The organism is Polaromonas sp. CF318 (assembly GCF_000282655.1).
GTDB lineage: Bacteria > Pseudomonadota > Gammaproteobacteria > Burkholderiales > Burkholderiaceae_C > Polaromonas.
Window position 1 is genome coordinate 1 of the sequence record NZ_AKIV01000086.1, and the last position, 50,477, is coordinate 50,477.

The following is a 50,477-nucleotide window of genomic DNA, read 5'->3' on the forward strand; positions in this document are numbered from 1 at the left end:
CCGCAGATCGCTCACCCGCCACCCGCCTGCGAAATCACCGTGCGCTCAATCACCCGGTCGTCGCCCAGCACGATCAGCGCGAACAGCAGCTCGCCCAGGTTGGCCGCCAGTGCGGTCTTGCGCGCCAGCAGCGGCGTGGCCTGCGGGTTGAGCACCACGAAGTCGGCCTCGCAGCCGGGCTGCAGGTTGCCCACCACGCCTTCCAGCCCCAGCGCACGCGCCGCGCCCGCCGTGTGCTGCCACCACAGCTGCTGCGGCGAGAGCGACAGGCCCGGCTTGGTCTGCCCTTCGCGGCCCACGTAATAGGCAGCCAGCATGGTGTGGAAGGGACTGAAGGAGGTGCCGCCGCCCACGTCGCTGGCCAGGCCGTAGGGATACCCGATGCGCTCGGCGCCCTCGTAGTCAAAAAAACCGCTGCCCAGGAACAGGTTGCTGGTCGGGCTGACGGCCGCGGCCGTGCCGGTGGCGCGCATCAGCGCGCGGTCCTCGTCGTCGATGTGAATGCAATGGGCATAGACGGCACGCGGGCGCAGCAGGCCGAACTGCTCATAGACACTCAAATAGCTGCGCGCCTCGGGATACAGGCGGCGCACCCAGGCGATCTCGTCCTTGTTCTCGGCGACGTGGGACTGTATCCAGACGTCGGGGTATTTGGCGGCCAGCTCGCCGGCCCCGCGCAGCTGGGCTTCGCTGCAGCTGGGCACAAAGCGCGGCGTGATCGCATAGCCCAGCCGGTCCACGCCGTGCCAGCGCTGGATCAGCGCCTCGGTGTCGATGAGGCTTTGCGCGGTCTCGTCGCGCACGCCCTCGGGCGAATTCTGGTCCATCAGGCATTTGCCGGTCATCAGGCGCAGGCTGCGCTTTTGCGCTTCGCTGAACAGCGCATTGACGGATGCGGGATGCGAGGTGGCAAAAGCCAGCGCGGTGGTGACGCCGTTGCGCAGCAGCTCGTCAAGGAAAAACCCGGCGGCCTCCGCACTGTGCCCCGTGCCCGAGAAGCGGCTTTCCTCGGGAAAGGTGTAATTTTCCAGCCACGGCAGCAGGCCTTCGGCCGGCGAGCCGATCACGTCGAGCTGCGGGTAGTGGATGTGCATGTCCACAAAACCCGGCGCGATGATGCGGCCCGGCAGGTGTTCGGTGGGGACTTCGGCAAAGCGCGCGGCCAGGGCCTGGTAACTGCCCACGGCCTGCACCACCTGACGCCCTTGCCCGTCCGGGCCCACCACCAGCAGGCCGTCGGCCTCGTAGGCGGCCTGGGCGGGGCCGGTGAAATACAGGAGGGCGGCGCGGTAGGCTTTCATGGGGGCTAGGTTACCGCAGCATATGCGCACCGCGATATGTAAAACGCGATAAGGTGTATCGGACGCTACCGGCCCTCACCCTGCCCCTCCTCCAGGGAGAGAGGGAACAGGAACGACTCAGCGGCTCACGCGGCAGCCATCGCCCAGCGAGGCGCGCCACACGCGCACGGACGTCAGCCCCGGCAGGCGGGCGTCCAGCTTGCGGAAAATGAACTGGCAGAGGTTTTCCAGCGTGGGCGGGCCCAGGTCTTTCACGTCGTCGAGCAGGTGGTGGTCCAGCTCCTCGCGCAGCACGGCGATTTCGCGCCGCACCAGGCCCAGGTCCATGACCATGCCGGTGGCGGCGTCGGGCTCGCCGGCCACAAACACCTCGGCGTTGTAGGTGTGGCCGTGCACGCGCTTGCTGCCTTCGGCCTCGATGGCGCGCTTGAGCGTGTGGGCCGCGTCAAAGTAAAAAGTCTGGCTGATCTCGCAGCGCATGGGTGGGTGTGGGGATGCTTGCTTCATCGTATGCCCGTGATCTTGTGGGTCTGCAGGCTGAGCCGCCAGGCCGGGCGCTCCATGCACAGCTGTATGCAGGTTTCGGTGTTCTGCTGCCTTTGCGGGTTGTCCATGGGCTGCAGGTAGCGGTGCGTGAAATCGGCGGCTTCGAGCTCGGCAAGGTCAAAGCTGGGCTGGGGCCAGACCACCTTCAATTCCTGGCCCGCGCGCTGCACCCAGGGCGCGCCGGCCTTGGGGCTCACGCAAATCCAGTCAATGCCCTCGGGCGCGGCAATGGTGCCGTTGGTTTCGACCGCGATCTGGAAGCCGCGCGCATGCAGCGCCGCAATCAGCTCCACATCGACCTGCAGCAGCGGCTCGCCGCCCGTCATCACCACAAAGCGGTGGGCATTGTCGCCGGCCGGCCACTGTGCGGCAATGCGGTCAGCCAAGGCCTCCGCATCGGCGAACTTGCCGCCCAGCGTGCCATCAGTGCCCACAAAGTCGGTGTCGCAAAACTGGCAGACGGCCGTGGCGCGGTCCTGCTCGCGGCCCGACCAGAGGTTGCAACCGGCAAAGCGGCAAAACACCGCGGGCCGCCCGGCATTGGCGCCCTCGCCCTGCAGCGTGTAGAAAATTTCCTTGACCTGGTAGCTCATGGCGCGGCCTGTGCAGGCATCTGCGAGTGCAAGATCGAAGGGGGAGCGGAAGAAATAAAACAAGCGCCCACACAAGCCGAAAGACCGGGGGTCGCGAGGTTTTTATACATGGTGGTCCTCTACATGGCCCCGGAAGAAACACAATGCGGGCGCGCCGGGACAGCACGCTGAAGGCCCTGATTTTACCGGTTCAGCAACCGGGGCGGAATTTCAGGGGATTTGCGGCCCGGCCGGGCCTCAGGGCACAGGCATCTCGCGCGCCTGCTGCTGCAGCCAGCCGCAAAAGCTGTCCAGCCGCGCATGCGGCCCGGCACGGCGCCTGGCCACGTATTGGTAGGCGCTTTCCTCAAAGCCCAACGGCGCCACCAGGCGGCCGGCACGCAGGTCGTCCATCACCAGGTGCCAGGGCGCGATGCAGACGCCCAGCCCGCCCACCGCGGCCTCCAGCGTGAAGTAATAGTGCTCAAAGGCCGGGCCGTCCTGCGCCGGAAAGCCCGCGTCGCGTGACTCGCACCAGGTACGCCACGCGTCGGGCCGCGTGCGGGTGTGCAGCAACGGCAGGCCCGCCAGGTCCTGGGGCTGGCGCACAGCCGCCCTGGCCGCCAGCGCGGGCGCCATGACCGGTCCCAGGCGCTCCACAAACAGCGGCAGCAAGCTGGCCGAGGCCTGGCTGCCGCGGTCGGCGACCGTGATGACGAGGTCGTAACGGTCGCGGTCCAGGTCCGGCGCCTGCTCGGCCGCGCTGAGGCGGACCTCGGTACCGGGGTGCAGGGCGTTGAAGCCGTACAGGCGCGGAATCAACCATTTGACGGTGAAAGTGCTGAAGCAGCACACGTCCAGCGTTCCGGCCTCGCCGCTGCGCACTTCGCGCACCGCCGCCTCCATCTGGTCCATCGCGGCGGACAGCGCCGGCCACAGCGAGGCGCCGGCGGCTGTCAGCTGCGGCTTGTTTTTGGCGCCCTCGAACAGCACCACGCCCAGCGCCTGTTCGAGTTGCCGCACCTGCCGGCTGATCGCGCCTGGCGTGACCGACAGCTCCTCGGCGGCGGCCGTCATGCGGCCCAGCCGGGCGGCGGCCTCAAAGGCGCGCAAGGCATTCAGGGGTGGAAGGCGGCGCTTCATGATGTGAGTTTATGACACATACATCATGCCAAGAAATCGTTTGGCCAATCCAGGCCTTCCCGCCAAAATTCGCGGTAACTTGGCACACGGCAATTCGCCGAGACCGGCTTTAATTGAGGAAAGATCACATGCCTTTTATCCGCACCCACGTCCACCAGAGCACCAGCCCCGAACACCGGCAAGGCATCGTCATGGGCATACACCAGGCCCTGGTCGACAGCATAGGCATGCCCGAGGACGAGCTCTTCAACATGGTGAACGACTACGGCGCGGGGCAGTTTTTCTTCGACCGGACTTTCAACGGCATGGCGCGTTCGGAGCGGCCGGTGGTCGTCGAGATCACGCTGCGGCGCGGCCGCAGCGATGCGATGAAACGCGCGCTTTACGCGGCCATCGCGCGCAATTTAAAAGCCAATGCCGGCGTGGCGCCCGACGATGTTTTCATCTTCATGCACGAGAACGACTACTCGGACTGGTCGGTGGGCGGCGGCAAGTTCGCCATGGCGCTGGTGCAGCAGCGCGGCCCGGGCTGAAAGAAAACGACCTACTTGCCCGCGACGATCTGGCCGGACGGCAGCGGTGGCAACACCGGATAGGACCTGGCCATCCACAGGTAGAGGCCGGCGCCCACGAGCAACGTGGCGGCGGCGATCTCCAGCGACAGCGTAAAGCCCGCGCCCGCATTGGGCGTGTGGCGCAGCAGCACGGCCACCAGCGGCGGGCCCAGGATCTGGCCGACGCCGTAGGTGGCGGTCAGCAGGCCCATAAAACTCGCGGCCGTGGCGGGCTTGAGGCGGCGCACTTCCTGCATCGCAAAAAAAGTGATGGCGGTAAATGGGATACCCAGCATCAGGCTGCCAATGGCAAAGCCCGCGAGGCTGGGGCTCCAGAGGCTGGCCGCGATGCCCAGGGCCTGCAAAAAGTAGCAGCCCGCCAGCAGCAGGCGGAAATCCTTGCCCGGCGGCAGGCGCGTGGCCAGCAGCGCGCCAATCATCACGCCCAGGCCGAAGATGGGCCAGAACATGTCCAGCCAGGGCGAGCCCGGCAAGGCCGCGCGCGCAATCACCGGCAAAAAGGTGGCGGTGATGATGTAGCCGAAACCGGCCAGGCCGTAGGCCAGCGTGAGCAGCGTCATCTCGGCCTGGCCGTGCTGGGGCGCCGCACCGGGCGAGGCCGCCGCACGCGGCGCCAGCGCGATCAGGCGCTCGTCGCCGCCGCGCAGGACGTGCCACACCAAGGCCGCCAGCACAAAGGACAGCGCACCAAACAGCATCCAGCCCGTAGCAGCCGTCCAGTGCCAGGCCACCATGCCGGTGGCGAACAGGCCGCTGACCACAATACCGGCGCCCGGGCCGACGTAGATGATGCCGCCCATCGCGGGCACGCCACGCCTGGCCAGTTGCGAGAGGCACCAGCCCGAAGTGAACACAAACACCACCGCGCTGGTCACACCCGCCGCAAAGCGCAGCAGCGGCCAGGCGGCGGGGAAATGCCAGCCCATCGCCAGCGTGAGCACGCCAGTGGCGAGCAGCCCGGCGCGCACCAGCGAGGAATAGGCCAGCGAAGGCAGCCATTTGAAGCGCGCCCACAGCCAGGGCTGCAGCGTGCAGAGAATCGCGCCCAGCATGTAGCCGAAGTAATTGGCGCTGGCCAGCCAGCTGGCCGTGGGCAGGTCGACCACGCCGTCGCTGAGCATCATGGGCAGGAGCGGCGTGAAGGCAAAGCGGCCTATGCCCATGGCGACTGCCAGTGCCACCAGCCCGGCCAGTGCGATGGGCCAGGCGCCGTGGGGGGTAGGAGGAGACTCTTGATGCGGCTGCGATGTGGAGGCCATGCCCGGGGTCCTTGCTTGCTTCAGGGTTCTACCCGGATCATACGTTTGGACCGTCGTCCAGGCTGGTGCCGGGCCGAATAACCCCCGGGGAACCTGGATCCGCAGAGTTGAAACCTTATCCGCAGATTACGCAGATTTCCGCAGATTGAAGACAGGAGATTTGTATTCAAGACGCCACCTCAGTTCCCTGCGATGGACACACAACCTTCCATCACATTTTTCTTCATCTGCGGAAATCTGCGTAATCTGCGGATAAATCATCTGCGGAATAAATAATCTGCGGATAAAGACCGCGGCGCTCAGCGAAAGCGCTCAAAGCTCTCATTGAGGCGGTCCACATAACGCGCCTTGGCCGAGGCATCGATAAAGCTGGCCTCAAAGCTGTTGCGCGCCAGCGTGTAGGCATGGCGCGCATCCATGCCGGTGGCCGCAAAGGTCTGCGTGAAGTTCTCGTTCATATAGCCGCCGAAGTAGGCCGGGTCGTCCGAGTTGACGGTGGCGGCCAGGCCGGCATCCAGCAGTTCGCGAATGTTGTGGCTGGCCAGGTCGGGGAACACGCAGAGCTTGAGGTTGGACAGCGGGCACACCGTGAGTGGAATGCGGTCTTGCGCCAGGCGCCGCATCAGCGCTGCATCGCGGCTGGAACGCACGCCGTGGTCCACACGCTCGACCTTGAGCACGTCGAGCGCCGTCCAGACGTATTCGGGCGGACCTTCTTCTCCGGCGTGGGCGACCAGGTGAAAGCCCAGTTCGCGGCAGCGCGCGAACACACGCGCGAATTTCTCGGGCGGGTTGCCGACCTCGCCTGAATCAAGCCCTATGCCGATGAACTTGTCGCGAAACGGCAAGGCCTGCTCCAGCGTTTCAAAGGCGTCCTCCTCGCTCAGGTGGCGCAGAAAGCACAGGATCAGCGAGGCGCTCACGCCGAATTCAGCCTGCGCATCCACGCAGGCGCGGTGCAAGCCATTGACGACGGTGGCCATGCTGACGCCTCGCGCGGTGTGCGTCTGCGGGTCGAAGAACATCTCGGTGTGCACGACGTTGTCGGCCGCGGCCTTGCGCAGGTAGGCCTGGGCCATGTCGTAGAAATCCTGCTCGGTGATCAGCACGCTGGCACCGGCGTAATAGATGTCGAGAAAGCTCTGCAGGTTGGTGAAGGCGTAGGCGCTGCGCAGCTCTTCGACGCTGGCATAAGGGATTTGCACGCCATTGCGGCTTGCCAGCGCGAAGATCAGCTCGGGCTCCAGCGAGCCCTCGATGTGCATGTGCAACTCGGCCTTGGGCATGCGCTTGAGCAGCTCGGTCAGGCGGTCCGCGGCCACGGGTTTGATATCGAATGGGAGGGGCGTCATTTCAGTTCCAGAAGCATCATGGGGAAACGAAAAAGGAAACGAAAAAAGCTGCCCGAAGGCAGCTTTTGAACCTGCGTTGCGAGCGCTCCGGCCCCGCTGAATCGCTCCAGGGGGCGCGGCGCTGCGTCCATTATCTTCAGTTGCCGGGTACCTTGCCCTCGACGCCCTTGACGTAAGTCTTCAGGCCGCCCAGGAATTTGTCGTCGGCCACCACGTCTTTGGCCAGCAGTTCTTTGCCGGTGTTGTCGGTGATCGGGCCTTTCCAGATCGAGAAGCTGCCGTCCTTGAGGCCGGCCTTGACTTCGTCGATGCGCTTTTTGGTGTCGTCAGGCACGTCGGCGGCAATCGAGACGATGTCGATCGCGCCTTCCTTGACGCCCCACCAGGCGGCGGTGTTGCCCTTCCATTTGCCCTCGAGCGCCTCACCCACGGCCTTCACGTAGTAAGGGCCCCAGTTGATGATGGCCGAGGCCAGGTGGGCCTTGGGGCCGTAGGCGGTCATGTCGGAATCCCAGCCGAAGGCGCGCTTGCCCATTTTTTCGGCGGTCTGCAGCACGGCGGAGGAATCGGTGTTCTGGAACAGCACGTCGGCGCCGCCGTTGATCAGGGCGGTGGCGGCTTCGGTTTCCTTGGGCGGGTTGAACCACTCGTTGACCCAGACCACCTTGGTCTTGACCTTGGGGTTGACCGACTGCGCGCCCAGCGTGAAGCTGTTGATGTTGCGCACCACTTCGGGAATCGGCACCGAACCGACCACGCCCAGCGTGCCGGACTTGCTCATCTTGCCGGCGATCACGCCGGCCATGTAGGCGCCTTCGTAGGTGCGGCTGTCATAGGTGCGCATGTTGTCGGCCTGCTTGTAGCCGGTGGCGTGCTCGAACTTCACGTCCTTGGTGTCGCCGGCGACCTTGAGCATGGGCTCCATGTAGCCGAAGGTGGTGCCGAAGATCAGCTTGTTGCCCTGGGCCGCCATGTCGCGGATCACACGTTCGGCGTCGGCCGACTCGGGCACTTTTTCGACAAAGCTGGTGACGACCTTGTCGCCGTAGGCCTGCTGCACCGCCTTGCGGCCGTTGTCGTGGGCATAGGTCCAGCCGCCGTCGCCCACCGGGCCGACGTAGGCAAACGCCACCTTCAGGGGCTCGGCCTTCGCGGCGGGCGCTGCAGCCGCGGGTGCGGCGGCCGGAGCTGCCGGTGCCGCCTCTTCCTTTTTGCCGCAACCCACCAGGGCCGCCGCAGCCACCGCGGACAGGGCCGCCAGCTTGAGCAGGGAACGTTTTTGCAGGTCAGTCATGTCATCTCGCTTTCGTGGAAGGAAGGTGAAGAAAGTAAAACAGGGTGCGCTTGAAAAATGCAATTATGCGGCGGAAACCCAGGACAGGTCCTCAGGCCCCGGGGTAAAACGGCTTGCCGATGGAGCTGGGCATGTTGACGCGAATCCACAGCGGGTTGCGCGAGATCAGCACCAGCACCACGATGGTCGCCAGGTAGGGCAGCATGCTCAAAAACTGCGTGGGCACGTTCACGCCCAGGCTTTGCAGGTGGAATTGCAGCATGGTCACCCCGCCGAACAGGTAAGCCCCAAGCAACACCCGTGCCGGGCGCCAGGTGGCAAAGGTGGTGAGCGCCAGCGCGATCCAGCCCTTGCCGGCAATCATGCCCTCGACCCACAAAGGCGTGTAGGCCACCGACACATAGGCGCCGGCCAGGCCGCAGAGCGCGCCGCCGGCCACCACGGCGGCCAGCCGTATGCGCCGCACCGGGTAACCCAGCGCATGCGCCGATTCGGGGCTTTCGCCGACCGAGCGCAGCACCAGGCCGGCGCGCGTGCGGTACAAAAACCAGACCAGCCCGGCCGTCAGCGCCATCGCGATATAGACCATGGGATGCTGGCGGAACAGCGCCGGGCCCAGCAGCGGGACGTCGGCCAGGAAGGGAATCGGGTACTGCGGCTGCTCGGGCAGTTTTTCCTGCACGTACCTGATGCCGGCAAAGGCCGAAAAGCCCGCGCCAAAGAGGCTCAGCGCCAGGCCGGTCGCGTACTGGTTGGTGTTGAGCCAGATCACCAGTACGCCAAAGATGGCCGCCAGGAAGGCCCCCGCCGCCATGCCGGCCGCAAAGCCCAGCCAGCTGTTGCCGGTGTGCACCACGGTGGCAAAGCCGGCGATCGCGGCGCACAGCATCATGCCCTCGGCACCCAGGTTGACGATGCCGGCTTTTTCGTTGATGAGCAGGCCCAGGGCCGCGATGGCCAGCACGGTGCCCGCGCTCAGCGTCGCGGCGATCAGCAGTGCGGTGGAATCCATCACTCGGCTCCTTTCAGGACTTCGGTAGACGGCGGCGTTGCCACCGGCATGGTGATGGGCCTGGCCAGCCTCAGGCGGTAGGCGATCAGGGTGTCGCAGGCCAGCAGGCTGAACAGCAGCAGGCCCTGGAACACGCCGGTGATGGACTTGGGCAGGCCCAGGCGCGACTGCGCGAGCTCGCCGCCTATGTAAAACATGCTCATCAGGATGGCCGAGAACACCACGCCCACCGGGTGCAGCCGCCCCACAAAGGCCACGATGATGGCGGCAAAGCCGTAGCCCGCCGGCACATAGGGTGTGAGCTGGCCTATGGGGCCGGCCACCTCCAACGCGCCGGCCAGGCCCGCCGCGCCGCCCGAAGTCAGCAAGGCCAGCCACAGCGCGCGGCGCGACGAAAAACCGGCGTAGCGCGCGGCCGCGGGCGCCAGGCCGCTGACTTCATGCCGGAAGCCCGCATAGGTGCGGAACAAAAACAGCCACAGCCCGGCCACGCCCAACAGCGCGAGCAGGATGCCGATGTTCACGCGCGAGCCCTGCATCAGCCGCGGGATCTGCGTCACGGCCTCAAAGGTCTTGGTCTGCGGGAAGTTGTAGCCGTTGGGATCCTTCCAGGGCCCGAAGACCAGGAAGTTGAGCACCATGTCGGCCACATAGACCAGCATCAGGCTGACCAGGATTTCATTGGCGTTGAAGCGGTCGCGCAGCAGAGCCGTGAGGCCGGCCCAGGCCATGCCGCCCGCGATGCCGGCCAGCAGGATGGCCGGAACAATCCAGGGGCCCGTGGTTTTTTCCGCCAGCAGCGCGATGCCGCCGGCCGCGATGGCACCCATGACGAACTGGCCTTCGGCGCCTATATTCCAGACATTGGAGCGAAAGCACACGGCCAGCCCCAGCGCGATGATGAGCAGCGGCGTGGCCTTGACCAGCAGTTCGCCGATGGCATAGGGCGACTTGATCGGCTCCCAGAAAAACACCTGCAGGCCCTTGACCGGGTCCTTGCCGAGGGCCACGAACAGCGCCACGCCAATCAGCACGGTGATCAGCAGGGCCAGCAGCGGCGAGGCATAGCTCCAGAAGGAGGACGGCTGGGGGCGGACTTCAAGCTGGGGCATGCGAGGCCTCCGTCTGCGACCACAGGCCGCTCATCCACTGCCCCACGCGTTCCACCGTGGCGTCGGCGCGCGGCAGCGAGGGCGAAAGCTGGCCCTTGGCCATCACATACAGCCGGTCGCAGATGTCGAACAGCTCCTCGAGTTCTTCACTGACCACCAGCACCGCGCAGCCGGCGTCGCGCAGCTTGAGCAGCTCGCCGCGTATCTGCGTGGCCGCGCCCACGTCCACACCCCAGGTCGGCTGCGAGACGATGAGCAGCGTGGGCTGGGCGTCGATCTCGCGGCCCATGATGAATTTCTGCAGGTTGCCGCCCGACAGCGACTTGGCCACGGCCTGCGGCCCGCCCGATTTGACCTTGTAGGCGGCGATGATGCGCTCGGCCTGCGCCTGCAGCGCGCCGCGGTTCAGCCAGCCGTTGCCGGCGACGGACTCCTTGCGCGTGAGCAGCAGGTTGCGCGCCAGCGAGAGCGAAGGCACGGCGCCGCGGCCCAGTCGCTCCTCGGGCACAAAATGCAGGCCCAGCGCGCGGCGCCGGTGCGGCCCCAGCTTGCCCACGGCCTGGCCCTTGACCACGATGGCATCGCCGGCGGCGCGGGTGTCTTCACCCGAGAGCGCGTACAGCAACTCCTTCTGGCCGTTGCCCGAGACGCCGGCAATGCCCACCACCTCGCCGGCGCGCACCTGCAGCGCCACCTGGTGCAGGTCCACGCCGAACTGTTCTTCCTTCGGCAGGTCCAGCCGCTTGACGTCCAGCACCACGGCGCCGGCGTGCAGCTCGCGGTGCTCCAGCGCCGGCGGCTCGGCGCCAATCATGAGGCGGCTTAGCGAGGCGTTGGATTCCTGGCGCGGGTCGCATTCACCCGACACCTTGCCGCCGCGCAGCACCGTGCAGGCGGTGCACAGCGCGCGAATTTCATGCAGCTTGTGGCTGATGTACAAGATGCTGCAGCCCTGCGCGGCCAGCTGGCGCAGGGTGACAAACAGGTTTTCCACCGCCTGCGGCGTCAGCACCGAGGTCGGCTCGTCGAGGATCAGCAGCTTGGGATGGGTCAGCAGCGCGCGCACGATCTCCACGCGCTGGCGCTCGCCCACGCTGAGCGTGTGCACCGGCCGCGTCGGGTCCAGCTGCAGGCCGTAGGCCTGGGTGGTCTCGGTGATGCGTTTGGACACCTCGGCCAGGCTCAGGTGTTTGCCCAGCCCGAGCCAGACGTTTTCGGCCACGGTGAGCGTGTCGAACAGGCTGAAATGCTGGAACACCATGCTGATGCCCAGCGCCCGCGCCTCATGCGGATTGCGCACCGTCACCGGCTGGCCGTCCATGGCCACCGTGCCGGCGTCGGGCCTGACGGCGCCGTAGATGATTTTCATCAGCGTGGACTTGCCCGCCCCGTTTTCGCCCAGCACGGCGTGGATCTCGCCGGGCCGCACGGTCAGCGAAATGCCGCTGTTGGCCAGCACGCCGGGATAACTTTTGCTGATGCCCTCAAGCCGCAGCCGCGCTTGCGGCCCGGAGGGGCTGTCGTTGGGGGGCTGTGCTGCGCTCATTGTCTCGTGGTGTCCGTTTTTTTAAGGTCGTCGGTATTCTAGGGAGCCGGCCTCACGCTTCACGCCCCGGCCGGCGCGGGAAACTATTCTTTTCGCAGCATGGACGCCACGGACTTGACCCTCTCGCGCAGCCATTTCGCGGCATTGGAGGCATGGGTGCGTTCGTGCCAGAGCTGGTAATACATCATGCGGGGGAACTCCACCGGGCTGGGCAGTATGGCGACCGGCAGGATCGCGGCAAAACGTTCGCAATACTGGCGGCCCGTGGTCATCACCAGCAAGCTTGATGCCACCATGGACGGCATCAGGCCGAAGTGCGGGCAGCGCACCGTGATGTTGCGCGCCAGGCCCAGCGTGTCCAGGTGCTCGTCGATCACGCCCTTGGCGCCCGGGTGCAGCGCCGAAGGCGCGATGTGCTCGGCTTCCAGCCAGCTTGCGGCATCCCAGCCGCGGCGCACCGCGGGGTGGTCCTTGGCCACCAGGCACACCACCTCGTCGCCGAACAGGCGCGCCATGTGCAGGTCGTCGGGCGGCGCGGCCCAGTTGCCGATCACGATGTCGGCCTGGCCCTGGGCCAGCTGCGCGCGGTAGTCGGAGTCGGCCGACAGCGGCTGGATCTCGATGCGGCAGCGCGGCGCCTGCGCCTTGACCTGCGCGACCAGCTGCGGCAAAAAGAGCGGGTCCAGGTAGTCGCTGGCCGCCAGGCGGAAGGTGGTGTCGGCCGTGGCCGGGTCAAAGCCGCGGGCGTCGCTGAACAGCATGCCGGCCGCGCGCAAAATGCTGGCGGAAGGCTCAATCATGCGCAGGCCGGCATCGGTGGGCACCATGCCCGCGCCCGAACGCACCAGGATGGGGTCGCCGGCCAGCACGCGCAGGCGCTTGAGCGCCGCGCTGACGGCGGGCTGGTACATACCCAATCGGATGGCGGCGCGTGATACGCTGCGTTCAGTAAGCACGGTGTTCAAGACCCTGATGAGATGGAGGTCTATCTTGTCGAAAAGCGCCTGGTCTTTCATACCTTTTCACCCATGCGCTTGATATGGGCTTTGATATGCCGGGCACGGCGTGAGTGTTTAACCTGAAGCATGGCTGTCCCACTTTTTTCCAGACCCATCCGCTTCATCAGGCGGGGGGAAGTTGTTTCCGTAAGCAATGTACCACCCAGCCGCACCCTGCTGGACTTGCTGCGCGAGGACCTGGCCTGCACCGGCACCAAGGAAGGCTGCGGCGAGGGCGACTGCGGCGCCTGCACCGTGGTGCTGGGCGAGGCGGCCGGCGGACAGGTCCAGTACCGCGCCATCAACAGCTGCATTCGGCTGGCGCATTCAATTGACGGCATGGCGCTGTGGACCGTCGAAGACCTAGCGAAAGACGGAACCCTGCATCCCGCGCAGCAAGCCATGGTGAATGAACACGGCTCCCAATGCGGCTTCTGCACCCCAGGCTTTGTCATGAGCCTGTTCGGCATGTACCAAAACCATGTGTGCAAGGGCGAGCCCATCAGCCGGGAACTGGCGCAGGAAGAACTCTCGGGCAATCTCTGCCGCTGCACCGGCTACCGGCCCATTCTGGACGCCGCGCAGGCCATGGCCGCGCTGCCGCCCGTGAAGGTCGATGAAGCCGCCCTGCTGCGCCAGCTCCAGTCCCTGCGCTCGGAGCCCGGTGTGACCGAAACAGCGTACCTGGCCCCGCGCACCCTGGCCGGACTGCTGCAAGCCCGCGCGGAACAACCCGGCGCCCAGCTGGTCGCCGGCTGCACCGACGTGGGCCTCTGGGTCACCAAGATGCACCAGGAATTCGGCCAGGTGATCGATGTCACCCGGGTCGAAGAGCTGCGGCGCATTGAACACTACCCGCACCACATCGCCATAGGCGCGGCCGTGACGCTGGCCGACGCCTATGCCGCGCTGGTGAAAGACCGGCCGCAGCTGCACAACTTCGCGGCCCGCTTTGCCGGCCTGCCGGTGCGTAATTCGGGCACCCTGGGCGGCAACGTCGCCAACGGCTCGCCGATCGGTGACTCCATGCCGCTGCTGATTGCGCTGGGCGCGAATGTGGTACTCATGAGCGTGCGCGGGCATCGCGAGATGCCGCTGGAGAAGCTTTACACCGGCTATCGCAAGAACGTCATGGCGGCCGATGAGGTGCTGGCCTGGATCAAAGTGCCCAGGCCGCAGCCCCTGGAAGCGATGAAGGTCTACAAAATCTCCAAGCGCTATGACGACGATATCTCGGCCGTCTGCCTGGCCATCAACCTGCAAGTGCAGGACGGCAAGGTCATCGCCGCCTCGATAGGCGCGGGAGGCGTGGCCGCCACGCCGGTGCGCGCGGTGCAGACCGAAGCGGCGCTCAAGGGCCAACCCTGGACCCAGGCCACCGTGCAGCAGGCCATGGTCACCTTGCGCGCCGAGTTCTCGCCCATCTCCGACATGCGGGCTTCGGCCGCCTACCGCAGCGAGGTGCTGGGCAATTTGCTGCAGCGCTACTGGCTCGAGAGCCAGGGCTTGCAGCAGATCAACCTGGCCTCCTTCCGGCTGGAGGAGGCCGCATGAATGCCAAGGACATATCCATGAGCCGCGACGTGGTGGCCGACCCGGCCGTGCGCACGGCCAACGCCCACGCCGACGGCGTGCCGCCCGCCGACCCGGCCGAGAAAACTTCGCTGGCCCGCCAGCCCGCCGGCGCGCGCGCGGCCGGCCGATCCACCCCGCATGAAAGCGCGCGCGCGCAGGTGGCCGGCGCCGCCACCTATGTCGACGACATTCCCGAACTGCGCGGCACGCTGCATGCCGCGCCCATACTTTCCAGCGTAGCGCACGGCCGCCTGCTGGGCGTGGACACGGCCGCGGCCCTGGCCATGCCCGGTGTGCGTGACGTGATCCTCGCGCGCGACATCCCGGGCGACCCGGTGCTGGGCAATTTCTCGCATGACGAGTCGGTGTTCGCGCAAGAGACTGTGCAGCACATAGGCCAGGTCATAGGCGTGGTGGTGGCTGACACTGTGATGCAGGCGCGCCGCGCCGCGCGCAAGGTGGTGTGCAACATCCAGCCCCTGCCCGCCCTGCTCAAGGCCCAGGACGCGCTCAAGGCTGAAAGTTATGTGCTACCACCGGTCTTTGTGAAACGCGGCGACGCGGCGGCCGCCCTCAAAAAAGCCGCCCACCGGTTGCAGGGCACGCTCGAAGTCGGCGGCCAGGAACACTTCTACCTCGAAGGCCAGGTCGCCTACGTCGTGCCGCAGGAGCAGCAGCAATGGCTGGTCTATTCCAGCACCCAGCACCCCGGCGAGATCCAGCACTGGGTGTCGCACGCGCTGGGCATTGCCAACCATGCGGTCCGCGTCGAATGCCGGCGCATGGGCGGCGGCTTCGGCGGCAAGGAAACCCAGTCGGGCCAGATGGCCGTGTGGGCCGCGATTGCCGCCCACAAGCTGCATTGCCCCGTCAAGCTGCGGCTGGACCGCGACGACGACTTTATGGTCACCGGCAAGCGGCACCCCTTCGCCTATGAATACGACGTGGGTTTTGACAACAGCGGCCGGCTCACCGGCCTCAAGCTCATGATGGCAGTGAATTGCGGCTTTAGCGCCGACCTTTCAGGCCCGGTGGCCGACCGCGCCGTCTTCCATGCCGACAACGCCTACTTCCTCGAAGACGTGGAGATTGCCTCCTACCGCTGCAAGACCAACACCCAGAGCAACACCGCCTTCCGCGGCTTCGGCGGCCCGCAGGGCATGATCGTGATCGAGGCCATCATGGGCGACATCGCGCGCACCCTGGGCCTGGACCCGCTGGACGTGCGCAGGCGCAACCTGTACAGCGACGAAGTCGTCGCAGCGGCGAACGCGATCGCGCCGGAACGGCGCCGCGATACGACGCACTACCAGATGAAAGTCGAGGACAACATCCTCGAACCGCTACTGAGGCGGCTGGAGGCAAGCTCTCAGTACCGGCAACGCCGCAAAGCGATTGCCGCCTGGAACCAGCAAAGCCAGGTCATCCAGCGCGGCATCGCCCTCACCCCCGTCAAGTTCGGCATCTCCTTCACCGCCACGCTGTTCAACCAGGCCGGCGCGCTGGTGCACGTCTATACCGACGGCAGCGTGCAGGTGAACCACGGTGGCACCGAAATGGGCCAGGGCCTGAACACCAAGGTCGCGCAGATCGTGGCCGACGAACTCGGCGTGCCCCTTGCCCAGGTGCTGGCCACCGCCAGCGACACCAGCAAGGTCCCCAACGCATCGGCCACCGCCGCCTCGGCCGGCACCGACCTCAACGCCCGCGCCGCGCAGTACGCCGCCCGCAATGTGCGCGACAACCTCGCGCAGTTTGTCGCCGGTCTGGACCGCTGCGGCGCGGGCGCCGTGCAATTTGAAAACGGTCAAGTCGTCACGCCCGCAGGCGCGCGGCCCTTTACCGAAGTCGTGAAGCTGGCCTATGCCAACCGCATACAACTGTGGAGCGACGGTTTTTACCGCACGCCGAAAATCCACTACGACAAGACCACCCTGACCGGCCGGCCGTTTTATTACTTCGCCTACGGCGCGGCCTGCACCGAGGTCGCCATAGATACGCTGACCGGCGAAAGCCGCGTGCTCAAGGTCGACATCCTGCACGACGTGGGTACTAGCATCAACCCGGCCATAGACATAGGCCAGATCGAAGGTGGTTTTATCCAGGGCATGGGCTGGCTCACCACTGAACAACTGGTGTGGAACGATAAAGGCCTGCTCAGCACCCACGCACCCAGCACCTACAAAATCCCCGCCACCGGCGACGTGCCCGAACATTTCAAGGTCGATTTCTGGCCCGAGCCGAATCGCGAAGACAACGTCTTCGGCAGCAAGGCCGTGGGCGAGCCGCCGCTGATGCTGGCGATCAGTGTGTATGAGGCGCTGCGAGATGCGATTGCCTTTGCACGACCGGGACAGGCCGTCGCGCTGGAGGCGCCTGCCACGCCGGAGCATGTGCTCAAGGCGCTGGGCGGGACCTGAACAAAGCGGGGTTCAGGCAGCTCGGTACATCCCCGAATCCCCACGCACCCCCAGCTTTTTCCTGAAAGCCTGGATATCAAAGCCCTCGCTGGCAAGCCGCTTTTGCATCACGGCCTGGGCGGCGGCCACGGCATCGGCATTGGCCCACTCCACCACGGTCACCACGTCGAACTCGCTGCTGTCGCCGGTTTGGGTCAGCACGTGTTTTTGCAGGCAGCCCGGTTGCTCGCCCAGCATGCGCTGGACCTGGTGAATGCGCTCGACAAAAGCGGAGATGGACTGCGATGGCACGACAAATTTGTCGACGCGGAACACGGAGGCGGAAGAGGAGGTGGAAGAGGAAGCGGGGCTGGATGAATCGCTGGACATGGAAACAACTCCTTTGAAAAAAGCGGGCCGATTGGCTCGCAAAAGCAGGAGTCTAGAACCTCAAGTAAAGTTGAGGTCAAGCATTTTTTTGCAAGGAAATCCATGGGCACGGAACTGGAACAGGCCGGCATCTTCCCCACGCTCTCGGTCGGCGACATGGCGCGCCGCAGCGGCGTGGCGGTTTCAACCCTGCACTTTTATGAAACCAAGGGGCTGATCAGCAGCACCCGCACCGAGGGCAACCAGCGACGCTATGCGCGCGAGATGCTGCGCCGTGTGGCTTTTGTGCGTGTGGCGCAGCGGGTCGGCATCGCGCTGGCCGACATCGAGGCGGCCCTGTCCACCCTGCCCGCCAGGGCCGCGCCCAGCCGCGCCGACTGGGAGCGCCTGTCGGCCGCCTGGCGCGCCGACCTCGACGAGCGCATGGCGCAACTCAAGAAACTGCGCGACACGCTGGACGACTGCATAGGCTGCGGCTGCCTGTCGATCGACAAATGCCGGCTGCGCAATCCTTATGACAAGCTGGGGGAACAGGGCACGGGGCCGCAGCGCTTGTGGGTGAGGCGGCGGGATGGCGCTTAGAGACTGAATTTATCCACAGATTTCGCAGATTTACACAGACTAAAACCAGAAGTTTGTATTTGTCTTATCTGCGTAAATCTGCGAAATCTGCGGATATAAAACTGCCCCTTCATCCCTCAGAGAACAGCGTCACGATGGTCTGCCGCATCCACCGGTTGCCGGGGTCCGACTCAAACCGTTTGCTCCAGTGCAGCGACACCGTGAAGTCGCGCAGGGGAAACGGCGGCTCGATGATGATGTAGTTGTCCGTTGCCGCGAATATCCTGGCGATGTTCCGCGGCATGACCACCGCGAGGTCGGTGGCCTGGACGATGGAGGGCAGCACCATGAAATGTTCCGTCGTCAGGCGCAGCCGGTCTTCCAGCTGCAGCATTTGCAGGATGCGCAACGTGTCGGAGTGGGTGCGCACCGCCACGAACTCCAGCTGGCGCAGCGCATCCAGCAAGGCCTGGCCGCCGCGCCGCGAGCCGGCAAAGGGGTGGCCCGCGCGCAGCAGCACCACATAACGGTCCTTGAGCAGCTGCACGCGCTGGGTGTCCTTGACCGTGGGCAGAAAGCCAAAGGCAAAGTCGATGCGCCCGCTGTCCAGCGACGCGGCAATCTCGCCGCGGGCCACGGGTGAGGTCTCGATGCGCACGCCGGGTGCCTGCCGGCGCAATGCCACCATCAGGTCCGGCAGGAAGCGGCCCTCGCCGATGTCGCTCATGTGGATACGGAACACCTTGCGCGATTGCAGCGGTTCAAACAGCACCGACTCATTGAGCGCCTGCTCCAGCGTGGCCAGCGCGCTGCGCACCGCGTCGGCCAGCCTGTCGGCCTTGGGTGTGGGCTGCACGCCGCCGCCGGCCCGCACAAACAGCGGGTCCTTGATCAGCAGCCGCAGGCGCGTCAGGCCCTGGCTGGCGGCGGGCTGCGTCAGGTCCAGCATTTCTGCCGCGCGGCTGACGTTGCGGGTGCGATAGACCGCGTCGAACAGCCTAAGCAAATTCAGGTCTATGTCTTTTATATGCATTGAATGAATACTAGATAGTTTTTCTATTTTATTGATTGATAGTTTCCCGAAGGCCAAACTCCAGACTCCCCACAAGAGAACAAAGCAATCAGGAGACAGGCCGTGGAAGTTTCATTCAGCAAGGAGATCGAGTCGCTGCGCATGGGCGCGGGCGAGACTTTTCGCGGCGAAGGCATACTCGCGATCACCAAGGCGCTGCTGCAGTCCGGCGTGGCCTATGTGGGCGGCTACCAGGGCGCGCCGGTCTCCCACCTGCTGGACGTCATGGTGCAGGCCAAGCCTTATATGGACGAGCTCGGTGTGCATGTGGAGGCCTGCTCCAACGAAGCCTCCGCCGCGGCCATGCTGGGCGCCTCCATCCACTACCCGCTGCGCGGCGCGGTGACCTGGAAATCCATCGTCGGCACCAACGTCGCCGCCGACGCGCTGTCCAACCTTTCTTCGCCCGGCGTGCTGGGCGGTGCGCTGATCGTGGTCGGTGAAGACTACGGCGAAGGCGCCAGCGTGATCCAGGAGCGCACCCATGCCTATGCGCTGAAGTCCTCGATGTGCCTGCTGGATCCGCGCCCGGACCTGGAAAAAATGGTGGAGATGGTCGAGCACGGGTTTCGCCTGTCGGAAGCCTCGAACATGCCGGCCATCCTGGAGCTGCGCATACGCGCCTGCCACGTGCGCGGCAGCTTTGCCTGCAAGGACAACCGGCCGCCCGCGATATCGACCCGGCAACTGATGGCCGAGCCCGCCGCCTTCGACTACGCAAAACTGGCCCACCCGCCGGTCACCTTCCGGCATGAAAAACTCAAAACCCTGGAGCGCATCCCGGCCGCCCGCCGCTACATCCTGGAGCAGCGGCTCAACGAGCTGATGGACGGCCCGCGCAAAAATCTCGGCCTCATCGTGCAGGGCGGCATCTACAACACGCTGGTCCGGTCGCTCCAGCAGTTCGGCCTGTGCGATGCCTTCGGCAAAGCTGAAATTCCCATCCTCGTGCTCAACGTCACCTACCCGCTGGTGCCCGAGCAGGTGGCGCAGTTCGCGCTGGGCAAAGAAGCCATTCTGGTGGTCGAGGAAGGCCAGCCCGAGTACATCGAGCAGGAGATCGCCACCTTCTTGCGCCGGCGCGACGTCAACACACGCCTGCACGGCAAGGACATGCTGCCCTCGGGCGGTGAATATTCGGTGGAAGTCGTGGCCGCCGGCCTGGCGGCTTTTATCGCGCGTTACGCGCCCCACGTGGACACAGCGGAGGCCACCGGCTGGTTGCAGGACAATGCCGGGCGCCGCGAAGCCGTAGGCCGGCAGATCGAGGCGCAGCTGAACCAGCCCCTGCCGGCGCGCCCGCCCGGCTTTTGCATAGGCTGCCCGGAGCGGCCGGTGTTTTCCGCGCTCAAGCTCGCCCAGCAGGACGTGGGGCCGGTGCACATCGCGGCCGACATCGGCTGCCATGCCTTCGGCACTTTCGCGCCCTTTTCTTTCGGCCACTCCATCCTGGGCTACGGCATGAGCCTGGCCAGCCGCGCCGGCGTGTCGCCCATGATGGCGCGGCGCACCCTGTCCATCATGGGGGACGGCGGCTTCTGGCACAACGGCCTGCTGACCGGCGTGCAGTCGGCCCTCTTCAACGGCGACGACGCGGTGCTGCTGATCTTCAAGAACGGCTACACCTCGGCCACCGGCACGCAGGACATCATCTCTACGCCGGGCGTTGACGCCAAATTCAACGCGGGCGACAAGCTGCAAAGCCTGACCGGAACCAACACCACCATCGAAAAAACCCTGCAGGGCCTGGGCGTGCAGTGGCTGCGCACGGTGCACACCTACCACGTCGAGGAAATGCGCCAGACGCTCAACGAGGCCTTCACCACCGGCTTCAACGGCCTGAAGGTCATCATCGCGGAAGGCGAATGCCAGCTCGAGCGCCAGCGCCGCATCAAGCCCTGGCTGGCCGGCCTGCTCAGGAAGGGCAAGCGGGTGGTACGCGTGAAGTACGGCGTGGACGAAGACGTCTGCAACGGCGACCACGCCTGCATCCGGCTCTCGGGTTGCCCGACATTGACACTGAAAGACAATCCCGACCCGCTCAAGGTGGACCCGGTGGCCACGGTGATCGACGGCTGCGTCGGCTGCGGTCTGTGCGGCGCCAACGCGCATGCGGCCACCTTGTGCCCCTCGTTTTACCGCGCCGAAGTCATCCAGAACCCCAAGTGGCACGAACGCCTGCTGGACGGCGTGCGCGCCGCGCTGGTGCGCGCCATGCAGACATGACCCCCACGCTTGCCACTTCGTGTGCTGTGCTGCCCCCCGAGGGGGCCGCGTTTTGCCTCGGGGCGGCCCGGCGGCAAAACCTCTCGCAATAAACATGAATCAACAAAAACCCATCACCTTGCTGATTTGCGCCCTGGGCGGCGAAGGCGGCGGCGTGCTGACCGAATGGCTGGTCGACATCGCACTGGCCAGCGGCTACGCGGCGCAAAGCACCTCCATTCCCGGCGTGGCGCAGCGCACCGGCGCGACGACCTATTACCTGGAGGTGTTCCCGGTGCCGCTGGCCGAGCTGCAAGGCCGGCGCCCGGTGTTCAGCCTGAACCCCGTGCCCGGCGCGCTCGACAGCATCGTGTCGTCCGAGCTGCTGGAAACCGCGCGCCAGATCGGCAACGGCATGAGTTCGCCGCAGCGTACCCTGGTCATCACCTCCAGCAGCCGCACGCTGACCACGGCCGAACGCGTGGTGCCCGGCGACGGCCGCACCGCGGACGCGCCGCTGCTGCAGGCCATCGCGGCGCAAAGCAGGGCCAGCCAGGTGCTGGACATGGGCCGGATCGCCAAGGACTGCGGCACGGTGGTCAGCGCCGTGATGCTGGGCGCGATTGCCGGCAGCGGCCTGCTGCCCTTTGCGCGCGAGGCCTATGAAACCGTCATCCGGCACGGCGGCAAAGGCGCCGAGGCCAGCCTGCGCGGCTTTGACCGGGCGTTCGGGCAGGTCGGCGCGCAACGCGCGCAAACAGCCCTGGTCACCGGGCTGCTGTCCGGCCCGGATCCGCTTGCGCCCGTCCCCAAAGGGCTGGAGGCCGACCTGGCCCGCATCTTTCCGCAGCCGGTGCACGAGATGCTGGCCCTGGGCCATGCGCGCATGCTGGAGTACCAGGACCGTGGCTACGCCGACCTCTATGTGCGGCGCCTGCGGCAGGTGCTGGCGGCCGAGCAGCTGGCCGACCCCGCCGCCGCGCAGGGCTATGCCACCACGCGCGAGATGGCGCGCTGGCTGGCGCTGTGGATGGCGTTTGACGACATCGTGCGCGTTGCCGACCTCAAAAGCAGTGCCGGCCGCTGGCGGCGCGTCAGCGGCGAGGCCGGGGCGGGCGCGGACGACCTGCTGCGGGTCTACGACCACTTCAAACCCGGCGCGGCTGAATTCGCCGCCTTGCTGCCCCAGGGCCTGGCCGCGCGCGTCACCCGCTGGGACCGCTCGCGCGTGGCCAGGGGCAAGGCGGCCTGGGCCGTGCCGCTGAAGGTGGGCACGCACTCCGTCCTCGGCATGCTGTCGCTGCGCCTGCTGGCCAGCCTGAAGTGGCTGCGCGTGCGCGGCAGCCGTTTCGCCACGGAGCAGGCGTTGATCGAGCAATGGCTGGCGGGTGTCGTGAAAGGCAGCCGGCAACATTGGCGGCTGGGCCACGAGATCGCGCTGTGCGGCCGCCTGATCAAGGGCTACGGCAGCACCAACGAGCGCGGCAAGGACAACCTCATGCATGTGCTGGAGCACCTGGCCGCGGGTGCGCCCTTTGCCTCGGACGAATTGCGCGCCGCCGCCATTGCCCAGGCGCGCGGCGCGGCGCTGGAGGACGAAGCCGGCAAGGCGCTCGACCAGGCGTTGCTGCGCCACGGTGCGCCGGCGCGCCCCGTCAAGGCGCAACCGATCCGGTGGGTGGACAACCCGCACCGCAAATCACGCGCCGCCAAGGCGATTTGAAGCACCCCGTTCGAACCCAAAAAAAAGGAGACGCCCCATGAAACTTCACGTCCTATCCAGCCTGCGCGCACTGCCGATGCTGGCGCTGGTCGCCGCCAGCATGTTTCCCGTCGCCCGGGCACAAACCGCCTCCGCGCCCTCCGGACACGCATGGCCGGCCAAACCGATCCGCCTCATCGTCAACTTTCCACCGGGAGGCGCGGCCGACCAGCTGGCGCGCGCCATCGGCGTGCCGCTGGCCGATGTCCTGGGCCAGCCGGTGGTCATCGAAAACCGCGCGGGCGCCAACGGCAATATCGGCGGCGAGGTGGTCGCCAAAGCCCCGGCTGACGGCTACACGCTGCTGATGAGTTCGGGCGGCATGGTCTCCGTCAATCCGCACCTTTACCCCAAAATGGCGTTTGACCCGGCCAAGGACCTGACGCCCGTGGCGGCCGCGGCGCGCGTGCTGGTGTTTCTGGAGGTGAAACCAACGCTTCCGGCCGGCAATATCAAGGAGTTCCTGGCCTACCTGAAGGCGAATCCCGGCAAATTGTCTTTCGGCTCGCCGGGCAACGGCAGCTCGCCCCACCTCGCGGCCGAGATGATGAAAGCCCAGGCCAACCTGTACGCCGTGCACGTGCCCTACCGCGGCGCGGCCCCGGCCATGCAGGACCTGCTCGGCGGGCAGCTCGATTTCATGTTCGATCCGGGCATAGGCCTGCAGCATGTGAAAGCCGGCAAGCTCAAGCTGCTGGCCGTGGGCAGCGCCAAACGCTCGCCCCTGTTCCCTGACGTGCCCACACTGGAGGAAGCCGGCCTCAAGGGTTTTGATGCCGACACCTGGTTCGGCTTCTACGCGCCAGCCGGCACACCGGCCGATGTGGTCGGCCGGCTGAACCGCGAGATCAACAAAATCCTCGGCACCCAGGCGGTGCGCGACCGCATCTCGGCGATCGGCGGTGTGCCGGCGCCCATGTCGCCGGCGGACTTCGGCAGTCGGGCCGCGATCGACGGCACGCGTTTTGGCGCGCTGATCCGGGCACGCAACATCAAGGGTGACTGAATCCGGCATGAGCAAACAGATCACCCACACGGTGCGCGTGGAGTTTGGCGACTGCGATCCCGCCGGCATCGTGTGGTTTCCCAATTTTTTCCGCTGGATAGACGCCGCGTCGCGCCGCTTTTTTGTGCAATGCGGCGTGCCTTCATGGCGGGAAACCGAAAAAACATGGGGCGTGATCGGCACGCCGCTGGTGGACACTCACTCGCGTTTTGTCTGCACCGCCACCTATGGCGACGCACTGGCCATCCACACGAGCATTCCTGAATGGAGGGCGAAAAGCTTTGTGCAGCGCTACCGTGTGATGCGCGGTGAACAACTGATCATGGAATGCGAGGAGGTACGGATTTTCGCCGGGCGGCGCGAGGGTGAGCCCACAAGCATCCGGGCTTTGCCGATACCGCCGGAAATCAGGAAGCTCTGCGGCTAAGCCCATGGAATGAATTTATCCACAGATTTCGCAGATTTACGCAGATAAAGACAAATACAAATATCTTGTTTTAATCTGCGTAAATCTGCGGATATGAATCTGCTCCCTCCTCCGGGAGAGAGGATTTAACCCAGCGGACGAAACAAATCCAGCATCATCATCAGCACCGCAAACCCCATCACCACCACGCCGCCCCAGCCGAACCAGGTGGTCTTCAAGCCCGAGGTGAACTTGCCCATCACCGCCTTGCGGCTCGCCAGCAGCATCAGGCCGGCCATGATGGGCACGGCCACCACGCCGTTGATCACCGCACTCCAGTACAGCGCCTTCATCGGGTCTATGGTGGTGAAGTCCATGCCGGTGCCCACCACGGTGGCGATAACGATGATGGCGTAAAAGCGCTTGGCCTCGTACCAGTGGCGCTCCAGACCCTCGGGCCAGCCGAAGGCTTCGGCCACCGCGTAGGCGGCCGACGAGGCCAGCACCGGCACGGCCAGCAGGCCGGTGGCGATGATGCCGCCGGCAAACAGCGCGAAGGCAAAGTCGCCGGCCAGTGGGCGCAGGGCCTGTGCCGCCTGCGCGGCCGAGGTCACATCGTGGATGCCTGCCGTGTACAGGACCGCCCCGCCCAGCACCATGATGAAAAAGGCGATGGCATTCGAGAAAAACATGCCGATGTAGGTGTCGCGCTTGACGCGGCGCAGGTCGCGGCGCACTTCCTGCTCCGAGCCGCGCCCCGCGCCCTTCAGGCGCAGTTCCTCGACTTCCTGCGAAGCCTGCCAGAAGAACAGATAGGGCGAGATCGTGGTGCCCAGTAGCGCGACGATCATCATCCAGTAGCCCGAGGTCCATTGCAGCTTGGGAATCACCAGGTCGTGCAGCACCTGGCCCCACTGCACCTGCACCAGGAACACGGCAATCACATAGGCAAACAGGAACAGCGTCAGCCACTTGAGAATGGGGGCCAGCTTGCGGTAGGGCACAAACACCTGAAGCAGCACCGTGATGATGCCGAAAGCCACCGCATGGAAATGGTCGCCGCCGCCCATCGCGAGCTGCAGCGCCTCGCCCATGGCGGCGATGTCGGCCGCGATGTTGATGGTGTTGGCGACCACCAGCAAAAACACCATGCTCATCAGGAAGGCCCGCGGCGTGTGCTCGCGCAGGTTGGCCGCCACGCCCTTGCCCGTGACGCGCCCTATGCGGGCGCTGACCAGCTGGATGGCGATCATGAAGGGCAGCGACAAAAACACCGTCCAGAGCAGGCCGGTGCCGAACTGCGCCCCCGCCTGCGTGTAGGTGGCGATGCCGGATGGGTCGTCGTCGGCGGCGCCGGTGACCACGCCGGGGCCGACATGGCGCAGGAAGGAGGGGATGCGGTTCAACATGCGCGCGAGGCTAACACGGCTTGATGAGGCGAAACTTAATTCGTACAAAAACCGCAGGCGCACATCCCTGCCTGCCGCACCGGGCGCAAAAAAGCTACAGAATTCATAGCAGGCCGTGCGTTCCAGGCATATGGGCTGGCCTGCACAAAGCCAAAGGCGTAGGATGGGCGCTCCGCACCAGGCGCTCACCGCCTGCGCGACTCGGGATGCCAGTGGAAGCTTCGCCATGGCGAAGACTCCCTTCACGACCGGAGGACTCATGACAGTTTCACCACGAACCAGCGGCCAGGCCGCGCAGACTGAAGAGGCCGCATGATGGACAGTGCCGTCTTCAGCCTGCTGGGCGCCTTCCTGCTGTCCATCATCGGCCTGTTCGTGTTCATCTGGTCGCTGCGCAAGGGGTTGCTGGTGGAGAACCCGACGGCCGCCTCGGTGATCTTCGCGCACGGCGAAGTCGGCCAGGTGGACGACCCGGCCCTGCAGGATGCCGCGCAGGCCTCCATGCAAAAAGCGGTCAAGGAAGGCGGCATCCAGACGCACACGGCCGATGCCGCCGAGCTGCTGGACCGCATCAGTTCCGACCGCTCCACCGCCTTCCCGGTGTTCATGTTCATCACCTTCGCCTGCATGTGGCTGGTGGTGGGCTCTGCCGCCGGCCTGGTGTCATCCATCAAGCTGCATGAGCCCGACTGGCTCACCGACTATGCCTGGCTGACCTTCGGCCGCATACGCACGGTGCATTTGACCGGCGTGCTCTACGGCTGGATCACCAATGCCGCGCTGGGGATGATCGTGTGGCTGCTGCCGCGCCTGCTGCGCACCCGGCTCTACGGCGCCATCTGGGTCATGCTGGGCGGCGCGCTGATCAACATGGGCATCGCCGGCGGCATAGGCGCCATCGCCACCGGCTGGAACGACGGCATGGAGTACCTGGAAATCCCATGGCAGATCGCGATCTTCATGTTCGCCGGCTTTGCGCTGGTCATCCTGCCGGTGCTGTACACCCTGGTCAACCGCAAGGTCTCGCACCTCTATGTCAGCGTCTGGTACATGACGGCGGCGCTGCTGTGGATCGCCCTGCTCTTCCTGGTCGGGAAGATGCCCGGCGTGCACACCGGCGTGCAGCAGGCCACCACCAACTGGTGGTACGGCCACAACGTGCTGGGCCTGTGGTTCACGCCGGTCAGCGTGGGGGCCATCTATTACTTCCTGCCCAAGGTCATAGGCCGGCCCATACGCTCCTACAACCTCTCGCTGCTGGGCTTCTGGACACTGGCGTTTTTTTACGGACAGGTCGGCGGCCACCACCTCATAGGCGGCCCGGTGCCGGGCTGGCTGATCACGCTGTCCATCGTGCAAAGCATCATGATGGTGATTCCGGTGATCGCCTTCAGCATCAACATGGGCGCCACGCTGAAGGGGCGCATGCACCTGGCGCGTTACTCGCCGACGCTGCGCTTCATGATGTTCGGCGGGCTGATGTACCTGGCGTCCTCGCTGCAGGGCTCGCTGGAGGCGCTGCGCAGCGTCAACCAGGTCACCCACTTCACCCATTTCACGGTGGCCCACGCGCACCTGGGCGCCTACGCCTTCGTCACCATGGTGCTGTTCGGCGCCATTTATTTCATGATGCCGCGGGTGCTGAACTGGGAATGGCCCTACCCGAAACTGATCACCCTGCATTTCTGGCTGGCGGCCGTCGGGGCGATGATTTATTTCGTCGGGCTCACCATAGGCGGCTGGCTGCAGGGCGTGGCCATGCTGGACGCCGCCCAGCCCTTCATGGCCTCGGTGGAAGTCACGCTGCCCTACCTCCAGTGGCGATCCGTAGGCGGCAGCCTGATGGTGCTCAGCCACCTGGTGTTCGTCGGCCATTTCCTGGCCATGGCGCTGCGCTTCGGGCCGGGCCGCGCGGGCGCCGCCCTCTTCTGGCCAAGCGACGTGCGCAGCGCGGAACTGGGAGCCCAGCATGGAAAATGAAGTCAAGCTGGCCTCGGGTGCCATGGTGGCGCTGGGCATTGCCACGGCGGCCCTGGTGGTCATGCCCTACATGCAGGTGCGCGACATCAAGCCGCCGCCGCAGCTCAAGGGCTATACCAGCGCGCAGCTGCGCGGGCGCGAGGTCTACATCGCCAACGGCTGCGTGTACTGCCACAGCCAGCAGCCGCGCGACCGCAATTTCGGCCCCGACGCGGAGCGCGGCTGGGGCCGGGCCTCGGTGCCCGGCGACTATTTCTACGACAAGCCCCACCTGCTGGGCAGCATGCGCACCGGGCCCGACCTGTTCAACATCGGGGCGCGCCAGCCCAGCAAGGACTGGCACCTGGGCCATCTGTACCAGCCGCGCGCCTATGTGCCCGGCTCCATCATGCCGTCCTACCCCTACCTCTTCGTCGTCAAGGACGCGAAAGACGCCGAAAGCGAGGGCGAGACGCCGCTGGCCCTGCCGCCCGCCTACGGGCCCAACGTGGGCCAGGTGGTGGTGCCCACGCCCCAGGCCCTGGACCTGGTCAAGTACCTGCAGGGCCTGAACCACACCTACCCGGTGCTGCCGCCCGCCCCCAAGCCCTGAGCCCCACAAGGTGACCCCATGCTGAACGACAAGACATCCGAGAGCCGGGCACAGGAGCGCGAACAGGCCGAGCCCTCCGAAAAAAGCCAGCCGATTCCGCTGGTCTTCCTGATCGGGGCGGCGGCATTGGTGCTGTGGGGCGCGGGCTACATCGCGCTGTCCGGCTCCTTCGGCCGCGCCGACCTCGGCGACAGGCGCACCCTGGCGGACCTGTCCGGCCCGGCGGCCGGTGCCGTCCCGGCCGGCTCAGCCAACGGCAAACAGCTGTTCACCGCCAACTGCGCGGCCTGCCACCAGGCCAGCGGCAAGGGGCTGCCGGGTGTGTTCCCGCCGCTGGACGGCTCCGAATGGGTGGCCGGCGACGAGCGCACCGTGGCCAACATCCTGCTGCACGGCATCACCGGGGAGATCACCGTCATGGGCACCAGCTTCAAAGGCGCCATGCCGGCCTTCCCGCAATTGAGCGACGCCGAGCTGGCCGCGGTGGCCAGCTACATCCGCTCCGAATGGTCCAACAAGGCGGGCGCCATCAAGTCCGAGCTGTTCGAAGCCGAACGCAAGGCCGGCACGCGCACCACCCCCTTTAACGGCGGCGCCGAGCTCAAGGCGCTGGCGGGCAAAGCTTCCTGAGCCTGCCGATGTTTCGCACCGCCTTGCTGAGCGCCGTGCTGGCCCTGGCGGGCTATGCCGCCGCCGCGTGGCTGACGCATGGCTTCCAGGTCTGGACCGCCGAGGGCGCGCGCCGGCTTGAGGTGGCCCTGCAACCGGTGCCCAGCCCGGCGGTCGGCATCGACGGGCCCGGCATCGCGCCGCAGGCGCTGTCGCAACATCTGGCGGACGGGCAGTCCGTCACCCTGGTGGATTTTGTCTATACGCGTTGCCAGAGCGTCTGCCTCGCGATGGGCAACAGTTTCCAGCAAATGCAGCGCGTGCTGCAGGAACGGCAGGTTCGCGGCGGCAAGGTCAGGCTGCTGTCCATCAGCTTCGACGGTGCTCACGACACGCCGGGCGTGCTGCAGGCCTATGCGTCGAAATTGAGCGCCGACCCCGCGCTGTGGCGTTTTGTGCGTGTGCCGGACCCGCGGGCCACCCAGCGCCTGCTGGCCGATTTTCAGGTTGTGGTCGTGCCCGACGGCCGCGGCGATTTTGAGCACAACGCAGCCTTCCTGGTCATCGACCAGAAAGGCCGGCTGGTCCGCATCTTTGATTACGCGGAGCAACAACTCGCGCTCGACTATGCGCTGCACCTGGCGGGCGCCGCCGCGCCATCGCCGTCGTCCTCTCCATGAGGGCCATGAAGATGCCGGCTGTTCCTTCGCGCGGCGCACTGGCCCTCATCGCCGCGGCCCTGCTGTGCCTGCTGGCCTGGCCCGGTGTGCGGCATGGCCTGGAGGCCAGCATGACACTTCACATGCTGGTGCAATACCCTTTGCTGGCACTGGCCGGCCACCTGCTCGCCGCGGCGCTGCCGGGCCGCTGGACGGCGCGCCTGGACGTGTGGAATGCCCACGGCATCAGCGGCCTGTTCGCCGCGGCGCTGGTGCTCGCGATCCTGATGATTCCCCGCGTGCTGGACCTGGCGCTGGTCGACGGCCGCATCGAAACCCTCAAATACCTGGCCCTGCTGGCCTGCGGCGCGGCCATCCACCTGTCATGGCGACCGGCGGGCCTGCTGGTGCAAGGCTTCTTCCTGGGCAATGTGCTGCCCATGATGGCCGTCGTCGGCAATCTCTATGAAAGCTCACCGCTGCGCATCTGCAACGCCTACCTGCTGGACGACCAGGCGCGGCTGGGGCAGATGCTGGTGTGGGTTGCGGCGACGATTGCCGCGGCGTGGTTCGCCGGGCTGGTGCGCGCCCTGATGCAAAGAGATGCCGCGGTCATGGCCCCGGACGACGGGACAACGAAACCCGCGGCACGTTAACGTCATACGCGCCCCCGGGATTGCCGTCATCGTTCAAGTAGCCACCGATATCACAACGCCGCTCTCCCGCATTTCGCAGGAGAATTTCACGGACAGGAAGGCCTCAATGGTCCGGGCGTTCGTGCGGGTGTGCTCAGTCAGCTCCGTCGCCCAGTAGCGGCCCACTCGTCCCTGCATCGCTGCCAGCGCCATCGGGATCATCAGCTGGTCCGCCAGATGCGGGCCCACCGGCGCCAGATGCGCCTGGTAGTCCCTCACTTCCTGCAGCAGGCGGCGCGCCACCTGCTCGGCGCTGACGGTTTTTTCGCCATAAGCCGCGAACACCTCGGTGATGTGTTCATAGCGCAGCACGGCCAGCAGGGCATTGCCCGGCCCCTCGTTGTTGCGCAGCCCACGGTTGCGCAGGCAGCCTTCATCCCAAGCCAGACCCTGCTGCAGCACGGCCAGCTCGCGTTCGGCCACGCCTTTCGGAAGGCCGGCGTGCAGGCATTCGGCATAGGCCTCCAGCAGCGCGCCACGCTGCATGATGTCGATGGCGGCAAAGCCCTGGGCCGGAGGCTTCAGACGCACGCGCGCCTCCCCGCCCCCGGCGGGATAAAAACCGTGCCGGCGCAGCTCGATGTCAAACAGCGCCTCGCCGCCACCACCGAAGTAGGGCGCCAGCAGCTGCAAAAAGGAGATGGAGGGCGCCATCGGATTGTGCGTGCCGCCGCTGAGCAGCAGCGTCGAAGCCTCTTTGGCCTGCAGCAGCGGCCACAGCACGGTCTGCAGCACCAGCATGCAGCTGCCGGCCGAGCCCACCGCGAATTCATAATCGCCCGCGCGCACCTGGCCGGGCGTGAACAGCAGCGTGGTTTCGCCAATCTGCACCGGCTGGCCGTTCGCATTGGCGGCGAAAGTCTCGCCCACGCCACCGCCGACCGACACAGCCGCATTCACGCAGGCCAGGTGCTGGCGCATCAGGCCGGGCTTGGGCCGTTTCGCGCGGATATTGTCCATGCGAAAGGGCTTGCCCGTCACCAGGCTCAGCGCCAGCGCCGTGCGCAGAATCTGCCCGCCGCCTTCGCCTTGCGAGCCGTCAAGTTCAATCATTGTTTTTCTTCTTTCCTGCATTTCTTGTTTTTAAATACCCGGGCGAGGGCGCCCTCCTCCCTCGAAAAGGCCCGCCTTCGCCCTCTAACCTTTCACGCACACCACCTGCTTGAGCGTGTAAACCACCTCCACCAGGTCGCTTTGCGCCAGCATCACGGCATCGATGTCCTTGTAGGCCATGGGGATCTCGTCGATCACGTCGGCGTCCTTGCGGCATTCCACGCCCTCGGTCGCCTTGACCTGGTCATCCACCGTGAACAGCTTCTTGGCCTGGGTGCGGCTCATGGTTCGTCCTGCCCCGTGGCTGCAGCTCATGAAGCTGTCGGGGTTGCCCTTGCCGCGCACGATGAAACTCTTGGCGCCCATGCTGCCGGGAATGATGCCCAGCTCACCCGCCTTGGCGCTTACCGCGCCCTTGCGGGTCACAAACACCTCGTGCCCAAAGTGCGTCTCCTTCTGCACATAGTTGTGGTGGCAGTTCACCGCCTCCAGGTGCGTCTCGAAGGGCTTGCTGATCACCTTGCGCAGTGCGCCTATCGCGGCCTGCATCATCACCTCGCGGTTCAGGCGCGCGAACTTCTGTGCCCAGCCCACGCCGCGCACATAGTCGCCGAAGTACTGCGAGCCCTCTTCGAGGTAAGCCAGGTCCTTGTCCGGAAGGTTGCGCTGGTGCAGCTCGGCGTCCTTCTTGGCCAGCTCGATGAAGTGGGTGCCGATGGCGTTGCCCACCCCGCGCGAACCGCTGTGCAGCATGATCCACACCCCACCGCTTTCATCAAGGCAGACCTCGACAAAGTGGTTGCCACCGCCCAGGGTTCCCATGTGACGGTGGTTGTTGGTGTTCTTCAGGCGCGGGTAGTCCAGGCATAGCGCTTCAAATTCATCGACCAGCTGGCCCCAGGCGGCATCGGCCGCGCTGGGCGGATTCGTCCAGGCACCGACCTCGCGCACCGAGCCGTTCCTGCGGTAGGTCTTGGGCGCGGAGCCGTGCGGCACGGCTTTTTCGATCTCCGTGCGCAGCGGGCCCAGGTTGTCGGGCAGGTCCTCGGCGCGCAGCGTGGTCTTGCAGGCCATCATGCCGCAGCCAATGTCCACACCGACCGCGGCCGGAATGATGGCCTTGAAGGTCGGGATCACGCTGCCGATGGTCGCGCCCAGGCCGTAGTGCACGTCGGGCATCACGGCCACGTGCTTGAACACAATGGGCAGGCGCGCGGAGTTTTCGAGCTGCTTGAGGGCCTGGGCTTCCACCGGCACGCCCTTGGTCCACATCTTGACCGGTACGCCGCCGGTGACTTCGTGTTGTTGGTATTTCTGTTCCATTTTCTTTTTTTCTCTTTTCTATTTGCCTTCTACTTGCAGGAAGCCCAGGGCTACTTCTTGAATGCCGCGATGAGCTGTTCGTAAGCGCGGAGCGGAAAATCGTGCTCCACCCAGAGCTCGCGGTACTTCGCAGGCCCCAGTTCCACATGGATGCGTTCCAGGATCGTATGGATGTTACGCACCAGATCCACACGTCGGATGCGCCCACTTGCCAGCACCTTATAGTCCTCGGCGACTGTCATCCCCCAGCTCGCCCAGTCGGCGTAACCGCGCAACTCGAAGCTCAGGTCGCCCTTGTCGCCCGTCACCACGAGCTGGACTTCGCCTGGCTCGTCCATGAAGACCGCCGTGGTGCTCTGCGCGCCCTTCACTAGGTCAACCCCCATGCGCGCGAGGTCGCCAAGCGAATCGTGCAGGTACGACACGGCAAACGCCATAGGTTCGGCGTCGGCACGAAAACTGAATGTGGCCCAGCCAGCGCCGCTCAGCACGTAGCCGATCCGCTCCCGGGTGCGATCTTCTTCCAACATGATCTTCTTTCTGTTCAACAACATTCAACTGGTGGACGCGGCGGGATTCGAACCCGCATCAATACGGCGACCACGGTGTTTAAAGCCAGTGGCCCAGCTGACGGTTGGAAACGCGCGCCAGTGGCAGACCCGTCATCGGAGCCAGCACCTGCATCCTCAACCTTGCCCGTCAACCGGCTTTCCCGCCGCACCCGGTGTTACCCGGCCTGCCGGCAATCAACATTTTTGGCAGTGGCGCTCCCTTCTGTGCCAGCGCGCCCTTTGTTCTCTTTCAACAGCCCTCAACGCAGCTTCACCAGCCCGTTGAGCACCTGGTCCAGACCTCCGAACACGGAGATCTTGTCGATACGCTCGGCCACACGCTCCAGCGTCTCCAACTCCTTCATGCGCAGGACAATCGGGTTGTCCTCCATGACCTTGGCGGTGTTGAGCAATGAACGCGTGGCCGCGGTTTCCTCGCGGCGGCGGATCGCATTGGCCTGGGCCGACCTCTCGGCCTCCACCACCTGCGCCAGGATGGTCTTCATCTCACCGGGCAGGATGATGTCTTTCACACCAAGGCTTTCCAGCTTCATGCCGGCGCCCGCCAAGCGGTCGCGGGCATGTCCGGCAATGATGTCGTCCAGCGCGGCCTTGTTTTCCAGCAGCTCGTCGAGCGTGCGGGTTCCCACGGCCGCGCGCAGTCCCAGCTGCAGTTCGCGGTAGATCTGCTCCGAGGGCTTGCCCCACTGGGCGAAGGCCTTGAGCACATCCTCATAACGCCAGGTGGCCGTCAGGTTCAGGCGCAGGCTCACCTTGTCACGGGTGAGGATTTCCTGTCCGCTGACTTCCAGCGCCTGGGAACGCAGGTCAATGCATTCCACATCCACCTTGCGGCCGTAGCGCCAGAAACCATAAGCCCCGGCGCCCAGCAGCCCGCTCACCTTGCCGTCCAGCGTAAGCACACCGGCGTGGAAGTCCGGCACCTGCACCAGCAGCACGCCCTCCAGGCCCTTCACCGGGCGCTGACGCAACTGGGTCTGGCCCAGCGTGGCCACCAGGCCGGCCGACAGCTTCTCGCAGTCCGCCACGCCCTGGTCGATATCGACCACGTCGATGCGGATGTCGTTCAGGCCTTTCCAGTAGAGCTTGCGGGTGGCCGGTGCCAGCACTTCCACCAGCGAGCCGTTCTCATAGCGCAGGCCTGCCTGCGAATCGGACAGCGCGGCCTGGACAAATTCCTGGGCCACGACTTCTGGCTCTTTGGCCATGAAGTAATCGGTCAGGCTGTGCGTGAAGGCTGCCTGCTCCATCGCGAAGGTTTCCACGCGGATGTGGTCGGTGCCGGCATACACCCAGTGTTTGCCGGGCTGCAGCACGCGCTCGAAATCGCCGTTGCGCAGCAACAGGCCGCGCTCGTTTTTCTTGACCTTGTATTGTTTGAGTCCAAACATTTTTCTTTCCCCTTATTCTTTTTTTCCATCCAATAAACCGATAGTCCGCATCGGCAACAGCCGCGGACTCAGGGTGCGGGCACTTTCAGGTGAAGGGCCTGGCCGTGAGATCTTTCGATGCCACGGCCTGGCGTCTTCGCCGTCCGGTGTCGCAGTACCTTCGCACTGGCAACTGTTGCCGGTGGGTGCTGGCCCCGCAAACCGCAGCGGTTTCCCGCTGCAAGCTGCATCCACTTTTCCCACTCGCGGCACGTCTTACTTCCAATAAAGCTGATTTTTCAGATCAGCGTTCGGCGGGAATCGAACCCGCGACATCCGTGTTAAAAACCCGGTGCTCTAACCTTCTGAGCTACAGAACGATGGCATCAGGAATCGAACCTGACGGGGCGGCTTCTCTACCCGAGCCGCCCCTTGACCACATGCCTTGGCGCCAGCGCATCGGTTGCCGCGGCATACAGGAACCCCGGGACAAACCGGGCTTTCTGCACCAGCGGGGCCCGGTTTCCCGGAAACCCCTGCTTGTGAGCGAACAACTTTCTCATCTGACATCCTCTTTATTGCAGGCGCCATGCCAGCCTTGCGAAAAAGCCCCACGAAACCAAAAAGGCCATTGATTTAATTGAGTATTTTTTCAATGCATGGCACAAAACAGCCATGTCCAGGGGCGTATATTTCTGATTTTTATAGCTATAAAGCTAGTACATTAGAAATATGAAAAAGAAAGTGGTGATGGGTTTCCTGGGCACGCAGCTTGATTCGGGCCTGGGCTCGGGACGATGGGAGAAATGGCGGCCCACGGTGTCGATCGCGCAGCACGAAGACCTGCTCATCGACCGGCTGGAGCTGATGCATGACGCGCGCAACAAGCCGCTGGCGGAGCGGGTTCGCGACGACGTGGCGCAACTCTCGCCCGGCACCGAGGTCCGCCTGGTCGAGATGAATCTGGCCAACCCCTGGGATTTCGGCGAGGTCTACGGCGCGCTCTATGACTGGATGCGCGCCTACAGCTTTGACACCGAGCACGAGGAATACTGGGCCCACATCACCACCGGCACCCATGTCGCGCAGATCTGCCTGTTCCTGCTGGTGGAGGCGCGCTTTATCCCTGGCGTGCTGCTGCAGACAGCGCCACCGCGGGGCCGGCAAGCGCAAGGCATAGGCAGCTACGAGCTGATCGACCTGGACCTGTCGCGTTACGACGCGATCAATGCGCGGCTGGCGGTCGCGCAGCAGGATGCGGTCTCCTTCCTCAAAAGCGGCATTGCCACGCGCAACCCGCGCTTTAACACCATGATCGAGGAAATCGAGCGCATCGCCGTGCAGAGCAAAGCGCCCATCCTGCTGACCGGGCCCACGGGCGCGGGCAAGTCCATGCTGGCGCGGCGCATCTACGAACTCAAAAAATCACGCCACCAGGTCGGCGGCGGTTTCGTCGATGTGAACTGCGCCACCCTGCACGGCGACGGCGCGGGCTCCACCCTGTTCGGCCACAAAAAGGGGGCTTTCACCGGCGCGGCCGGCGACCGCCCCGGCCTGTTGCGCACCGCCGACAAGGGCGTGCTGTTTCTCGACGAAATCGGCGAACTGGGCCTGGACGAGCAGGCCATGCTGCTCAAGGCCGTCGAGGAAAAGCGTTTCCTGCCCGTGGGCGCCGACAAGGAAGTGGAAAGCAGCTTCCAGCTGATCGCCGGCACCAACAAGGATTTGCGCGCGGAAGTCGCGCGCGGGCGCTTTCGCGAAGACCTGTTCGCGCGCATCAACCTGTGGACTTACACCCTGCCCGGCCTGGGCCAGCGCCGGGAAGACATAGAACCCAATATGGACCACCAGCTCATGCTGGCCTCTGAAGACCTGGGCCGCAAAACCCGAATGACCACCGAGGCCCGCGCCGCCTACCTGCGTTTCGCGCAGTCGGCCGAGGCCGTATGGACCGGCAATTTCCGCGACCTGAGCGCCTCCATCACACGCCTTGCGACGCTGGGCGACAACGGCCGCATAGGACTGGCCCTGGTGGAAGCGGAGATCGCGCGGCTGCGCTGGCAGTGGCAGGCCACGGAAGCGCAAGTTGGCGCCGGCGGCGTCTCGCTCGCCGCCTTGATGGGCGGCGCCGCGGACGCGCTGGATTATTTTGACCAGCTGCAGCTGCAGGCCGTGATCGAGGTGTGCCGCAAGAGCGCCTCCCTCAGCGACGCCGGGCGGGCCCTGTTCAATGTCTCGCGCACGCAGCGCAGCGTGGTCAACGACGCGGACCGGCTGCGCAAGTATTTGATGAAGTTTGACCTGACCTGGGAAAAGCTGTCGGCCTGAAGCCCCGGCAAACGCAGGGCCCGCTACTCGCTCATCACCACCAGTATCCGCGCGTCGGCACGGCCCAGCGAGGTATAGATGTGGCCCACGCCGCTGTTGAAGTAAGCCGACTCATGGCGCCCGACTTCGACGATCTCACCGGTTTCAAACTCGATGCGCACCCGGCCTGAAAGCACCGTGACAAACTCCTGCCCGGGGTGGCGGATGAAGTCGGGGAATTGTTCCCGCTGCCGCGCCATGACGCGGCCCAGCACGGGCGTCATGCGTTTTCCCGGAAACCCGTTGGCCAGCGCGCGGTAGTCGTAGTGGCCCGAGCTGTAGGTCGCCTCCCCGTCCGCCTCAGACCACGCCACGACGGGCGCAGCACCCCCTGGAGGTGCCGCGCCACGCGCGTCTATCAGCTGCCCCACATCGAGCGCCAGCGCCCGGGCCACGGCGGCCAGCTTTTCATAGCTGACCGAGATCTGGCCCAGCTCCATCTTGGACAGGGTGGACAGCGCCACGCCGGAACGGCCGGACAAGTCCTTGAGCGTCAGCCGGCGCGCCTTGCGATGGCCGCGCAGGCTCAAACCGAGTTGCACGCGGTCGGCCTCGGGGGCGGGGGCAGGTGTGCGGGCGGAGCGTGCGGGCATGGTGTTTTCCCTGTTTTGGGGCCAAATCGGGTAAATCGGCTGGACAGGCACGATTCTCGCATGTGAGAATTCTCAAATGAGAGAATTTGACATCCTTATCGTCGGCGCCGGCATTGCGGGCGCTTCCCTGGCCTGGCGCCTGGCCGGCCAGCGCAGCGTCGCGCTGCTCGAGCGCGAGTCCCAGCCGGGCTACCACTCCACGGGCCGCTCGGCCGCCATGTTCATGGAAACTTATGGGCCGCCCATGGTGCGGGCGCTCACGCGCGCCAGCCGCGCCTTCTACGAGCGGCCGCCCGAGGGCTTCGCCCCGGACCTGATGCAGCCGCGCGGCGTGCTTTACCTGGCCACGCACGGCCAGGAACAGGAACTGGCGAGCACCCGCAAGGAATTGCTGACGAACTGCCCCGGCCTGCAGACGCTGGACGCCGGCACCACGCTGGCCCATGTGCCCTGCCTGCGGCCCGATCTGGTGCATGGATCGCTGTACGACGCCGGCGCGCAGGACATGGACGTGCACGCCCTGCACCAGGGTTTTCTGCGCGGCTTTCGCCAGAAGGCGGGGGCGGACGGCGAACTGCGCAACAGCGCCGGCGTGACGCGCGCCGCGCATGACGGCCGCTGCTGGACCGTGGAGCTCAGCGACGGCCAGGCCCTGCGCGCCCGCACCGTGGTGAATGCCGCGGGAGCCTGGGCCGATGAGCTGGCCGCCGTGTTCGGCGTGCGGCCCGTGGGCCTGGTGCCGCACCGGCGCAGCGCCTTCACCTTCAAGGCGCCCGAAGGCGTGGACCCTTCGCCCTGGCCGGCCGTGGTGGGTGTCGATGAAAGCTATTACTTCAAGCCCGACGCGGGCCAGTTGCTGGGTTCGCCCGCCAATGCGGACCCGACGGTGCCGCACGACGTGGTGCCCGAGGAACTGGACATCGCCATGGGCATACACCAGATTGAAAGCGTCACGACCCTCACCATACGCCGGCCCGCCAGCACCTGGGCCGGCCTGCGCTCCTTTGTGCCCGACGGCGAAATGGTGATAGGCCATGACGACGCCGGCCCCGGCTTTTTCTGGCTCGCGGCGCAGGGCGGCTACGGCATCCAGAGCGCGGCGGGCGCCAGCGCGCTGGCCGACGCATTGCTGCGCGATACCGGGCTGCCGGAAGAACTGCTGCAACAGGGCCTGGATGCCCGCGCACTGTCGCCCGCCCGCCTGCGATGACCTTGACACCACCCCCGTCCCACTCTCGACCGAAACTTTAAAAGAGGCCTACCATGCAACACATGTCATTCAATGCACTGCGCCGCACGCTGATCGCCGGCGGCGTCCTTTTCTGCGGGCTGGCAGCCGTGGGCGGGCCCGCCCACGCCGCCGACTTTCCGGAGCGGCCCATGACACTGGTCGCGCCCTTCCCGGCAGGCGGCGCGGCCGACGTGCTGGCGCGCATCCTGGGCAAGGCCCTGGGCGACCAGCTGGGCCAGCCCGTGGTGGTCGAGAACAAGCCGGGCGCCGGCACCGCCATAGGCGCGGCCGCGGTGGCAAGCGCCAAGCCCGACGGCTACACGCTGCTGGTGAGCTCGAACTCCACCTTCACGCTGAACCCGGCGCTGCAGCCCAAGCTGTCCTACGACCCGGCCAAGGGCTTTGACGCGGTCGGCCTGGTGGGCTCGGTGGCGCTGGCGATGCTGGTGAACCCCTCGGTCACGGCTACCGACGTGCACCAGTTTGTGGCCACCGCCAAGGCCAACCCCGACAAATACGTTTATGGCAGTTTCGGCAACGGCACCAGTTCCAATTTCGCCGGCGCGATGTTCAACACGGCCACGGGCCTGAAGATGACGCATGTGCCCTACAAAGGCTCCGGCCCGCTGATGACCGACCTGATAGGCGGGCAGATTCCCGTTTCTTTCGACACCGTGGTCGCGGCATCGCAGCAGCTCAAGTCTGGCAAGATCCGTGTGCTGGCCGTGGCCATGAACAAGCGCTCGGCCCTGCTGCCGAATGTGCCGACCATGGCCGAAGCCGGCTATCCCACTGTCGACATGAACGCCTGGCTGGCCGTGGTGGCGCCCAAGGGCGTGCCGGCGCCCGTCAAGGCGCGGCTCGAGAAAGCGCTGGCCACGGTGATGGCCAACCCCGAAACACTGGACAAGCTCAAGGCGGCCGGCTTCGAGCCCGGCTACACCGCCGTTACCGACTGGGCGGGCATGGTCACGGCCGAGATCGCGCGCATGAAGGCGCTGGCCGAACGCTCGCAAATCAAAACAGACTGAACAAGACACTGCCATGCCGTCCACCCTGCCAGACATCTCCGCCGTCGAACTCCGCCGCCTGATCGCCAGCCGCCAGGTGTCCCCGGTGGAGTTGATGGACGCCTGCATCAGCCGCATCGAGAGCCTCAACCCGGCCATCAACGCGATCTGCGCGACCGACTTCACGCGGGCGCGCGAGGCGGCGCGTGAGGCCGAAGCGCAGGTGATGCGCGGCGGCCCGCTGGGACCTTTGCACGGGCTGCCGCTGGGCGTGAAGGACCTGCAGGACACCGCGGGCCTGCTGACCACCTACGGCAATGTGGGGCTGCGCGGCAACGTGCCGGCAAAAGACAATGCACTCGTGGCGAAACTGCGCGCGGCGGGCGCCATCGTCACGGCCAAAACCAATGTGCCCGACATGGGCGCGGGTGCCAACACCCGCAACCCGGTCTGGGGCGCGACCGGCAACCCCTTCAACCCCTCGCTCAATGCGGGCGGCTCCTCGGGCGGCTCGGCCGCGGCGCTGGCGGCCGGCATGCTGCCTATCTGCACCGGCTCGGACACCGGCGGCTCGTTGCGCATACCAGCCTCGCTGTGCGGCGTGGTCGGCCTGCGACCCTCGCCCGGGCTGGTCGCCAACGACGCGCGGCCGCTGGGCTGGTCGGTCATTTCAGTGCTCGGGCCCATGGGCCGCAATGTGGCAGACACGGCGCTGCTGATGTCCGCCAGCGTGGGCCCCGATGCGCGCGACCCGCTGTCCTACCCGGTGGACGCCTCCGCCTTCTGGCCGCTCAAGCCGGTGGACCTCTCCACGCTGCGCGTAGGCACGACGGAAGATTTCGGTATGTGCATCGTGGATCCCGAGATACGCCGCGTGTTTCGCCAGCGCGTGGAAGCCATACGGCCGCTGGTGGCGAGCTGCGAGCCGGTGGACCTGCAGCTGGGCGACGCCGACCGCGCCTTCGACACGCTGCGCGCCGAGAGCTTTGTCGCGGCCTTTGCCGACACCTACCGCAAGGCCCCGGAAACGCTGGGCCCGAATGTGCGCGACAACATGGAAATCGCCGCGGCCATCACGCTGGCCGACCGCGCCTGGGCGCACCTGGAACAGACGCGCATCTCGCGCCGCTTTGCGAAAGCCTTCGAGCAGTACGACCTGATCCTGGCGCCGGTCACGCCGGTCACACCCTTCCCGTGGACCGAGCTGTTCGCCGGCAACATAGCCGGCCAGGCCATGCGCAACTACTACCATTGGCTGGGCCTGACCTATGTGGTGACGCTGGCCACCAACCCGGCGCTGGCCCTGCCCTGCGGCAGGGACGAGCACGGCATGCCCTTCGGCCTGCAGGTCATAGGGCGGCTGCATGGCGATGCGAAGCTGCTGGCCGCGAGCCAGGCGCTGGAACAGGTGTTTGCGGGCAGCGACAACCTGCGCCGGCCTGTGCCCGACCTCCAGGCCCTGCAGGTGGCCAGGCCGGAGCTCAAGTCCATCGTGACGCATCCGCCCGAAACGGCGAGCGTCCAGGGCAGCGGCGGCCTGACGGCGGTCTGATGCCGCTCACACGGCGCGGTTCAGGTCCACGTCCAGGCCCGCCCGCTTCATCTCGCGCGCCAGCAACAGCTGCCACAAGCCCCCCTCGTCGACCGTCATGCTTGTCGCGCCCTTGAGGACATCCGGCAGGGTGTCGTCTCCGGACAGCAGGCAGGCAATGCGGCTGCGGCCTAGTGCGGCCAGCATGAAGCCTATGGCCAGCATGGCCGCGGGCGAATCAGGTTTGTTGCCCGGCAGGAGCAGCACAAACCCCAAATTGCGCAGCCCCTCAAGCTGGTCGATGGAAACGGCGTCGAGTACCGCCGCCTCCAGGCCCAGCCGCTCCACGAACTCGCACGCTTCGCCCACGGCATCGCCGCCCAGGCCCAGGATGGCCACACGGGTACCGGGCGCCGTGGCGGAAGAAGGAGAAGGGAATTCGGTCTTGGACATGGGAATCCTCTCTGGAGTGGAAGATGAAGGCGTGGGGGCTGGTGCTTGGGGGCGCTCAGGCTCAGGGGGTGCTGGTGCTGGTGCTGGTGCTGGCTCAGGCGGTGGTGCCGGCACCGGTTTCGTCTCCACAACCGGGGCTGCCTCCGGCATGGCACGGGCCGAACCCTCTAGGCGCTCGGTCAGCAGTTTTTTGGCTTCAGTCACGCGAACAGTGGCCAGGTCGACACCCTCCTTGACTTTTTGCTGGCGTTCGTCGTCCGAAAAACGGTCACCAAAGGTTTTATCCAGCAGAAAGTCCTGAATCGCGACGGCGAACTGCCGGTATTCGGGTGTGCCGGCGCCAAAGCTGTCGGCCAAGGTGGTGTTGATTTTCTTCTGCAAGGACTCCACGCTCGAGTCCCAGTCCGTTTGCTTCACCGATACCTTGAAGGCCCGCAGTATCTTGAGCTGCCGGTTGACCTTTTCGATGGCGCTCTCGATCGCCGCTTTATCGCGGGCATCAAGGGATGACGGTGTATTTTTGCCGTTGGACATGCAGACTCCTCATGCGAACCAGCCCACACTGTAACGTCCCTGGTGACACGCACCGGGTTACAGCACCAGCAAGGCCCTGAAGTCGTTGACGTTGGTGTGTGTGGGGCCGGTGATCACCAGTCCGCCCAGCGGCTCGAAATAGCCATAGGCGTCGTTGCGGTCCAGGTACTGGTCTATCTTCATGCCCTTGGCCAGCGCGCGCTGCAAGGTGTCGGGCGCGACAAAGGCACCGGCATTGTCTTCCACGCCGTCTATGCCGTCGGTGTCGGCCGCCAGCGCGTAGACGCCGCTTTGGCCCTGCAGCGCCAGCGCCAGGCCCAGGCAGAACTCGCCGGCGCGCCCACCCCGGCCGCGCGGCGTGCCTTCGGCCTGCTTCTTGACCGTGACCGTGGTTTCACCGCCGCTGAGGATCACGCAGGGCCTGCTGAAGGGCTGGCCCTTGAGGGCCACGGCGCGCGCCAGCGCCGCATGCACCTTGCCGACCTCGCGCGATTCGCCTTCCATCTCGTCGCTCAGGATCCAAGCCTGCAGGCCGGCCGCGCGCGCCACGGCGGCGGCGGCTTCCAGCGACTGCTGGGGCGTGGCGATCATGTGGACCTCATGGCCGGTGAAAACCGCGTCGCCGGGCTTGGGGGTTTCCAGCGCACCCTGCTCGAGCAGGCTCATGATGGCGCCCGGCACTTCAATGCCGTAGCGCTGCAAAATCGCCACCGCCTCGGCGCAGCTGGTCGCGTCGGGCACCGTGGGGCCGCTGGCGATGATGGACGGGTCGTCGCCCGGCACGTCGCTGATGGTGAGCGTCACCACGCGCGCCGGCGCGCAGGCCGCGGCCAGTCGCCCGCCCTTGATGCGCGAGAGGTGCTTGCGCACGCAGTTCATCTCGGAAATATTCGCGCCGCTGTTGAGCAAGGCCTTGTTGATGCGCTGCTTGTCTTCCAGCGTCAGGCCTTCGGCCGGCAGGGTCAGCAGGGCCGAGCCGCCGCCCGAGATCAGGCACAGCACCAGGTCGTTTTCGGTCAGGCCCTGCACCATGGCGAGGATGCGCTGCGCGGCGGCCAGGCCGGCGGCATCGGGCACCGGGTGCGCGGCCTCGACGATCTCTATGCGCCGCTTCAGGCCCTCGGGCCGCGGCGGGATGTGGTGGTAGCGCGTGACGACCAGGCCTTCGAGCGGCGCGTCGGCCGGCCACAAGGCCTCGACCGCCTGCGCCATGGAGCCGCCGGCCTTGCCCGCGCCTATCACGATGGTGCGGCCGCCGCTGGCTTTGGTGGGCGGCTGCGGCAGGTAGCGCGCGGTGTTCTCCAGCGGCAGCGCGCGCGTAACGGCGGCGCGGTACAGGTGTTCCAGGAACTCGCGCGGCTGTGCGGCGGCGTCGGGAATCGTGTTGCTGGGCATGTTGGGGGCAGGTGTCTTGGCGGCGGTCATTGAAATGTCTCCACCCTCGATTGTGCCGTGGTAACCGGTCAGTAACCCGGCGGGCGGATTTGCGCTCCGTTCCGGACATCCTGCTACTTCAAATCCCAGATTTATCCGCAGATTACGCAGATTTACACAGATTAAAAACAATCGTGATGGACAGTCGTGCAATCCTTGTGTTGGTACAGGGATCAGGTGTTGAAAGCATCAACATCGTCTCTTCAATCTGCGTAAATCTGCGAAATCTGCGGATGACTTCTCCGCGGATCACGCAGATCTACGCAAGTAAAGACCGTCGCGATGCAGGGTCGTTCGCCCGGCATAAGGACGCGCTGCCTAGAATGCCCCTTCACTCATTCACCCACGCAAGCAGAAAGCAAGCTCCATGAACGCCTACCTCGCCCTGGGCATTGCCATCGTTATCGAAGTCATCGCCACCACGGCGCTCAAATCCAGCGAGAGCTTTACCCGGCTGCTCCCTTCGCTAATCAGCATCGCCGGCTACGCCACGTCGCTGTACCTGCTCACGGTAGCCATGAGGGCCATTCCGACCGGCGTCACCTATGCGATATGGTCCGGCCTGGGCATTGTGCTGATCAGCATCACGAGCTTTTTCGTTCACCACCAGAAGATAGACCTCTGGGGCATGGTGGGCATGGCGCTGATCATTGTGGGCGTGGTGGTGCTCAACCTGTTGTCAAAATCGACCGTAGCCTGACGGACAGGCATCTCACTCCATCGAGACCTTGGCGTCTTTCACCAGCTTCGCGAACCGTTCGGTGTCTTCCGCGATCTGCCGCGCCATCTGTTCGGGTGTATTGCCGACCGGCTCGGCGCCTATATCGTCCATCTTCTTGCGGAACTCCGGCGAGTTGACGATTTTGGCCAGTTCGGTGCTCAGCCGCGCCACGATGTCCTTGGGAGTGGCCGCCGGCGCCAGCACGCCGAACCAGGTGCCGAGATTGAAACCCTTGAGACCGGTTTCATCCAGCGTGGGCACATCGGGCAAGGCCGGAGACCGTTTGTTTGTCGTCACGGCCAGCGCGCGCAGCTTGCCCGCCTTGATGTGCGGCAGCACCGGTGTGATGGTGTCAAAGGACATGGTGATCTGCCCGCCCAGCAAATCGGTGGTGAGCGGCCCGCTGCCCTTGTAAGGGACATGCAGCATCTGCACGCCGCCCATGCTTTCAAACTGCGCCCCTATGAGGTGCTGGCCCGTGCCGTTGCCGTTGGAGCCGTAGGTCAGCTTGCCGGGTTCCGCCTTGGCCAGCACCAGCAAGTCCTTCACAGTCTTCGCCGGGACGGCCGGGTTCACCACCAGCACATTGGGCACCAGCGCCACAGTGCTGACGGGGGCGAAATCCTTCTGGAAGTCATAAGGCAGTTTTTTGTACACGCTGGTGGCGATGGTGTGGTGCACCGCGCCCATCAGCAAGGTGTAGCCGTCGGGTTTGGACTTGGCCACAAAATCCGCGCCCAGCGTCGCGCCGGCGCCGGGCCGGCTTTCCACCACCACGGGCTGGCCCAGGCTTTTTGACAGCTCCTGCCCCACGGCGCGTGCCAGCACGTCCGTCGTACCGCCCGCCGGGAAAGGCACGATGAGGGTGATGGGCCGCGCGGGCCAGGCCTGCGCAAACGCCGGGGCAGCCACCAGGCCGGCCGCCGCGGCGGCAGCGGCATTTAAGGCCAGCGCGCGCGCCAGCCTTAAAAAGTACCCGCCGCGTCCTTGTTGTTGTGATCGCATGTCTTGTCTCCTTTTTTCTGTTTTGTGGAATCAGGCCGTCACGGCGACGGCAAAGCGGCTGCAGACCGCTTCGGTGACCTGCGCCGTGGTGGCCCGGCCGCCGAGGTCGCGCGTGTGCAGGGAGGCGTCGGCCGTCACCGCTTCGATGGCCTGCATCAGCCGGCCGGCGACGGCGTGCTCGCCCAGATGCTCCAGCAGCATCACGCAGCTCCAGAAGGTGCCGATCGGGTTGGCCAGGCCCTTGCCCATGATGTCGAAGGCCGAGCCGTGGATGGGCTCGAACATGCTGGGGTAGCGGCGCTCGGGGTCGATGTTGCCGGTGGGCGCGATGCCCAGGCTGCCGGCCAGCGCGGCGGCCAGGTCGCTCAGGATGTCGGCGTGCAGGTTGGTGGCGACCACGGTGTCCAGCGAGGCCGGGCGGTTCACCATTCGGGCCGTGCAGGCGTCGACCAGTTCCTTGTCCCAGCTGACGTCGGGAAACTCGCGGCTGATTTGCAGGGCGATCTCGTCCCACATCACCATGGCGTGGCGCTGGGCGTTGGACTTGGTGACCACCGTGAGCAGCTTGCGCGGCCGCGACTGCGCCAGCCTGAAGGCGTAGCGCATGATGCGCTCGACACCGGCGCGCGTCATCATCGAGACATCGGTCGCCACTTCGATCGGGTGGCCCTGGTGGGCGCGACCGCCCACGCCCGCATACTCGCCTTCGGAGTTCTCGCGCACGATGACCCAGTTGAGCTGCTCGGGCGTGCAGCGCTTGAGCGGCGCATCTATGCCCGGCAGTATGCGCGTGGGCCGCACATTGGCGTACTGGTCAAAGCCCTGGCAGATCTTCAGGCGCAGGCCCCAGAGCGTGATGTGGTCGGGGATGTGCGGGTCGCCGGCCGAGCCGAACAGGATGGCGTCCTTGTCCCGCAGCTCTTCCAGCCCCTGGTCGGGCATCATCACGCCGTGCTCGCGGTACCAGTCACCGCCCCAGCCATAGGACGTGAACTCGAAACGGAATTTTTGTTGCGTGGCGGCCAGGGCCTGCAGCACCTGCTGGCCGGCCGGGACGACCTCCTTGCCGATGCCGTCGCCGGGGATGCAGGCGATCTTGTAAGTCTTCATGGAAATCCTCGGGTTGTGAGGTGTCCAATGTAGCGATTGGCGGTAACAACAAAAGGCCTTAAAGTGAGGTCATTGTTAACTTCAGGTTACGAATGACCCCATCCAACCCCGCCCCTTCCGAGATGGCTTTTTTCAGCCTGCTGGCGCGCTACGGCAGCCTGTCGGCCACGGCGCGCGAGCTGGGCGTCAGCACGGCGGCGGTCAGCAAGCGGCTGGCGCAGATGGAGGCCAGGCTGGGCGTGCAATTGCTCAACCGCACGACGCGGCGCGCCAGCCTCACGCAGGAAGGCGAGATTTACCTCGTCCACGCGCGCCGCATCCTGGCCGACATCGACGACATGGAGCAGCAGGTCTCCAGCGCCGTGGCGGCGCCCAAGGGCCTGCTGCGCGTGAACGCCACCCTGGGCTTTGGCCGCAGCCACGTCGCGCCGCTGATCTCGCGTTTTGTCAAAGCCCACCCCGAGATGGAGGTGCAGCTGCAGCTCACCGTCAACCCGCCGCCGCTGACCGAAGACGCCTTTGACGTCTGCATACGCTTTGGCGAGCCGCCCGACGCGCGTGTGGTGGCACGCATGATCGCGCCGAACCGCCGCCTGCTCTGCGCCTCACCAGCCTACCTGGCGCGCAACGGCACGCCCCGGGTGCCGCACGACCTCGCGCGGCACAACTGCATAGGCATACGCCAGGGCGACGAGGCCTACGGCATCTGGCGCCTGGCGTCCGGCAAGCACACGCAGGCCGTCAAGGTGCATGGAAACCTCAGCACCAGCGACGGCGAGATCGCGGTCAACTGGGCGCTGGACGGCCACGGCATCCTGATGCGCGCCGAGTGGGACATCGCCAAATACCTGCGCAGCGGCAGGCTGGTGCAGGTGCTGGAAAACTACCGCACGCCGGCGGCCGACATCCATGCGGTCTACCCGGCCCGCCACCAGCATTCGGCCCGGGTCAAGGCTTTTGTGGATTTCCTGGCCCGGCATTTCGAAAAGCCTTCGACGCGGGCCGCCGGGCTGGCGACCGACTGGTAGTCGCTACTGGGTGTTGGCGCCAGCATCAAACCACTGCTTGATGAGCTGCCGCTCGGCCTCGGTGATGCCGGTCGCGTTGTTCATGGGCATGAGCCGCGTGACCACGGCCTGCTGGTAGACCTGCGTGGCGTGCAGCTTGACGGCCGCGGGCGAATCGAGGCGCACATTCTTCATCTGCACCTGCTCGCCGTGGCACTGGTAGCAGCGCTGGGCCAGTATGGTTTGCACTTTGTCATAGCCGGCGCTGGATGAAATGGCGGCTGGCGTCGCCACGGCCGTGGGCGCCGGTTTCATCCAGACGACCACGCCGATGATGACCGCCACGCCCGCCAGCGCATAGGCCACCGGATGCCGGTTGCGGCCCAGCTTGTAGCCGTGGCGCAGCACAAAAAACTGGCGTATCGCCGCGCCGGCCAGCATCATGAGAATCAGCACCAGCCAGTTCTGCGGATGGCTCCAGGTGAAGCTGTAGTGGTTGCTCAGCATGGCGAACAACACCGGCAGCGTGAAGTAGGTGTTGTGCACGCTGCGCTGCTTGCCGCGCTGGCCGTGCACCGGGTCCACCGGCTCGCCGGCCTTGATGGCGGCCACCACCTTGCGCTGGCCGGGGATGATCCAGAAAAACACATTGGCGCTCATGGCGGTGGCCATCATGGCGCCCACCAGCAAAAAGGCCGCGCGGCCCGCAAACCAGTGGCAGGCCAGCCAGGAGGCGATGCAGACCAGCACCGCGACCAGCGCGCCGACGATGGCATCCCCGTTCTTGCCCTTGCCGAACAGCTGGCAGATGCCGTCGTAAAGCATCCAGAACACGACAAAAAATGACAGCGCCACGCCGGCCGCCGCGCCCGGCGACCAGTTCATCAGCGATTTGTCGACCAGGTAGGTGCCGGCATGCCAGAGGTAGGACACCGTGAACAACGCAAAGCCCGACAGCCAGGTGCTGTAGCTTTCCCAGTAAAACCAGTGCAGGTGGGCCGGTAGCTGCGGCGGCTTGACGGCGAATTTGACGGGGTGGTAAAAACCGCCGCCGTGCACGGCCCAGAGTTCGCCGCTCACGCCCTGTTTTTTCAGGTCTTCATCCACGGGCGGCGTGAGGCTGCTGTCGAGGAAGACGAAGTAGAACGAGGAACCGACCCAGGCGATGGCGGTGATGACGTGGACCCAGCGCAGCAGCAGGTTGGCCCAGTCGAGGAGGTAGCTTTCCATATCTCTCAACCCTTGCGGCACCCGGGCGGGCACCGCGATTTCAGCCTGCTCACCACTGCGGGCGCTGTAAGCAGAAAACGGGTCACGAACAAGAGAAGCGGGGCTCCGTGCTGGAGGCCCTGTTTCCCGGCTCCGCTGCGACCTGGTGGTGGAAGTTTATAGGCATTGCGGGAAAACGCACAGCCTGGCGATGTGATCTCATCCGGCATCGGCAGTCTGGAGTAGTTGCGCCGCAACGGCCACCGCAATGACCTCGGGCTCCTTGCCGCCAATGCCCGGTACGCCAATCGGACAGGTGACGCGCGCGAGTTCCTCCGATATAAAGCCCCGGGCCTCCAGCCGGTGCCGAAAGGCCGCCCATTTGCTCTTGCTGCCTATCAAGCCTATGTAGGGCAAATCGCCCTGCTCGCGCTGGCGCTTCAGGCAGGCGGCCAGCACATCCAGGTCTTCGGCATGGCTGAAGCTCATGATCAGCACGCGCGATTGCGGCGCCAGGCCCGACACGGCGGCCTGCACCGGATCGGAGTGTTCGCAACTCACGCGCGGCGGCAGGATGTCCGGAAATATGCCGTCGCGGCTGTCTATCCAGCTCAGTTCAAACGGCAAAGGCGCAAGCACCCGAACGAGCGCGTGGCCGACGTGGCCGCCGCCGAACAGCGCCACCGGTGTAAGCCGCGGCGAGCCCAGCCGCTGCGCCAGCGCCGCCGCATCGCCGGCCTGCACCCGCTCAAAGCGCAGCTGCACCACACCGCCGCAGCACTGGCCCAGCGACGGGCCCAGCGCCACGCGCAGAGAAACGTTGGCGCCGGCTGGATCAGCAGCGCCAAGCATCGCGCGGGCCCGCGCGATGGCGTCGTATTCCAGGTGGCCGCCGCCTATGGTGCCCACGATGGCGTCGGCGAACACCGCCATCCAGGTGCCCGCCTCGCGCGGAACCGAGCCCTGGGTTTGGGCCACCTGCACCAGCACCGCCGGCGACGAAGCCAGGCGGGCCAGCAGGGATTCAAGTAACAAATCGGTGTTGCGGGAAACCATTGGTGACGTGTTTGCGCTGTAAGCGGATGAAATAGTCGGCTAAATTAGACCTTAGCACCACCCGGGCAGCGCGCGCTTCCCACGCACGATGACCGGTATACGCAAAATCCCATGAACCGCCGAAAGGCAAAACATGACAAAACCCGAGATGCCTTCCTCTCCTTCCTCTCCCGCCCCGCGCCGCTTCTGGCTGGTGGCCCTGCTGTCCGCCGCGGCCGCCGCCGTTGTCAGCGCCTGCAAGACCGCACCGGACGCCACGCCCGCGCCCGCCGGCCCTGCCACCGCACCCGACTCCCCGGTCATTGGGCCCATCGCAGGCCCGAAAGGCTCGGCCAGAAGCTCAGGGGCAGCCACGCCGCGGGCTTACCGGGAAGACGGCGCCACGCACATTTACGGCCTCAATTCGGACCGCATCTACAAGGGCCGCATGCCGCCGCTGCTGTATGCGGTGGGCGTGCTCAATGTGGAGATCGACCGCGCCGGCCGCGTAACCCGGCTTGACTGGATGCGCGCACCGAAACATGCACCCGAGGTGATGGCGGAAATCGCCAAAATGATCCAGGAAGCCTCGCCCTTCCCGGCACCCGCGCGCATGGGCAAGGTGGTCTATACCGACACCTGGCTGTGGCACAAGAGCGGGAAGTTCCAGCTGGATACGCTCACCGAAGGGCAGGACTAGAGCCCCCACGCTTTTCACTTCGCCTTCGGCTGCGTGTAATGCGCTGCCCCCCGAGGGGGCGCTGCGCCTGCGGTCTGGCAAAGCCAGTCCCGCGGCCCCTGCTGATCTTGATCGGCTCGCTTCGCATCGCGCTTGGGCGCTGCGCGCCCTCCCCGCCCTAAAGGCCAGCATGAGCCGCGGAACCGGCTT

Annotated in this window: 45 protein-coding genes; 20 read left to right on the forward strand and 25 right to left on the reverse strand. The window is 65.8% G+C overall.

Translation table 11 applies throughout. The annotated features are described in order from the left end of the window. Positions 1–11: 11 nt before the first annotated feature. From guaD to PMI15_RS16500, 4 genes are all read right to left on the reverse strand, one after another. Complete coding sequence (gene guaD / locus PMI15_RS16485) at positions 12–1,301, reverse strand: guanine deaminase (protein WP_007871541.1); 1,290 nt, start codon at positions 1,299–1,301, stop codon at positions 12–14. A gap of 117 nt (positions 1,302–1,418) precedes the next feature. Next, positions 1,419–1,781, reverse strand: coding sequence for a 6-carboxytetrahydropterin synthase (locus tag PMI15_RS16490; RefSeq protein ID WP_007871547.1), 363 nt, complete (start codon positions 1,779–1,781; stop codon positions 1,419–1,421). A gap of 23 nt (positions 1,782–1,804) precedes the next feature. Next, the gene (queE, locus tag PMI15_RS16495) at positions 1,805–2,440 is read right to left on the reverse strand and encodes a 7-carboxy-7-deazaguanine synthase (RefSeq protein WP_007871550.1); all 636 of its coding nucleotides are present in this window, start codon (positions 2,438–2,440) and stop codon (positions 1,805–1,807) included. 237 nt (positions 2,441–2,677) lie between these two features. After that, a complete protein-coding gene (locus tag PMI15_RS16500; protein ID WP_007871554.1) occupies positions 2,678–3,562 on the reverse strand; it encodes a LysR substrate-binding domain-containing protein in 885 nt (294 codons plus the stop codon). Positions 3,563–3,690: 128 nt separating this feature from the next. On the opposite strand from PMI15_RS16500, the gene PMI15_RS16505 reads away from it, so the two are divergent. Further along, the gene (locus tag PMI15_RS16505) at positions 3,691–4,095 is read left to right on the forward strand and encodes a tautomerase family protein (RefSeq protein ID WP_007871558.1); all 405 of its coding nucleotides are present in this window, start codon (positions 3,691–3,693) and stop codon (positions 4,093–4,095) included. Between the two features lie 11 nt (positions 4,096–4,106). Here the strand turns inward: PMI15_RS16505 and PMI15_RS16510 are convergent, their stop codons facing one another. The 7 genes from PMI15_RS16510 to PMI15_RS16540 all read right to left on the reverse strand — a co-directional run bounded on the left by PMI15_RS16510 (position 4,107) and on the right by PMI15_RS16540 (position 12,728). Continuing rightward, a complete protein-coding gene (locus tag PMI15_RS16510; RefSeq protein ID WP_007871560.1) occupies positions 4,107–5,396 on the reverse strand; it encodes a YbfB/YjiJ family MFS transporter in 1,290 nt (429 codons plus the stop codon). Positions 5,397–5,695: 299 nt separating this feature from the next. Continuing rightward, positions 5,696–6,748, reverse strand: coding sequence for an adenosine deaminase (locus PMI15_RS16515; protein ID WP_007871563.1), 1,053 nt, complete (start codon positions 6,746–6,748; stop codon positions 5,696–5,698). 136 nt (positions 6,749–6,884) lie between these two features. Then, the gene (locus tag PMI15_RS16520; protein ID WP_007871565.1) at positions 6,885–8,042 is read right to left on the reverse strand and encodes a BMP family ABC transporter substrate-binding protein; all 1,158 of its coding nucleotides are present in this window, start codon (positions 8,040–8,042) and stop codon (positions 6,885–6,887) included. A gap of 91 nt (positions 8,043–8,133) precedes the next feature. Continuing rightward, on the reverse strand, positions 8,134–9,054 hold the full coding sequence (locus PMI15_RS16525; RefSeq protein ID WP_007871567.1) for an ABC transporter permease: 921 nt from the start codon (positions 9,052–9,054) through the stop codon (positions 8,134–8,136). Then, complete coding sequence (locus PMI15_RS16530) at positions 9,054–10,166, reverse strand: ABC transporter permease (protein WP_007871568.1); 1,113 nt, start codon at positions 10,164–10,166, stop codon at positions 9,054–9,056. Before PMI15_RS16530 ends, PMI15_RS16525 begins: the two co-directional genes overlap by 1 nt. Next, positions 10,153–11,712 carry an ABC transporter ATP-binding protein gene (locus PMI15_RS16535; protein WP_007871570.1) on the reverse strand — a complete coding sequence of 520 codons (1,560 nt, stop codon included), beginning with the start codon at positions 11,710–11,712 and terminating at the stop codon, positions 10,153–10,155. The genes PMI15_RS16530 and PMI15_RS16535 overlap by 14 nt, the downstream gene beginning before the upstream one ends. 83 nt (positions 11,713–11,795) lie before the next feature. Next, positions 11,796–12,728 (reverse strand): LysR family transcriptional regulator, encoded by a 933-nt coding sequence (locus PMI15_RS16540; RefSeq protein ID WP_007871572.1) that lies wholly within the window; start codon positions 12,726–12,728, stop codon positions 11,796–11,798. A 69-nt stretch (positions 12,729–12,797) separates the two neighbouring features. Here PMI15_RS16540 and xdhA point away from each other — a divergent pair, with 69 nt between their 5' ends. Then, complete coding sequence (gene xdhA, locus PMI15_RS16545; RefSeq protein ID WP_007871574.1) at positions 12,798–14,264, forward strand: xanthine dehydrogenase small subunit; 1,467 nt, start codon at positions 12,798–12,800, stop codon at positions 14,262–14,264. After that, positions 14,261–16,705 (forward strand): xanthine dehydrogenase molybdopterin binding subunit, encoded by a 2,445-nt coding sequence (gene xdhB / locus PMI15_RS16550; protein ID WP_007871576.1) that lies wholly within the window; start codon positions 14,261–14,263, stop codon positions 16,703–16,705. The genes xdhA and xdhB overlap by 4 nt, the downstream gene beginning before the upstream one ends. Before the next feature lie 12 nt (positions 16,706–16,717). Here xdhB and PMI15_RS16555 read toward each other — a convergent pair whose 3' ends face one another. After that, the gene (locus PMI15_RS16555; protein ID WP_007871578.1) at positions 16,718–17,074 is read right to left on the reverse strand and encodes an antibiotic biosynthesis monooxygenase; all 357 of its coding nucleotides are present in this window, start codon (positions 17,072–17,074) and stop codon (positions 16,718–16,720) included. A gap of 102 nt (positions 17,075–17,176) precedes the next feature. Here PMI15_RS16555 and soxR point away from each other — a divergent pair, with 102 nt between their 5' ends. Continuing rightward, positions 17,177–17,656: a redox-sensitive transcriptional activator SoxR gene (gene soxR, locus PMI15_RS16560; RefSeq protein ID WP_007871581.1), complete on the forward strand. Its 480-nt coding sequence runs from the start codon at positions 17,177–17,179 to the stop codon at positions 17,654–17,656. Positions 17,657–17,765: 109 nt separating this feature from the next. Here the strand turns inward: soxR and PMI15_RS16565 are convergent, their stop codons facing one another. Continuing rightward, positions 17,766–18,668 (reverse strand): LysR family transcriptional regulator, encoded by a 903-nt coding sequence (locus tag PMI15_RS16565; protein WP_007871584.1) that lies wholly within the window; start codon positions 18,666–18,668, stop codon positions 17,766–17,768. Positions 18,669–18,770: 102 nt separating this feature from the next. Here PMI15_RS16565 and PMI15_RS16570 point away from each other — a divergent pair, with 102 nt between their 5' ends. The 4 genes from PMI15_RS16570 to PMI15_RS16585 all read left to right on the forward strand — a co-directional run bounded on the left by PMI15_RS16570 (position 18,771) and on the right by PMI15_RS16585 (position 24,107). Further along, the gene (locus PMI15_RS16570) at positions 18,771–20,933 is read left to right on the forward strand and encodes an indolepyruvate ferredoxin oxidoreductase subunit alpha (RefSeq protein ID WP_007871588.1); all 2,163 of its coding nucleotides are present in this window, start codon (positions 18,771–18,773) and stop codon (positions 20,931–20,933) included. Between the two features lie 94 nt (positions 20,934–21,027). Next, positions 21,028–22,635: an indolepyruvate oxidoreductase subunit beta family protein gene (locus tag PMI15_RS16575; RefSeq protein ID WP_007871591.1), complete on the forward strand. Its 1,608-nt coding sequence runs from the start codon at positions 21,028–21,030 to the stop codon at positions 22,633–22,635. 37 nt (positions 22,636–22,672) lie between these two features. Further along, complete coding sequence (locus PMI15_RS16580; RefSeq protein ID WP_007871594.1) at positions 22,673–23,680, forward strand: tripartite tricarboxylate transporter substrate binding protein; 1,008 nt, start codon at positions 22,673–22,675, stop codon at positions 23,678–23,680. A 7-nt stretch (positions 23,681–23,687) separates the two neighbouring features. Beyond that, positions 23,688–24,107: a thioesterase family protein gene (locus PMI15_RS16585; protein ID WP_007871597.1), complete on the forward strand. Its 420-nt coding sequence runs from the start codon at positions 23,688–23,690 to the stop codon at positions 24,105–24,107. A 125-nt stretch (positions 24,108–24,232) separates the two neighbouring features. Here PMI15_RS16585 and PMI15_RS16590 read toward each other — a convergent pair whose 3' ends face one another. Beyond that, a complete protein-coding gene (locus PMI15_RS16590) occupies positions 24,233–25,495 on the reverse strand; it encodes an Nramp family divalent metal transporter (RefSeq protein WP_007871599.1) in 1,263 nt (420 codons plus the stop codon). A 315-nt stretch (positions 25,496–25,810) separates the two neighbouring features. Between PMI15_RS16590 and PMI15_RS16595 the strand changes: the two genes are divergently transcribed. The 5 genes from PMI15_RS16595 to PMI15_RS16615 are packed head-to-tail and all read left to right on the forward strand — an operon-like array spanning position 25,811 to position 29,991. Next, positions 25,811–27,475: a cbb3-type cytochrome c oxidase subunit I gene (locus PMI15_RS16595; protein WP_007871602.1), complete on the forward strand. Its 1,665-nt coding sequence runs from the start codon at positions 25,811–25,813 to the stop codon at positions 27,473–27,475. Continuing rightward, positions 27,465–28,067, forward strand: coding sequence for a cbb3-type cytochrome c oxidase subunit II (locus tag PMI15_RS16600; RefSeq protein WP_007871606.1), 603 nt, complete (start codon positions 27,465–27,467; stop codon positions 28,065–28,067). Before PMI15_RS16595 ends, PMI15_RS16600 begins: the two co-directional genes overlap by 11 nt. Positions 28,068–28,085: 18 nt before the next feature. After that, the gene (locus tag PMI15_RS16605) at positions 28,086–28,697 is read left to right on the forward strand and encodes a cytochrome c (protein WP_007871609.1); all 612 of its coding nucleotides are present in this window, start codon (positions 28,086–28,088) and stop codon (positions 28,695–28,697) included. A gap of 8 nt (positions 28,698–28,705) precedes the next feature. Further along, complete coding sequence (locus tag PMI15_RS16610; protein WP_007871611.1) at positions 28,706–29,356, forward strand: SCO family protein; 651 nt, start codon at positions 28,706–28,708, stop codon at positions 29,354–29,356. Further along, a complete protein-coding gene (locus tag PMI15_RS16615; RefSeq protein WP_238541140.1) occupies positions 29,353–29,991 on the forward strand; it encodes a hypothetical protein in 639 nt (212 codons plus the stop codon). The genes PMI15_RS16610 and PMI15_RS16615 overlap by 4 nt, the downstream gene beginning before the upstream one ends. 33 nt (positions 29,992–30,024) lie before the next feature. On the opposite strand, the gene rtcA is transcribed toward PMI15_RS16615, so the two are convergent. The 4 genes from rtcA to PMI15_RS16635 form a co-directional block, all read right to left on the reverse strand. Continuing rightward, the gene (gene rtcA / locus PMI15_RS16620) at positions 30,025–31,083 is read right to left on the reverse strand and encodes an RNA 3'-terminal phosphate cyclase (RefSeq protein ID WP_007871617.1); all 1,059 of its coding nucleotides are present in this window, start codon (positions 31,081–31,083) and stop codon (positions 30,025–30,027) included. Between the two features lie 84 nt (positions 31,084–31,167). After that, the gene (locus PMI15_RS16625) at positions 31,168–32,406 is read right to left on the reverse strand and encodes an RtcB family protein (RefSeq protein WP_007871619.1); all 1,239 of its coding nucleotides are present in this window, start codon (positions 32,404–32,406) and stop codon (positions 31,168–31,170) included. A 50-nt stretch (positions 32,407–32,456) separates the two neighbouring features. Beyond that, positions 32,457–32,936, reverse strand: a complete 480-nt coding sequence (locus PMI15_RS16630; RefSeq protein WP_007871620.1) for a hypothetical protein — start codon at positions 32,934–32,936, stop codon at positions 32,457–32,459. A gap of 281 nt (positions 32,937–33,217) precedes the next feature. Then, entirely contained in the window at positions 33,218–34,369 is a 1,152-nt protein-coding gene (locus PMI15_RS16635) for a slipin family protein (protein WP_007871621.1), read from the reverse strand. 711 nt (positions 34,370–35,080) lie between these two features. Between PMI15_RS16635 and rtcR the strand changes: the two genes are divergently transcribed. Continuing rightward, the gene (rtcR, locus tag PMI15_RS16645) at positions 35,081–36,676 is read left to right on the forward strand and encodes an RNA repair transcriptional activator RtcR (RefSeq protein ID WP_007871622.1); all 1,596 of its coding nucleotides are present in this window, start codon (positions 35,081–35,083) and stop codon (positions 36,674–36,676) included. A 23-nt stretch (positions 36,677–36,699) separates the two neighbouring features. Here rtcR and PMI15_RS16650 read toward each other — a convergent pair whose 3' ends face one another. Then, entirely contained in the window at positions 36,700–37,308 is a 609-nt protein-coding gene (locus PMI15_RS16650; protein ID WP_007871624.1) for a helix-turn-helix domain-containing protein, read from the reverse strand. A gap of 76 nt (positions 37,309–37,384) precedes the next feature. Between PMI15_RS16650 and PMI15_RS16655 the strand changes: the two genes are divergently transcribed. The 3 genes from PMI15_RS16655 to PMI15_RS16665 are packed head-to-tail and all read left to right on the forward strand — an operon-like array spanning position 37,385 to position 41,101. Next, the gene (locus tag PMI15_RS16655) at positions 37,385–38,518 is read left to right on the forward strand and encodes an FAD-binding oxidoreductase (protein ID WP_007871626.1); all 1,134 of its coding nucleotides are present in this window, start codon (positions 37,385–37,387) and stop codon (positions 38,516–38,518) included. 53 nt (positions 38,519–38,571) lie between these two features. Next, positions 38,572–39,570, forward strand: coding sequence for a tripartite tricarboxylate transporter substrate binding protein (locus tag PMI15_RS16660; protein WP_007871628.1), 999 nt, complete (start codon positions 38,572–38,574; stop codon positions 39,568–39,570). Between the two features lie 13 nt (positions 39,571–39,583). Further along, entirely contained in the window at positions 39,584–41,101 is a 1,518-nt protein-coding gene (locus PMI15_RS16665) for an amidase (RefSeq protein ID WP_007871630.1), read from the forward strand. Positions 41,102–41,107: 6 nt separating this feature from the next. On the opposite strand, the gene PMI15_RS16670 is transcribed toward PMI15_RS16665, so the two are convergent. Together PMI15_RS16670 and PMI15_RS16675 are read right to left on the reverse strand one after the other, a co-directional pair. Beyond that, a complete protein-coding gene (locus tag PMI15_RS16670; protein ID WP_007871633.1) occupies positions 41,108–42,067 on the reverse strand; it encodes a hypothetical protein in 960 nt (319 codons plus the stop codon). A gap of 57 nt (positions 42,068–42,124) precedes the next feature. Then, positions 42,125–43,492, reverse strand: a complete 1,368-nt coding sequence (locus tag PMI15_RS16675; protein WP_007871644.1) for a glycerate kinase — start codon at positions 43,490–43,492, stop codon at positions 42,125–42,127. 376 nt (positions 43,493–43,868) lie between these two features. Between PMI15_RS16675 and PMI15_RS16680 the strand changes: the two genes are divergently transcribed. Then, positions 43,869–44,201, forward strand: a complete 333-nt coding sequence (locus tag PMI15_RS16680) for a multidrug efflux SMR transporter (protein ID WP_007871646.1) — start codon at positions 43,869–43,871, stop codon at positions 44,199–44,201. 12 nt (positions 44,202–44,213) lie between these two features. On the opposite strand, the gene PMI15_RS16685 is transcribed toward PMI15_RS16680, so the two are convergent. Together PMI15_RS16685 and PMI15_RS16690 are read right to left on the reverse strand one after the other, a co-directional pair. Next, the gene (locus tag PMI15_RS16685; RefSeq protein WP_007871647.1) at positions 44,214–45,227 is read right to left on the reverse strand and encodes a tripartite tricarboxylate transporter substrate binding protein; all 1,014 of its coding nucleotides are present in this window, start codon (positions 45,225–45,227) and stop codon (positions 44,214–44,216) included. Between the two features lie 30 nt (positions 45,228–45,257). Beyond that, positions 45,258–46,337 carry a tartrate dehydrogenase gene (locus PMI15_RS16690; RefSeq protein WP_007871648.1) on the reverse strand — a complete coding sequence of 360 codons (1,080 nt, stop codon included), beginning with the start codon at positions 46,335–46,337 and terminating at the stop codon, positions 45,258–45,260. A 92-nt stretch (positions 46,338–46,429) separates the two neighbouring features. Between PMI15_RS16690 and PMI15_RS16695 the strand changes: the two genes are divergently transcribed. After that, positions 46,430–47,365 (forward strand): LysR family transcriptional regulator, encoded by a 936-nt coding sequence (locus PMI15_RS16695; RefSeq protein ID WP_007871649.1) that lies wholly within the window; start codon positions 46,430–46,432, stop codon positions 47,363–47,365. 3 nt (positions 47,366–47,368) lie between these two features. On the opposite strand, the gene PMI15_RS16700 is transcribed toward PMI15_RS16695, so the two are convergent. Then, positions 47,369–48,574, reverse strand: a complete 1,206-nt coding sequence (locus PMI15_RS16700) for a urate hydroxylase PuuD (protein WP_007871650.1) — start codon at positions 48,572–48,574, stop codon at positions 47,369–47,371. 198 nt (positions 48,575–48,772) lie between these two features. Beyond that, positions 48,773–49,609: a xanthine dehydrogenase accessory protein XdhC gene (gene xdhC, locus PMI15_RS16705; protein ID WP_007871651.1), complete on the reverse strand. Its 837-nt coding sequence runs from the start codon at positions 49,607–49,609 to the stop codon at positions 48,773–48,775. Between the two features lie 133 nt (positions 49,610–49,742). On the opposite strand from xdhC, the gene PMI15_RS16710 reads away from it, so the two are divergent. Beyond that, entirely contained in the window at positions 49,743–50,288 is a 546-nt protein-coding gene (locus PMI15_RS16710) for a hypothetical protein (protein ID WP_007871652.1), read from the forward strand. The last annotated feature ends 189 nt before the right edge of the window (positions 50,289–50,477 follow it).

Bases quoted from the DNA above. Each gene is read 5' to 3' on its own strand.
- queE (WP_007871550.1), bottom strand. From the start codon at position 2,440: ATGAGCTACCAGGTCAAGGAAATTTTCTACACGCTGCAGGGCGAGGGC.
- PMI15_RS16490 (WP_007871547.1), bottom strand. From the start codon at position 1,781: ATGCGCTGCGAGATCAGCCAGACTTTTTACTTTGACGCGGCCCACACG.
- xdhB (WP_007871576.1), top strand. From the start codon at position 14,261: ATGAATGCCAAGGACATATCCATGAGCCGCGACGTGGTGGCCGACCCG.
- soxR (WP_007871581.1), top strand. From the start codon at position 17,177: ATGGGCACGGAACTGGAACAGGCCGGCATCTTCCCCACGCTCTCGGTC.
- PMI15_RS16680 (WP_007871646.1), top strand. From the start codon at position 43,869: ATGAACGCCTACCTCGCCCTGGGCATTGCCATCGTTATCGAAGTCATC.
- xdhA (WP_007871574.1), top strand. From the start codon at position 12,798: ATGGCTGTCCCACTTTTTTCCAGACCCATCCGCTTCATCAGGCGGGGG.
- PMI15_RS16595 (WP_007871602.1), top strand. From the start codon at position 25,811: ATGGACAGTGCCGTCTTCAGCCTGCTGGGCGCCTTCCTGCTGTCCATC.
- PMI15_RS16590 (WP_007871599.1), bottom strand. From the start codon at position 25,495: ATGTTGAACCGCATCCCCTCCTTCCTGCGCCATGTCGGCCCCGGCGTG.
- PMI15_RS16685 (WP_007871647.1), bottom strand. From the start codon at position 45,227: ATGCGATCACAACAACAAGGACGCGGCGGGTACTTTTTAAGGCTGGCG.
- PMI15_RS16625 (WP_007871619.1), bottom strand. From the start codon at position 32,406: ATGGAACAGAAATACCAACAACACGAAGTCACCGGCGGCGTACCGGTC.
- guaD (WP_007871541.1), bottom strand. From the start codon at position 1,301: ATGAAAGCCTACCGCGCCGCCCTCCTGTATTTCACCGGCCCCGCCCAG.
- PMI15_RS16600 (WP_007871606.1), top strand. From the start codon at position 27,465: ATGGAAAATGAAGTCAAGCTGGCCTCGGGTGCCATGGTGGCGCTGGGC.
- PMI15_RS16665 (WP_007871630.1), top strand. From the start codon at position 39,584: ATGCCGTCCACCCTGCCAGACATCTCCGCCGTCGAACTCCGCCGCCTG.
- rtcR (WP_007871622.1), top strand. From the start codon at position 35,081: ATGAAAAAGAAAGTGGTGATGGGTTTCCTGGGCACGCAGCTTGATTCG.
- PMI15_RS16605 (WP_007871609.1), top strand. From the start codon at position 28,086: ATGCTGAACGACAAGACATCCGAGAGCCGGGCACAGGAGCGCGAACAG.
- PMI15_RS16565 (WP_007871584.1), bottom strand. From the start codon at position 18,668: ATGCATATAAAAGACATAGACCTGAATTTGCTTAGGCTGTTCGACGCG.
- PMI15_RS16515 (WP_007871563.1), bottom strand. From the start codon at position 6,748: ATGACGCCCCTCCCATTCGATATCAAACCCGTGGCCGCGGACCGCCTG.
- PMI15_RS16675 (WP_007871644.1), bottom strand. From the start codon at position 43,492: ATGACCGCCGCCAAGACACCTGCCCCCAACATGCCCAGCAACACGATT.
- PMI15_RS16525 (WP_007871567.1), bottom strand. From the start codon at position 9,054: ATGGATTCCACCGCACTGCTGATCGCCGCGACGCTGAGCGCGGGCACC.
- PMI15_RS16710 (WP_007871652.1), top strand. From the start codon at position 49,743: ATGACAAAACCCGAGATGCCTTCCTCTCCTTCCTCTCCCGCCCCGCGC.
- PMI15_RS16585 (WP_007871597.1), top strand. From the start codon at position 23,688: ATGAGCAAACAGATCACCCACACGGTGCGCGTGGAGTTTGGCGACTGC.
- xdhC (WP_007871651.1), bottom strand. From the start codon at position 49,609: ATGGTTTCCCGCAACACCGATTTGTTACTTGAATCCCTGCTGGCCCGC.
- PMI15_RS16660 (WP_007871628.1), top strand. From the start codon at position 38,572: ATGCAACACATGTCATTCAATGCACTGCGCCGCACGCTGATCGCCGGC.
- PMI15_RS16610 (WP_007871611.1), top strand. From the start codon at position 28,706: ATGTTTCGCACCGCCTTGCTGAGCGCCGTGCTGGCCCTGGCGGGCTAT.
- PMI15_RS16520 (WP_007871565.1), bottom strand. From the start codon at position 8,042: ATGACTGACCTGCAAAAACGTTCCCTGCTCAAGCTGGCGGCCCTGTCC.
- PMI15_RS16615 (WP_238541140.1), top strand. From the start codon at position 29,353: ATGAGGGCCATGAAGATGCCGGCTGTTCCTTCGCGCGGCGCACTGGCC.
- PMI15_RS16695 (WP_007871649.1), top strand. From the start codon at position 46,430: ATGACCCCATCCAACCCCGCCCCTTCCGAGATGGCTTTTTTCAGCCTG.
- PMI15_RS16575 (WP_007871591.1), top strand. From the start codon at position 21,028: ATGAATCAACAAAAACCCATCACCTTGCTGATTTGCGCCCTGGGCGGC.
- PMI15_RS16670 (WP_007871633.1), bottom strand. From the start codon at position 42,067: ATGTCCAACGGCAAAAATACACCGTCATCCCTTGATGCCCGCGATAAA.
- PMI15_RS16650 (WP_007871624.1), bottom strand. From the start codon at position 37,308: ATGCCCGCACGCTCCGCCCGCACACCTGCCCCCGCCCCCGAGGCCGAC.
- PMI15_RS16530 (WP_007871568.1), bottom strand. From the start codon at position 10,166: ATGCCCCAGCTTGAAGTCCGCCCCCAGCCGTCCTCCTTCTGGAGCTAT.
- PMI15_RS16500 (WP_007871554.1), bottom strand. From the start codon at position 3,562: ATGAAGCGCCGCCTTCCACCCCTGAATGCCTTGCGCGCCTTTGAGGCC.
- PMI15_RS16535 (WP_007871570.1), bottom strand. From the start codon at position 11,712: ATGAGCGCAGCACAGCCCCCCAACGACAGCCCCTCCGGGCCGCAAGCG.
- PMI15_RS16635 (WP_007871621.1), bottom strand. From the start codon at position 34,369: ATGTTTGGACTCAAACAATACAAGGTCAAGAAAAACGAGCGCGGCCTG.
- PMI15_RS16555 (WP_007871578.1), bottom strand. From the start codon at position 17,074: ATGTCCAGCGATTCATCCAGCCCCGCTTCCTCTTCCACCTCCTCTTCC.
- PMI15_RS16700 (WP_007871650.1), bottom strand. From the start codon at position 48,574: ATGGAAAGCTACCTCCTCGACTGGGCCAACCTGCTGCTGCGCTGGGTC.
- rtcA (WP_007871617.1), bottom strand. From the start codon at position 31,083: ATGATTGAACTTGACGGCTCGCAAGGCGAAGGCGGCGGGCAGATTCTG.
- PMI15_RS16505 (WP_007871558.1), top strand. From the start codon at position 3,691: ATGCCTTTTATCCGCACCCACGTCCACCAGAGCACCAGCCCCGAACAC.
- PMI15_RS16580 (WP_007871594.1), top strand. From the start codon at position 22,673: ATGAAACTTCACGTCCTATCCAGCCTGCGCGCACTGCCGATGCTGGCG.
- PMI15_RS16655 (WP_007871626.1), top strand. From the start codon at position 37,385: ATGAGAGAATTTGACATCCTTATCGTCGGCGCCGGCATTGCGGGCGCT.
- PMI15_RS16540 (WP_007871572.1), bottom strand. From the start codon at position 12,728: ATGAAAGACCAGGCGCTTTTCGACAAGATAGACCTCCATCTCATCAGG.
- PMI15_RS16690 (WP_007871648.1), bottom strand. From the start codon at position 46,337: ATGAAGACTTACAAGATCGCCTGCATCCCCGGCGACGGCATCGGCAAG.
- PMI15_RS16630 (WP_007871620.1), bottom strand. From the start codon at position 32,936: ATGTTGGAAGAAGATCGCACCCGGGAGCGGATCGGCTACGTGCTGAGC.
- PMI15_RS16510 (WP_007871560.1), bottom strand. From the start codon at position 5,396: ATGGCCTCCACATCGCAGCCGCATCAAGAGTCTCCTCCTACCCCCCAC.